44 protein-coding genes are annotated in these 45118 nt (G+C 34.7%); 19 read left to right on the top strand and 25 right to left on the bottom strand.

Features of this window, described 5'->3' with window-relative positions; all coding sequences use genetic code 11:
- Positions 1 to 239: 239 nt before the first annotated feature.
- From ABI657_RS08730 to ABI657_RS08690, 9 genes are all read right to left on the bottom strand, one after another.
- On the bottom strand, positions 240 to 1316 hold the full coding sequence (locus ABI657_RS08730; RefSeq protein WP_348096867.1) for a winged helix DNA-binding domain-containing protein: 1077 nt from the start codon (positions 1314 to 1316) through the stop codon (positions 240 to 242).
- A 56-nt stretch (positions 1317 to 1372) separates the two neighbouring features.
- A complete protein-coding gene (locus ABI657_RS08725; RefSeq protein ID WP_348096866.1) occupies positions 1373 to 2086 on the bottom strand; it encodes a 3'-5' exonuclease in 714 nt (237 codons plus the stop codon).
- A gap of 99 nt (positions 2087 to 2185) precedes the next feature.
- The gene (locus tag ABI657_RS08720; RefSeq protein ID WP_348096865.1) at positions 2186 to 2662 is read right to left on the bottom strand and encodes a methylated-DNA--[protein]-cysteine S-methyltransferase; all 477 of its coding nucleotides are present in this window, start codon (positions 2660 to 2662) and stop codon (positions 2186 to 2188) included.
- A gap of 41 nt (positions 2663 to 2703) precedes the next feature.
- Positions 2704 to 3534, bottom strand: a complete 831-nt coding sequence (locus ABI657_RS08715) for an SDR family oxidoreductase (protein ID WP_348096864.1) — start codon at positions 3532 to 3534, stop codon at positions 2704 to 2706.
- Positions 3535 to 3538: 4 nt separating this feature from the next.
- The gene (locus ABI657_RS08710; RefSeq protein ID WP_348096863.1) at positions 3539 to 3955 is read right to left on the bottom strand and encodes an SRPBCC family protein; all 417 of its coding nucleotides are present in this window, start codon (positions 3953 to 3955) and stop codon (positions 3539 to 3541) included.
- A gap of 17 nt (positions 3956 to 3972) precedes the next feature.
- Positions 3973 to 6351 carry a M28 family peptidase gene (locus ABI657_RS08705; RefSeq protein ID WP_348096862.1) on the bottom strand — a complete coding sequence of 793 codons (2379 nt, stop codon included), beginning with the start codon at positions 6349 to 6351 and terminating at the stop codon, positions 3973 to 3975.
- Positions 6352 to 6365: 14 nt separating this feature from the next.
- A complete protein-coding gene (locus ABI657_RS08700) occupies positions 6366 to 6713 on the bottom strand; it encodes a hypothetical protein (protein ID WP_348096861.1) in 348 nt (115 codons plus the stop codon).
- Between the two features lie 93 nt (positions 6714 to 6806).
- Positions 6807 to 7238, bottom strand: a complete 432-nt coding sequence (locus ABI657_RS08695; RefSeq protein ID WP_348096860.1) for a cytochrome c oxidase assembly factor Coa1 family protein — start codon at positions 7236 to 7238, stop codon at positions 6807 to 6809.
- Positions 7239 to 7309: 71 nt separating this feature from the next.
- The gene (locus ABI657_RS08690) at positions 7310 to 8839 is read right to left on the bottom strand and encodes a bifunctional GNAT family N-acetyltransferase/carbon-nitrogen hydrolase family protein (RefSeq protein ID WP_348096859.1); all 1530 of its coding nucleotides are present in this window, start codon (positions 8837 to 8839) and stop codon (positions 7310 to 7312) included.
- A gap of 176 nt (positions 8840 to 9015) precedes the next feature.
- Between ABI657_RS08690 and ssb the strand changes: the two genes are divergently transcribed.
- On the top strand, positions 9016 to 9348 hold the full coding sequence (ssb, locus tag ABI657_RS08685) for a single-stranded DNA-binding protein (protein ID WP_348096858.1): 333 nt from the start codon (positions 9016 to 9018) through the stop codon (positions 9346 to 9348).
- 67 nt (positions 9349 to 9415) lie between these two features.
- Here the strand turns inward: ssb and ABI657_RS08680 are convergent, their stop codons facing one another.
- The 8 genes from ABI657_RS08680 to metG form a co-directional block, all read right to left on the bottom strand.
- Complete coding sequence (locus ABI657_RS08680; protein ID WP_348096857.1) at positions 9416 to 10108, bottom strand: DUF2461 domain-containing protein; 693 nt, start codon at positions 10106 to 10108, stop codon at positions 9416 to 9418.
- A 348-nt stretch (positions 10109 to 10456) separates the two neighbouring features.
- The gene (locus ABI657_RS08675; RefSeq protein ID WP_348096856.1) at positions 10457 to 10975 is read right to left on the bottom strand and encodes a ferritin; all 519 of its coding nucleotides are present in this window, start codon (positions 10973 to 10975) and stop codon (positions 10457 to 10459) included.
- Between the two features lie 73 nt (positions 10976 to 11048).
- Complete coding sequence (locus ABI657_RS08670) at positions 11049 to 12521, bottom strand: hypothetical protein (RefSeq protein ID WP_348096855.1); 1473 nt, start codon at positions 12519 to 12521, stop codon at positions 11049 to 11051.
- Between the two features lie 34 nt (positions 12522 to 12555).
- Entirely contained in the window at positions 12556 to 13191 is a 636-nt protein-coding gene (locus tag ABI657_RS08665) for a chloramphenicol acetyltransferase (protein WP_348096854.1), read from the bottom strand.
- Complete coding sequence (locus ABI657_RS08660) at positions 13191 to 13898, bottom strand: HAD family hydrolase (RefSeq protein WP_348096853.1); 708 nt, start codon at positions 13896 to 13898, stop codon at positions 13191 to 13193. The genes ABI657_RS08665 and ABI657_RS08660 overlap by 1 nt, the downstream gene beginning before the upstream one ends.
- Before the next feature lie 59 nt (positions 13899 to 13957).
- The gene (locus tag ABI657_RS08655) at positions 13958 to 14839 is read right to left on the bottom strand and encodes a DMT family transporter (protein ID WP_348096852.1); all 882 of its coding nucleotides are present in this window, start codon (positions 14837 to 14839) and stop codon (positions 13958 to 13960) included.
- A gap of 6 nt (positions 14840 to 14845) precedes the next feature.
- A complete protein-coding gene (locus tag ABI657_RS08650) occupies positions 14846 to 16282 on the bottom strand; it encodes a hypothetical protein (protein WP_348096851.1) in 1437 nt (478 codons plus the stop codon).
- A 136-nt stretch (positions 16283 to 16418) separates the two neighbouring features.
- Positions 16419 to 18581 carry a methionine--tRNA ligase gene (gene metG, locus ABI657_RS08645; protein ID WP_348096850.1) on the bottom strand — a complete coding sequence of 721 codons (2163 nt, stop codon included), beginning with the start codon at positions 18579 to 18581 and terminating at the stop codon, positions 16419 to 16421.
- 381 nt (positions 18582 to 18962) lie between these two features.
- Between metG and ABI657_RS08640 the strand changes: the two genes are divergently transcribed.
- A complete protein-coding gene (locus ABI657_RS08640; protein WP_348096849.1) occupies positions 18963 to 19190 on the top strand; it encodes a CDGSH iron-sulfur domain-containing protein in 228 nt (75 codons plus the stop codon).
- A 146-nt stretch (positions 19191 to 19336) separates the two neighbouring features.
- A complete protein-coding gene (locus ABI657_RS08635) occupies positions 19337 to 20467 on the top strand; it encodes a DUF664 domain-containing protein (RefSeq protein WP_348096848.1) in 1131 nt (376 codons plus the stop codon).
- Between the two features lie 92 nt (positions 20468 to 20559).
- On the opposite strand, the gene ABI657_RS08630 is transcribed toward ABI657_RS08635, so the two are convergent.
- Entirely contained in the window at positions 20560 to 21462 is a 903-nt protein-coding gene (locus ABI657_RS08630) for a PhzF family phenazine biosynthesis protein (protein ID WP_348096847.1), read from the bottom strand.
- A gap of 214 nt (positions 21463 to 21676) precedes the next feature.
- Complete coding sequence (locus ABI657_RS08625; protein WP_348096846.1) at positions 21677 to 23086, bottom strand: MFS transporter; 1410 nt, start codon at positions 23084 to 23086, stop codon at positions 21677 to 21679.
- 397 nt (positions 23087 to 23483) lie between these two features.
- Between ABI657_RS08625 and ABI657_RS08620 the strand changes: the two genes are divergently transcribed.
- From ABI657_RS08620 to proC, 11 genes are all read left to right on the top strand, one after another.
- Positions 23484 to 23648, top strand: coding sequence for a hypothetical protein (locus ABI657_RS08620; RefSeq protein ID WP_348096845.1), 165 nt, complete (start codon positions 23484 to 23486; stop codon positions 23646 to 23648).
- A 68-nt stretch (positions 23649 to 23716) separates the two neighbouring features.
- A complete protein-coding gene (locus ABI657_RS08615; protein ID WP_348096844.1) occupies positions 23717 to 24259 on the top strand; it encodes a hypothetical protein in 543 nt (180 codons plus the stop codon).
- Positions 24260 to 24361: 102 nt separating this feature from the next.
- The gene (locus ABI657_RS08610) at positions 24362 to 25906 is read left to right on the top strand and encodes a patatin-like phospholipase family protein (protein ID WP_348096843.1); all 1545 of its coding nucleotides are present in this window, start codon (positions 24362 to 24364) and stop codon (positions 25904 to 25906) included.
- A gap of 176 nt (positions 25907 to 26082) precedes the next feature.
- The gene (serS, locus tag ABI657_RS08605; protein ID WP_348096842.1) at positions 26083 to 27354 is read left to right on the top strand and encodes a serine--tRNA ligase; all 1272 of its coding nucleotides are present in this window, start codon (positions 26083 to 26085) and stop codon (positions 27352 to 27354) included.
- A 70-nt stretch (positions 27355 to 27424) separates the two neighbouring features.
- Positions 27425 to 28249, top strand: a complete 825-nt coding sequence (lgt, locus tag ABI657_RS08600) for a prolipoprotein diacylglyceryl transferase (protein ID WP_348096841.1) — start codon at positions 27425 to 27427, stop codon at positions 28247 to 28249.
- A 65-nt stretch (positions 28250 to 28314) separates the two neighbouring features.
- Positions 28315 to 30096 carry a tetratricopeptide repeat protein gene (locus ABI657_RS08595; protein WP_348096840.1) on the top strand — a complete coding sequence of 594 codons (1782 nt, stop codon included), beginning with the start codon at positions 28315 to 28317 and terminating at the stop codon, positions 30094 to 30096.
- Positions 30097 to 30187: 91 nt separating this feature from the next.
- Positions 30188 to 30499, top strand: coding sequence for a DUF4286 family protein (locus ABI657_RS08590; protein WP_348096839.1), 312 nt, complete (start codon positions 30188 to 30190; stop codon positions 30497 to 30499).
- A 256-nt stretch (positions 30500 to 30755) separates the two neighbouring features.
- Positions 30756 to 31232 (top strand): nucleotidyl transferase AbiEii/AbiGii toxin family protein, encoded by a 477-nt coding sequence (locus ABI657_RS08585; protein WP_348096838.1) that lies wholly within the window; start codon positions 30756 to 30758, stop codon positions 31230 to 31232.
- Between the two features lie 40 nt (positions 31233 to 31272).
- Entirely contained in the window at positions 31273 to 32058 is a 786-nt protein-coding gene (gene rsmA / locus ABI657_RS08580) for a 16S rRNA (adenine(1518)-N(6)/adenine(1519)-N(6))-dimethyltransferase RsmA (RefSeq protein ID WP_348096837.1), read from the top strand.
- Positions 32042 to 33391 (top strand): magnesium transporter, encoded by a 1350-nt coding sequence (gene mgtE / locus ABI657_RS08575; RefSeq protein WP_348096836.1) that lies wholly within the window; start codon positions 32042 to 32044, stop codon positions 33389 to 33391. Before rsmA ends, mgtE begins: the two co-directional genes overlap by 17 nt.
- Before the next feature lie 98 nt (positions 33392 to 33489).
- Positions 33490 to 34266, top strand: coding sequence for a pyrroline-5-carboxylate reductase (gene proC / locus ABI657_RS08570; RefSeq protein WP_348096835.1), 777 nt, complete (start codon positions 33490 to 33492; stop codon positions 34264 to 34266).
- 66 nt (positions 34267 to 34332) lie between these two features.
- Here proC and ABI657_RS08565 read toward each other — a convergent pair whose 3' ends face one another.
- A complete protein-coding gene (locus ABI657_RS08565) occupies positions 34333 to 34845 on the bottom strand; it encodes a hypothetical protein (protein ID WP_348096834.1) in 513 nt (170 codons plus the stop codon).
- A 200-nt stretch (positions 34846 to 35045) separates the two neighbouring features.
- On the opposite strand from ABI657_RS08565, the gene ABI657_RS08560 reads away from it, so the two are divergent.
- The 3 genes from ABI657_RS08560 to ABI657_RS08550 all read left to right on the top strand — a co-directional run bounded on the left by ABI657_RS08560 (position 35046) and on the right by ABI657_RS08550 (position 36925).
- Positions 35046 to 35993, top strand: coding sequence for a 2-hydroxyacid dehydrogenase (locus ABI657_RS08560; RefSeq protein ID WP_348096833.1), 948 nt, complete (start codon positions 35046 to 35048; stop codon positions 35991 to 35993).
- Positions 35994 to 36201: 208 nt separating this feature from the next.
- Positions 36202 to 36624, top strand: a complete 423-nt coding sequence (locus ABI657_RS08555; protein ID WP_348096832.1) for a DUF805 domain-containing protein — start codon at positions 36202 to 36204, stop codon at positions 36622 to 36624.
- Positions 36625 to 36646: 22 nt separating this feature from the next.
- Positions 36647 to 36925, top strand: coding sequence for a TM2 domain-containing protein (locus ABI657_RS08550; protein WP_348096831.1), 279 nt, complete (start codon positions 36647 to 36649; stop codon positions 36923 to 36925).
- Positions 36926 to 36984: 59 nt separating this feature from the next.
- On the opposite strand, the gene ABI657_RS08545 is transcribed toward ABI657_RS08550, so the two are convergent.
- Positions 36985 to 38793: a lysophospholipid acyltransferase family protein gene (locus ABI657_RS08545; protein ID WP_348096830.1), complete on the bottom strand. Its 1809-nt coding sequence runs from the start codon at positions 38791 to 38793 to the stop codon at positions 36985 to 36987.
- Between the two features lie 116 nt (positions 38794 to 38909).
- On the opposite strand from ABI657_RS08545, the gene ABI657_RS08540 reads away from it, so the two are divergent.
- Together ABI657_RS08540 and ABI657_RS08535 are read left to right on the top strand one after the other, a co-directional pair.
- On the top strand, positions 38910 to 39671 hold the full coding sequence (locus ABI657_RS08540; protein WP_348096829.1) for an exodeoxyribonuclease III: 762 nt from the start codon (positions 38910 to 38912) through the stop codon (positions 39669 to 39671).
- 212 nt (positions 39672 to 39883) lie between these two features.
- Positions 39884 to 40828: an OmpA family protein gene (locus ABI657_RS08535; RefSeq protein ID WP_348096828.1), complete on the top strand. Its 945-nt coding sequence runs from the start codon at positions 39884 to 39886 to the stop codon at positions 40826 to 40828.
- A gap of 282 nt (positions 40829 to 41110) precedes the next feature.
- Here ABI657_RS08535 and ABI657_RS08530 read toward each other — a convergent pair whose 3' ends face one another.
- The 4 genes from ABI657_RS08530 to ABI657_RS08515 form a co-directional block, all read right to left on the bottom strand.
- On the bottom strand, positions 41111 to 42280 hold the full coding sequence (locus ABI657_RS08530) for a beta-ketoacyl synthase N-terminal-like domain-containing protein (RefSeq protein WP_348096827.1): 1170 nt from the start codon (positions 42278 to 42280) through the stop codon (positions 41111 to 41113).
- Between the two features lie 59 nt (positions 42281 to 42339).
- Positions 42340 to 43611 (bottom strand): adenosylmethionine--8-amino-7-oxononanoate transaminase, encoded by a 1272-nt coding sequence (gene bioA / locus ABI657_RS08525; protein ID WP_348096826.1) that lies wholly within the window; start codon positions 43609 to 43611, stop codon positions 42340 to 42342.
- Positions 43612 to 43711: 100 nt separating this feature from the next.
- On the bottom strand, positions 43712 to 44329 hold the full coding sequence (gene bioD, locus ABI657_RS08520; protein ID WP_348096825.1) for a dethiobiotin synthase: 618 nt from the start codon (positions 44327 to 44329) through the stop codon (positions 43712 to 43714).
- Between the two features lie 163 nt (positions 44330 to 44492).
- On the bottom strand, positions 44493 to 45118 hold a 626-nt coding region (locus ABI657_RS08515; protein WP_348096824.1), incomplete at its 5' end, for a hypothetical protein.

Here is a 45118-nt window from a genome sequence, read left to right as displayed (position 1 = left end):
TTGTAGATGTTAGTAAAGAGAAATAAAAATGCAATTATTGATTTTTTCATTATTAGTTGTTTTTGTAGTAGTTTGTTGGGATATAATATAATTAAAAGCTTTAATATTTTAATTCAAATATAACAAAACCATTCTTGAAGAATCAAAATCTTAACAATTCTATTCATTGTAAAAAAGCATTGCAAAAGTCAATTTCATAGTTTAAGACAAAATCAATTTATTTTGAATCCTTAAAAATCTTATTCAATAACGATTTTGGTTTCGAGATAGTTTTCAAAGTCTTTAATGCGTTTAAACAGAATCGCTTTTTTATGATTTTCGGTTTCATTAAAGAATTGTGTTGCTATTTTGGTATGGTCTTTTTTAACTGTTCTTTTCCAAGTTCCGATGACTTTTCCGTTTTCAAGGATAACCGGCTTGAATATTCCGTTACTTGTAAAAGCTTTCGACTGATGTTCCAGTAAAATCGAAGCTTCACGGTTTTTATAAGAAATGAGCATTTCATCAAAAGCGGGAAGAAAGTGTACGCTTTTGCGGAAGCTGTTTTCAAGAGAAAGATCAGTTCTGAACCAGTAAGTCTGATTATCAATTTCAACTGAGTTCAGTTCCGTTACAATTGAATGGATTACGGTTTTACAGATTGTAGGGGAAAAACCGGACCACCACGAAAAATCTGACACAGTTGCCGGACCGTGACTTTCAAAATAACGTTTTGCTAATTTCACCAAACCTTCTTCTTTAGTTAATTTGGCTGTTGGTTTAGGAACTTTTTCTTCCAGTAAACTATAAGTCATTTGTTTTCCCCGCATTATTCCGTTACACACCAACCCCTCTAATTCGGCATACATCATAATGAGTACGGGACTTAGATGGTATTCTCCGGAAATTTTTTTAAGATTGAGTTCCTGAATGATTTCGTCCCGCGTTAAATGATTGTTTCCCGTTAGTATTTTTTCGATAGCCGAATTAATCTTGCCGAATTCCTTTTCATCATAACCGTGTTTTTTGGTATCCGCAAGAATGATACGTTTGACTTGGGGACCTGAAACATCCAGTATCCAGTAAATATCCTGGGCAGAAACAAAATGCCAGGTCGGTCTCAAAATGTGTGTTCGGATAATTTTTCCTGAATCAATAGCTTCTTCAATTTCTTTTTCAGTAGCATCACAACGGGAACCAATTGCCCATTTTGCCATTGCATAATCCTGAGCCTGAATCGCTCCCATATGATGTACGATTTCCTGAGGAGAGATTTTGCTTGTTTTTTCTAACTTTTGTGAAACAAGACGATGATGTGCTATTTCCTGATGTGTCATTTTCTAAAATATTTAAATTCTAAAAGTCAAAACTTTGCACCTTTGTACCTCAAAAATTAAACATGAATAATTTCCTCATCAATCAATAGATCTTCTCTTCTTAAGCGAAGGAAAATCTGGGCTACGGCAATCGTATCCTTTTCGCAATAGGTTACAATTCGGTCAATGTCTTTCTCCACGTAATACACATTTGCTACCTGGCTTCCGTCGATGTCGCCTTTTGGAGAAGGAATTCCGAGGATTTTAGTTAGTAATTTTAAGGAAGTAAAATGTTTGTAATCGCCAAATTTCCATAATTCTAAAGTATCCAGATGTGGGATTTCCCAGGGTTTCTTGCCAAATAAATTCAGTTTGTCCGGAATGGCAATTTGATTGATGATCATGCGGCGTGCGAGAAACGGAATATCAAATTCTTTCGCATTATGTCCGCACAAAAGATGATGCAGAAGGTTAAAATGATTACTCAGCAGATTATTAAAGTCACGAAGAATCTTTTTCTCTTCTCCAAAAAAAGACGTTACCCTGAAATTCCGAATATCACCTTTAATGGTAAAATAACCTACAGATATACAAATGATTTTCCCGAACTCCGCCCAGATCCCGGCGCGATCATAAAATTCTTCAGGTGTAAAATCGTCTTTTCGCTGATATTGTGTTTTCAAGTCCCAAAGCGATTGCATTTCCAAATCAAGCGAATTGAAATTCTCTTCTTCGGGAACGGTTTCTATATCGAGAAATAAAATGTTGTTGAGGTTTATTTTTTCAATCATTATTTAGACGCCTTAGATTATTGGACTTCTTAGATTTTTAGACTTAACAATTAAGTTTATTTACAAATATGCGTAAAATTCTTACTATTTAAAAAAGAACTAGAATAAACTTTGTTGTTTGGAAGGGTTTTCGTGTTCAAGTAACCATTTTTTACGTGATAATCCTCCTGCATAACCGGTTAAAGAACCATTTGTGCCAATAACACGATGACATGGAACCACAATCCACAGCGGGTTTTTCCCGTTTGCAGAAGCTACGGCACGAATTGCTTTTACATCGCCCAATTTCTTGGACTGATCCATATAACTAACTGTTTTTCCGTATGGAATTTTCAATAAGGATTTCCATACTTTCTGTTGGAATTCAGTTCCTTTTGGATTAAGTTTTAAATCGAATTCGGTTCTTTTGCCTTCAAAATATTCCTGAAGCTGTAAAACGGCTTCTTTTAAAACTTTCGGTGTTTCCTGCGATACCTCACTTGTACCAACATTTGAAACAGAAATTACCGAAATACCTTCATCGTTACCCATTATTTTTGTGATTCCCAATGGTGAATTAATAAAAACGGTTTCCATAATTTTAGTTTAGCTCGTTATTAAAGTATGCAAAGATTCGTTTAATAATCTTCTAATCTAAATTTATAGTGTAGTATGTTTTCAATTTTTTTACCTGAAACAATCTTTTTTATACTCGATTTTTCAGAATTAAATTTAGGTGAAACCAGATTTTGCTCTTTGGCTTTTTGTGTGTAATATTGTTCTCTGGTCGGATGAAAAGGTGCAACGGCATTGAATACCTCATTCCATTGTGATTGATTGATGATGGCTTCAATAATTCCGATACAATCATTCTGATGAATCAAATTGACAGGAGCATCTGCATTGTCTAAGTTTTCTTTTCCTGATAAGGAAGTCACCGGATGTCTGTCTTCGCCAATTAATCCTCCGAAACGCAGAATTGTGGTTGCAAAATTTTGATTGTTTTGCAAAATGGCTTCAGATAAAAGCAATTGTCTACCGCTTTCGGTTTCGGGATTCGGAATCGTTTCTTCAGTAATATTTCCGTTTCCATCTCCATAAACAGAAGTGGAACTTACAAAAAGCACTTTTTTTAAATTGGATTTCTCTATAAACGGAATCAAATTTTCGATTTTCTCTACAAAAATCTTTCGGGATGAACCGTAATTGTCAGTCACGGTATTGTTTCCGCGTAATTTAGGTGGAATATCAATAATTAAAATATCGCTTTCCGATAAAAAAGCAGTTATAGATTCTGAAACACTTTCGCTATCAAGCGTAACCAAAAAAGGATTTATTCCGGCATTTTCTAAAATAGAAAGTTTGTTTTCAGAAGTTGTGGATCCTTTTACCGGGTTTCCTTTTTCGATTAATCTTTTTGCTAAAGGCAAACCCAGCCATCCACAGCCTAAAATGCTAATTTTTGTCATTGATTTATTCAACTAATGATTTTAAACTTTGTAAAATCGGATTTTCTTCACCCTGAGGTTCTTCCTGAATAGCACCTGGACGATTATCCTGCTGTTGTATTTCTAGTTTAGTTTTGCCCTTTTCTTCGGATAAAATATAACTCATGATAAAATAGTTTTCCGGTTTGTCTTCTAATTCCGGTCTTGGAAAAAATAAGGAATATTTAATTTTCTGATTCGGCACAAATTCTAAGACATTGCCCCATTGTTCAAAAACCTGGCCTTCCCATTCGTTTCTAAATCTAATTTCATTCCCAATCTTCCAATCTGTTATCAAATCACTTCCGTATTGCCATTTTTTTACTAATTCAGGTTCTACCAATGCATTCCAGACTTTTTCTATTGGAGCATCAAGAAGGATTTTAGAAATATTAGTTGCCATAATAATTTATTTATTTATTAAGGTTTAGTAGTAGTCAAACTGTCTTTTACTTTAATTATCTTTTCATTTACAGGAACTATAGGTTGTAAAGGTGCAATGTCTTTCTTTATTTTTTGCTGGATTAAAACAGCGTCGTTGAGTACAAAAGGGGTTGGCATCATCCAGTCACCTCTTGGTTTTATTTTAAATAATGAATTTCTCATTAGATCGAAAGAACTTTCAATTAAATCCATATCAAAAACGGATGATTTTTTTAAATAAAACTCCATAACCAAAGGTTCATTACCGACCACATAGTAGCACAGGATTTTTTTGCCTTTTACTTTCAACTTATTTCCTTTCTCTCCTGAAGCAGAAACGCCATTTGCTTTAAAATTGTAAAATTCCATTTTTGGGTCAGCAAAGATATCGTAACGATTCACTTTTCGGTTTGGTGTAATTTTGATTTTTAGATATCGGTTATCTCCAATTACACTGTCTTTCAGAAAACGTACAGTTGGTTTCTGCAAATCTATTTTTCGTGCTGTAGCACTGTATGTAAAAGGCGATTTGTATTTACTGAACATTGGTAATTTATTGAGTTCATACTCTTTTTGTGGTGTATCACCCAGATAATTTTTGGTCCAGTAATCTAAGTTAACGTCATACGTTGCCCAGACAGCAGAATCAGTGTCAGCATTATAGACATATACTAAACTATTCGATTTTGCCTTTCCATTTTCGTAACCAGAATTCAGACCGGCATAAACAAAACAGCCAATAGCGATAGAAAAGAAAAGCATGGTCCAAAGCCCTTTTCTATAAAATGATCCAAAAACCGGCAATAACAAACCAAATGCAAGTACTGTGAGAACGGAACTTCCATAAAGAATTTTCAATCCTAATCCTACAGGAAACATTTGAATAAAGGGTGCAATAATAATTAAGGCAGGAATGCTAAAAATCAAATTCAATCCTAAACTAAAACCTTGTGTTATTACAAAAACACCAAACAATATAATTCCGAAATAAACAGGAATAATTAAAAATCCGGCTCCTGTCAGGCTATTGGCTAAAAACGCATTTATAGCTATCCAAAGCAATAAGGGAGCTACATAATGGTTCATCGTTAATTTTGTATCAGAAAAATGATGGTAAAAGGCAAAACAAATTGCGATGCTCAATGCTACAAATCCTGCTATGTATATATGGCCATTGTAGGTGAATCCATTGAGTAAATCATTGTATTGCGGATAGAGGGCCAAAAATATTTTCCATCCCAGATAAGTAACAAGTCCTGAAATAATAATGGAACCTAAGAGAGGCACAAAACCCTTTGCGATTTCCCTGAATGAAATAAGACGTTTGGCTTTTCCTATAAAAATTAAAAGAGTCAGCAAGCCAAAAGCAATAACTGTCATTGGAAAAACCCAGGTAAAAGGATAACTTATAAATGAAAACGGGATGTTGAAATAAACATTGTCTTCTGAAGATTGTGTTTGGCTTAGATTGATATTCGAAAAATATTTTAACAAAGGCATTAGATAAGTTCCCTGGTGCTTGAGGGTAGTTTTATTTAAATGCTGAATATCATCCTGTTGTGTATGGTAGTTGTAATGGTCATCAATAAAAGCGAAATTAAGTCCCTGAATGTTTCCCTGTTCCCTGAAAACAGTAAGATCAGTATCATTGGGCAGCATTTTATAAATACTGTACATTAAGGAGTTTGAAACTGGATATTTAACTTTTGCATTTGCAAATTCTTTTATAAGTGCCTGATTGCCTTTGTTAGTTTCCATTAGCATATAACTTGGACCGGAAGTGCCTCTTGCTTCGAAGTTTAAGACCAGGCCAACCTCATTTGCCCATGGATGTTTATTAACAAAAAGGGAAGCTCCGTTTAGACCTAATTCCTCAGCATCCGAAAAAAGAATGATAATGTCGTTTTTATGGGGTTGGCGGGAATATAAAAAAGCACGAATCCCTTCTAAAATAGTTGCGACTCCGGAAGCATCGTCACTGGCCCCTTTTGAAAAGGAATGTGGCGCACTGTCATAATGAGAAAGCAAAAGCAGGGCTTTAGAATTATTAGTTCCTTTTATTCGGGTTAGAATGTTTTTCGATTTTACCAAAAGGCCTTTATCGTTAAGAGTAAAGCCTTCCTGAAAACTGGTTTCCAAACCCATTCGGTTTAGTTCAAGTTTCAAATAATTTGCCACTAATCCATGATTGGCAGAACCTACATAATGAGGTTTTTGTGCAATAATCCGAACATGATCCAAGGCTCTTTCAGTAGAGAATTCAGCAAGGGCCTCTTCATCGCGGGTAATACGCTGGGGCATCATTGTAGCGTAAATAAAGGCTAAAATTGTTAAGATGCCTAATGTGGCTACAATCGAATTGTAATTTTTTTTCATGGTAGATTGGGGAGCTAAATTTCTTTTTTTACGAGCATAAAATAATCATTGTCCAGTGACCGATATCCCTGATCGTACAGAAAATAGTAGGTATTTCCTGTTTTGGTCTGTAAAATATTGGTAAAGAAATCAAAATCAAAACCTTTATGAAGCATTTTATCACGAGTCGCTTTTGATTTTCCTTCTGTATTCAACTCTGCTAATATGCGATAATTTTTGCGGAGTTTGTTGTTTACATTCCGCATAAAATTGGTACTGTCTTTATTAATTTTATTATTGTAGGCGTTTCGGCAACCATCTGAACAAAATTTCTTGTCTTCCCGGCCAACAATTTTATCAGCACATTCCAGGCATGTCTTCATTTATTTGTCTTTTAAGTTGAAAATAAGGCAACTTGGTTTATCTTGAGCGAATGGTTTTTTCTTTAAACTTTTAATTCCTTTTAATTTATAAAGTCATTTTAATATATCAATTTCTTCTTTTAATTCTTTTATCCGAATATTTATTTTGCGGTATTCCCATGCAGCGCCTTTTTTTTCAGCAGAGATATCCATTTTGCCTTTCGCTTTATTTCCTTTAATTCGAATTGTTGTCTCTACAGAAGTATTATTGTTAGAATATTTAGTAGTCCCTTCTACAATTGCAAGTTTATCTATTGCCTCAATTTCTCCTAAAGTTTCTTTAACTCTTTGATTTAATTTTACTTTTTCTAATGCATTGTCATAAAGTGCAGGATCTGAATAAGCTTGAGCAAAATCAGTTACATTTGCATCAATGCCAGCAGTTACGAGTGATCCAAATCCAATTAGAATTGATAGTACACTTATCGGTAAAAACCATTTCCAATTTCTTTTCCACCAACTTTTATTTTCAATTAATTCGTCCATATCTTTAATTTTGAAACTTAAATCTAATGCAATGGTTTTGGTTTTTTTCTAATTATCGGCGAAGAATTTTATTACGGATTTATCTTTCTAATCTCATACAAATCATCACGTCTGTCCTTTAGAATTCGCACACTTCCATGTTCATGCAGTTGTTTCAGTAAGTTCAAATCCACATCAACAATCAAAGTCATTTCTGTATTGGGAGTCGCTTCGGCTTTGATCCCGTTACTCGGAAAAGCAAAATCCGAAGGTGTAAATACAGAAGCCTGCGCATATTGAATATCCATGTTATTTACTTTTGGTAAATTTCCAACACAGCCTGCAATCGCCACATAACATTCGTTTTCTATCGCACGTGCCTGAGAACAGTGCTTTACACGGGTATAGGCATTTTGAGTATCAGTCAAAAATGGAACGAATAAAATATTCATTCCTTCATTCGACATAATTCTTGAAAGCTCCGGAAACTCTACATCATAGCAAATAAGGATTCCAATTTTTCCGCAATCGGTATCAAAAGTTTTGAACTCTGATCCTCCTTTCATTCCCCAATGCTGTACTTCATTGGGTGTTATGTGAATTTTAGTATACATTTCTGAAGTTCCGTCTCTTTTGCATAAAAAACCAACGTTATACAAATTACCATTATCTAAATAGGGCATACTTCCCGTAATAATATTGATGTTGTAAGAGATGGCAAATTCCTGAAAACGTTTACGGATTGGATCAGAATAACGGGCAAGTTCCCGAATCGCTTCGGCTTCGGATAAATGATTATAATCGGCCATTAGTGGCGCAATGAAAAGCTCAGGGAATAAGGCGAAATCACTTCCATAACCAGAAACAACGTCTATAAAAAATTCTGCCTGTTCAAAAAACTCTTCAATATTATTAAGCGGGCGCATTTGCCATTGCACAAGTCCTAAACGAATAACACTTTTTTCCAGATTTATCAGTTTTGGACTTTCATCATAATAGACATTATTCCATTCCAAGAGAACTGCAAACTCTTTAGATTCTTCGTCTCCTTCTAAATAATTTTTAATAATTCGCAAAACGTGAAAGTCGTTACTCAGCTGAAACGAAAGCACAGGATCGTGTAACTCCTTATGTTTTACCTTATCAATATAGTTTTTAGGAGTCATTTTTTTAGAATGCTGCGCATAATTCGGAATCCTTCCTGCAAAAACGATGGCTTTCAGATTCAGCTGCTCGCACAATTCTTTCCGTGTGTCATACAAACGCCTGCCTAAACGTAATCCGCGATAATTGGGATGAATGAAAACATCAATTCCGTATAAAATTTCCCCGTTTGGGTTATGGGTAGAAAAACTATAATCTCCAACAATCTGCCTGTAATTGTGTCTTTTGTCCACTAATTTTTCATCAACAATGAGTGATAATGCAGAACCGACCACTTTGCCATCAACCAAAATTACCAGCTGTCCTTCAGGAAATATAGAAAGTAATCTCTCAATATCATCAGCTCTCCAATAAGAATTAGCCATTTCCGGATAGGATTCGACCATAGAGTTTTTTAGTTCTTTGTAATCTTCAAATTTTAAATTTCGTAACTCAACCTTGTTGATCTTAGTCTGCATATAGTGGGATTTCCCTCAAATATAGCAAAATATTTCCCATTTACAAACGGTTACAAATAGTTACAACCGAAAGTAAACAGTTTACTACCGAATAACTTTTGAGAGCCATCGCATCTTTGCCCTGTTGAATTTGATGAACGAATTCAATTTATATAAACCTTTAAATATTATACGCCATGAACGCAATGAAAAACAGAGTACAATTGATTGGAAACGTAGGAAACGATCCGGAAATTAAAACTTTAGAAAACGGTAAAAAATTAGCGCATTTAAATATCGCTACCAATGACAAATATACCAATGATAAAGGCGAAAAAGTGGAACAAACCGAATGGCATCGTGTTACTGCCTGGGGAAAAACAGCAGAAATTATTGAAAAGTATGTTGTAAAAGGAAAAGAGGTAGCAGTTGAAGGAAAACTAACACATAGAAGCTACGATGATAAAAACGGAGAAAAACGTTATGTAACAGAAGTGGTGGTGAGTGAGATTATGCTGTTAAGTAAATAATTGTAAAATAAATATGATATCAACCCGACAGGTTTTTTGAAACCTGTCGGGTTTTTTGCATTTTAACTTATAAAACGGAAGCTCCGTTTATATCTGTAGTGAGCACTTCGCTCATGTAGTCAAAAAAAGGTCTCATGTTTTTGCATGCGTCTAAAGCCTGTTCTAAAAATAGCGGGCTCAATACTTCCTCATCAGTAAAACGTTTAATGACTAAAAACTGTTTGTAGCGAAGCAAATCAATCGCAGGATGATTGACATCAAAACCTTTTGGTGCTGTTTTGAGTGTCTCGCCCTGGAGAGTTCCGAAAGTTTTGACAAAAGATTCTGACTGCAATATTTTTTCCATTGGTTCAGCATCAAGGTTTAATTCATGTCTTATACGTTTTAAATCTGCAGCATTGGGTCCCCAAAAACCACCGGCAAAAAAACTGTTTCCTTTTTCCAGATGAAAATAATAGCCGCCTCGTCTTGCGGCTGTTGCACGTGTAAAACTGCCTCCCCAAAAAGTTTTAAAAGGAGTTTTATCTTTAGAAAAACGGATATCACGATAAATTCGGTACACACTTTTTTTGCCTGAAACAGTTTCTAAAACATCCGTTTTAGAGAGTTCCTGAAGCAGAGCACCAGCAAAATTTTCAATATGATTTAGTTCGACCAGATATTTTGTCTTATTTGCTTCAAACCAGGGCTTATTGTTATTTGCTTTGAGCTTATGCAAAAATTCGAGACTGGATTTGGGGATAAGAATTTGGTTTTCCATAATTTTTGTGTTTATAAAAGCAGAAGATTGTTTTAAACTAAAAACCCACCTGATTTCCAGATGGGTTTTTTTATATTTTAAGCCGTTTTTTTGAATAAATCATACATAGGACAACGGGAACAGCGCTTCTTCTCGCTTTTTTTGAATTTCTCACAACAAGTAGACTTGCAGTTTTCGATTTTCTTAATATTTTCAAGGATGTCTTTATTCTTTTTTTTCTTTTTATCCTTTTTTTTGTCCTTGTCTTTAACTTTGTCTTTCTTGCTCACGATCATCTCAATTATAAACTGAGACAAATATAAAATAAAAATGTTATTTTTATGTATTCTAAATAAACTTTAACTTTTTTTATTTTGGATTAATAGCGATTGAGCTGGTTACTGTTAACTGCTGAATATCACGATCAAAAAGGTATAGTCCGCCTTTATCATCACCAATCAGGTTGATTTTGTCCAGAATAGATTTAGCAGTTGCTTCTTCCTCAATTTGTTCTGCTACATACCATTGTAAGAAATTATGAGTTGCATAATCTTTTTCCTCAAAAGTAATATGTACCAATTCGTTTATAGATTCTGAAACAAAAATTTCATGATTATAAAGTGTTTCAAACATTTCTTTAAAAGTTGTATAACTTGTTTTTGGTGCTTTTAAGTCAGTAACCTGTGCATGTCCGCCACGCTCGTTAATATATTTAACCAGTTTTAGCATATGTGCACGTTCTTCATCTGACTGGGTGTACATAAATTGAGCAATTCCCTCTAAACCGTGTACTTCTGCCCAACAAGCCATAGCAAGGTAAGTTTGTGAAGATTCCGCTTCAATACGGATTTGCTTATTTAAAGCTGCTTCAATATTTTTTGATAACATAATGTCTTTTTTGTAAAGTTAAAAAAAATAATTCAACCGTTTTTTGAAACAGGGAAAACATATCACATTTGGATTAATTCTCAATAAATTTAATTTTACCAAATGTGGAAGGTTTAGAGAATTGTGCCTTATTCATAATTGGGTTTCCATTATCTTCATTCATAAAGCCATCCGTAAATTTACGCATGATGAATTGCCTTAATTTTGGGTCATAATAACCTAAAATGTAGTCATCTTTTACTTTCAGAATATTCTGAAGCGAAATATTTTTATTGATACTCAGATAATAATAAACATTATCAATTGCCAATGGTTCAGGTTGTTTGCTGTTTACAAATTCAAAACCTGAATTGAACATCGAATCAAAGAAAACCATTTTGTTTGAATATTCAGAGTATCCAGGATTATTAAAGTCTCCAAAGAAATTGTCCTGCCCATAATTATAATTTAAAACTTGATATTCTGCGAATCCGCCTAATGATATAAAAGTGTTTTTCCTGTTTTTAAAAGCTGATATTCCTGCATTTAAATCTGATAATTGTTTTAAAAACTTAGCTGTGGTTTTTACTTCCTGAGGTTTTTTTTGGCTTATCTGAACAAATAATGGAGAGTTTTTAAAAGGTATTGTATCATTTTTTGAAATCGTAAAGTTTTTAAGAGTTTTGCCGGAATCAAAAGCTTTGATATCAAATAAAAGCTCTTCGTTACTGGCCTTAACCTGCAATAATTTATTATCGTAAAAGAAGGAATTTGATGTTTTTGATGCTGTTTTAGAAACGGGTTGGTTAAAAATTTTCTCCGAAACACCAAGAGTTTCAAAATTTAGATTTAAAACCTTCGTGCTTTTTAAATTATAATCAAAAGTCAAAATAATTTCATTCTCAAGAACGTACATTTTGCTTTTACTTGAGGTTTTATCTAATGGATTGAAGTTATCAGTATCCATTTTTTCGATTGGATAATATCGAATCAGGGTGTTAAAAGATAAACTTTGTCCTTTTTCATTCTGAAATGGTATTGCGGAAAAATCAAACATTTTTATCTCACATTTACCATTGTTAAATTCATAAAGCAATAGATGCTGCTGATCTGTTTCTTTGGATAGAATGTAAAAGATATTATTTTTTTGGAAAGAAGAGATGATGTATTCATTGTTTAACGGCATGTCAAAATTTAACGCCCGTATTGTTTTTGTCTCCAGATAATATTTGATAATCCTTATATTTCTTAAATTATCTGTTGCCCAGTACAGGATTGGATTTCCGTCATCACTAATGCTATGCCCAATTATAGATCTGTTTTCTGCATTTTTTATGGAATCTCTGAATTGATTCTTCAGAAAAAGAAATTTGTTGTATTGTAAGATATTGATATATTTATCATCGGCTGCAAAAACATAAATATCATTGGTTTTTACATCTTCGGTATTCAGCATTTGGCCGTTTTCTAAAGGTCTGTTCAAATCCAATGGAAAAGAATTTAACACTGTCTGACTTAGCAAAACAGTATTATAAAAGACGCAGAAAAGGAGGGATAATTTTTTCATGTGTTTTTACTTTCAAATATTGTTCCGTTTATCTCTATTTACTGAGATTCATCAACTCCTGAAAAAGATCCACAAATTGTCCTACATGCAATCCATCCATCAATCCATGATGAACATGCACGGACATCGCCATGGTTTTTTTACCATTGTCTAAGGTAATCATTTTTCCGAAAGAAATCTTAGGGCAGCTGTCCGGAAAAGTGTAACTTCTGGCATGCGAAAGCGAAGTAAAATTCAGCCACGGAATCGCTGAGAAATGAATCAGGTTATTATCATCAAATGATCGTGTAAAAAGACCGGTTGTGTTTTGAATACGTTCAATTTCAGTTGAAGCATTTTGCTCGAAAATTTTAAAATCCGGATGATATTCAATTAATGAAAATCCGAAAGTTCCATCCTGGCGGCCAATCGTTGCCGAGGCATCAATACGATCATTGATATAAATCTGATCTTTTGAAATTCGATATTTAAAATTTTCGATAGAATTTACAGCAACTAAAGTTTTATGCAGGTAATAATTAAAAAAAGAAGCGTTCAGGCTTTTAGCTGTTTGATATGCATTTGTACAATCAATTTCGACTGTTGCTCCAAAAAAGGGTTCTTCCATTTTGCTGAAATGCAAAAAATGCTCTTTTCTGTTCCAGTTTTCTAAATCTAAAAGGGTTTTCATTATGATAAGTTCTGAACGACTTCAGTAATTTTTTCGAAAGAACTGAAATTTTCGTGTTCTACCTTGTGGCTAATTTTTTCATGTTCCCAAGTCGTATGAAACGGAATGTGAACGGCGTAACCACCAATTCCCAAAACCGGCAAAACATCTGATTTTAAGGAATTTCCAATCATTAAAAACTCATGAGGCTGAATATCCAGACGACCTAATAGTTTTTCATAATCTATTTCCTGTTTGTCTGACATGACTTCGATATGATGAAAATAATGACCTAAACCAGATCGGTGCAATTTGCTGTGCTGGTCTTTTAAATCTCCTTTTGTTGCCACTACGAGTTTGTATTTTCCGTGTAAAGCCTGTAACGTTTCTTCGATTCCGTCCAGCAGTTCAATTGGCTTTTCCAATAATTCTTTTCCGTATTGAATAATTTTTTCAATGACTTCAATCGGAATCGTATTGTTCGAAATATTCATCGCCGCTTCTATCATCGACAAAATATAACCTTTGATTCCGTAACCGTATAAAGGCAGATTGTCTATTTCAATTTTGAATAATTCCTGTGAAATGCCTTGGTGTGAAAGATAATCTTCCATCAATGCACAAAATTTATTTTCGGTTTCCTGAAAATAAGGTTCGTTGATAAACAAGGTATCATCGGCATCAAATGCGATCACTTTTAAGTTTGGGATTTTGTTTCTATGTAACATTAAATATTTTTTAGTTTAAAGTTTTCTTGTTTCACGTTCTGATATCAAAATCTTCAATTTTAAGAAAACAGTTTCTTGAACGTAATTGTTTTATCGTAAAACGTAATCCGGATTCCGAAAAGCAAAATGATGCCGCCGAAAACCATCTGTAAAGTTATTTGTTCTTCCAAAAACAACCAAGCCAAAACAGAGGTAATTACTGCCTGACTCAATAAACTTAATGAAACTCTGGTTGCGCGCATGTGTTGTGTGGCATAACTGATCGAAAGCCAGGCGCACAATTGGCAAATCAAAGCCTGAAGTACTAATATAAACCAGCCCGTATCAGAAAATCCGGTAAAAGGTTCGTTAAGAGAATAACAAAGTATTCCTAGATAAATGCTTGAAGCAATTAAACTGATAGTCATAAAAGACAATACATCAATTTCTGAAAGGACATTTTTGCTTACTAAAAGATAAATCGAATATAGAATTCCGGATAAAACGGCAAACAGAAATGCCTGATCAAAATTCAATTCCATAAAAAAGCTGAATCCAACCAAAGTCACCATTCCGAATAAGGAAACTACAGTTCCGATCCAGAAATTAGTTGCCGGCTTTGATTTCAAAAACAAAAAAGAACCAATTCCGACCCAAAGCGGAGACAAATTCGTCAATAAAGAAGCCTGAGTAGCACTTGAATCCTGAATCGCGATATTCCAAACTGCAACATCAGACGAAAATAAAATCCCGCAAAGCATCGCTAAAAGTGTAAATTTTAAGGTTGGAAGCTGAAAATTTTTCGTAAAAAGTACGTAAGGCAAAAGCAAAATCAGCGCAAATGTCATTCGGTAAAAAGCAGAAATCAATCCCGGAGCCAGTTTCAGTTTAACCAATATTGGGAATATTGAAATACAAAGTATGCCGCAGATTAAGGCTAATCTTGGTTTGGTGAGTTTCATTAGTTATTAATCAGCAAATTTTCTAAAGATGTATTCTTTCGTTTTATTGTCGTAGTAGCCTAAATTATAAAAATTGCCCATTTTGAATAGTGTTTGAGAAGAAACATCATTATTTTTATCGAAGTAGGTTCTTATTTTATCAAATGCTAAAGGTTGTAATTCACCTTTAATATGGTTTCCTTCATTATCAAACAGACCTTCTATTTTAACGACTTTTCTATTTGAATAAGAATTGAAACTTTCCATTGTAGGATTAGATATAGCTAGTGAAACCAGTGCACCAATTAATCCAAATTGACTCATTGTCGTTTGACCGGCAGACTGCTGTTCTGATGAAACACCTCCAAAAGCAATTAAAGTGTTTTGACCAATATGATAACAAGAAATACCAAGATTTAAATTATTTATTTTTCGAATAAACTGAGAACTGTTTGTTAAAGTTCTTTTGCCTCCAAAATCACTGCCTTCGAGTGACATTTCTGAATTTTTAAAATCAATTTGTTTCTCTGAACTTGCATCGTATTCTTTTATTAAAGTATTATCTAAATCTTTTATCGAAAAATAAAATTGATCCATGGAAGTTTTTACCTGATATAATTTGTTCTCAAAATAAAAAGAGTTAGAACTTAAATAAAAACGATCCCCTGATATTGAATGTTGGCGTACTATTTTTTCAGTGACACTAAAGGTTTCTAAATCAATTATAAAAACTTGCGTGTAGTCAACATTTGTATCTATTGTTATGGTGATTTGTTTATCGTTAAAATAACATTTTCGCTTTTTTGCACTATCTGTGAGTGAAGTTGGATTTTTAACATTGATGCTTTGCATGGATAAAGGAGCTTCAAAAGGAAGCAGGTTTTCTTTCAACACACCATATAAATCTGATTTAATATTATCTGAATTTAAAAAACGAAAACTATTAAAATCAATTGTTTTTTGTGTGTAAGTTCCTTCTTTATCAAAGATATGAAGTTTAAGACTATTACCTTTTTTGAGAACAGATAAAATGTAAAAATTTTCCTTTCCGCTAAATTTTTGAAGAATTTTCTCTTCTTTCAAAATAAGAGAATATTGTTTTGTTATAACTTCTCTAGTTTTTAAATCAAACAATTGGGTGAAAATTTCTTCATAATCATTAGAAGACCAAAATAATCGTGTATTATCATTATTAAGATTATAACCAATCATGTTGGTATACGTTTTCGGAATTGGTCTTTCAGCAGAAAGACTATCTATCACTTCCATTTTTTCGTTCAATCGAAGTGCATTAACCTTTATTTTATCACTAATAAATAAGGTAACTTCTTTTTTATCCTCATTTAATGTCTGAAAAACATCGCGATTCTTTTTTAAATTAATTGGAGTTGAACTAACAATTTCTTGTGAAAAAGAGATTAATCCATTTAAAAATAAAGAGGCAAGTAGTATTTTTTTTAGCATTATTTCGATGTATTAGTTTTTGGCGAATATCTTATTTTTTTAGAAAAAAAAATGTTTTTAAATTGAAATTAAATCAAAAAGCGTGAATCAATTAAGTTTTTAATCGATTCACGCCATTTTATAATATTTAGAAACCTTAGTTTACCGTCTCCCCATTCGGAGCATCAGCATCCGGATTGATAAAAACCAGTTTTCCCTCAGCATTTGTAGTCATCAAAATCATTCCCTGACTTTCAACACCACGCAAAGCTCTTGGAGCTAAGTTAGCCAGAACAGAAACACGTTTCCCGATAATTTCCTCTGGCGAAAAACTTTCGGCAATTCCCGAAACAATCGTACGAACGTCAATTCCGGTATCTACTTTCAGCACTAAAAGTTTATTGGCTTTTGGCATTTTTTCTGCTTCCAGAATAGTCCCGACACGAATGTCCATTTTAGCGAAATCCTCAAACTGAATCAATTCTTTTTGAGGTTCCGGTTGTTTGCTTTCAGCCAGGTTAGCGGTTTTTGTAGCTTCCAATTTTTCTATTTGTTTTTGTATTTCTTCGTCTTCGATTTTGGCGAAAAGCAATTCTGCTTCACCAATTTTGTGTCCTGCCGGAATTAAATCTGAATTTTCAGCAATATCATTCCAACCTAATACTTTATCAATAATGATATCTTTTGCATCGTGATTTTTCTCTTTGAGAAACTTGCTGAATCCTTCAAAATATTCTTTAAGATCACCTAAATTCAGGATTTTAGAAAGTTTTTTGGATGTAAAAGGTAAAAACGGTTCAGCCAAAACGCTCAAAGCCGCAGCAATTTGCAACGCCACATACATTTGGGTTTTTACACGCTCCGGATTGTCTTTCATTACTTTCCAGGGCTCTTCGTCTGCAAGATATTTGTTTCCTAAACGCGCAACATTCATCAATTCTCCCAAAGCTTCACGGAATCTGTAACGCTCCACCGAACTGGAAATTACGGCCGGATACGCTTTTAATTCAGTTAAAACCTGATTATCATAATCCGAAAAATTTGGAATTCCCCCTTCGGGGGTTAGAGTGCTTGGTGTAGGAACATATCCTTCATAATATTTGTTGGTTAAAACCACCACACGATTAATGAAATTCCCGAAAATCGCAACCAATTCGTTGTTGTTTCTCGCCTGAAAATCTTTCCAGGTAAAATCGTTATCCTTAGTTTCCGGCGCATTTGAGGTTAATGCATATCGCAAAACGTCCTGTTTCTCCGGAAATTCTTCTAAATATTCGTGCAGCCAAACAGCCCAGTTTTTAGAAGTCGAAAGTTTGTTTCCTTCCAAATTCAAAAACTCATTTGCAGGCACGTTGTCCGGTAAAATATAGCTTCCTTCAGCTTTCAACATCGCCGGGAAAATAATACAGTGAAAAACAATATTGTCTTTCCCAATAAAGTGAACCAGTTTCGTGTCTTCATCTTTCCAATACGGTTCCCAATCTTTTCCTTCGCGCGCTGCCCATTCTTTCGTAGACGAAATATACCCGATAGGCGCATCAAACCAAACGTATAATTTTTTTCCTTCGGCACCTTCAACCGGAACATCAATTCCCCAGTCCAGGTCACGCGTTACCGCACGAGGCTCTAATCCGCCGTCAACCCAGGATTTAACCTGTCCGTAAACATTCGGTTTCCAGTCGTTTTTATGCCCAACCAAAATCCATTCCCTAAGGAATTCAGTATATCTGTCCAATGGTAAAAACCAGTGTTTCGTTTTCTTTAAAATTGGAGTTTCTCCTGTAATCGTCGATTTCGGATTAATCAAATCCGTAGCATTCAAAGTCGAACCGCAATTTTCGCACTGATCTCCGTAAGCTCCGTCATTACCACATCTCGGACAAGTTCCCACCACAAAACGATCCGCCAAAAACTGATCTGCTTTTGCATCGTACAATTGCTCTGTTACTTCTTCAATAAAATCACCATTATCATACAGTTTTCTAAAGAATTCCTGAGCCGTATCATGATGAATTTTAGCCGAAGTTCTGGAATAATTGTCAAACGAAATTCCGAAATCAGCAAATGATTTCCTGATAATTCCGTCATATTTATCAATAACTTCCTGTGGCGTAACTCCTTCTTTTTTGGCTTTCATCGAAATCGCAACGCCATGTTCATCGCTTCCGCAAATAAACGCAACGTCTTTTCCCTGCAAACGCAAGTATCTCGAATAAATATCCGCCGGAACGTAAACCCCCGCCAAATGTCCAATATGTATCGGCCCGTTGGTGTAAGGCAAGGCTGCCGTAATAGTATATCTTTTAGGATTCTGTATCATGATTCTATTTTATTGAGTGCAAAAATAAGCAATAGAATTATTATTTGAAGCTATTTCCCGCTATCCGTTGCAATCTTTTGCTTTTTAAAGAAAAAAGCAAAAGGATTTTCACTTTTATCGGGGCTAGGGCAGTCGTCATAAGAGTGATTATCTTCTTGTTTGTGATTCCGAGAAACGAGTAATCTCCGCAAGAAGCCAACCACAAATATTTCAAAAATTGGAGAGTGCACGAAGATTGCTTCGCCAGTTCACTATCGTTCGTGTCCTCGTTCCTCAGAATGGCAATATTGCATAAAATAGAACCAGTTTAAACTAGCACATCAACTAAAATCTTCAAAATATATTTTGCAACCTTTACGCTCAAAAACTAAGACAAACATTATGAGCAAGACAAAACTAATCATCCAAAAAAACGGATCAATAAAAATCGAAGGTGATTTTGAAATCATGGATTCAGAAGGAACTGTTTATGGATTACAGGGAAGAGCAGCACTTGGTCTGTGCCGTTGCGGACAATCAGCAAACAAACCTTTTTGCGATGGTGCACATAGAAATAATTTTGAATGCGAAGCAAAAGCATTTGATTTACCACCAATGAAAACGAAATAGAAAATACTGATTTCTTGTTAAGCTGCATTTATTAGTAAATGCAGCTTTTTTTATGAATTTTTCTTTCTTTTAAAATAAATTTGCAGAATAATAAGGTAATTCCTTAAAAAACAATATTATATTTGGGAAATTTTAAAGACTTAAGAATGAAAAAGATAACCATTTTATTGCTGCTTTTAAATCTTGTTTTTGCTCATGCGCAAACTCAAAAGACCATTTCGAGTGATTGGACCTCTTTCAATCAAACGATAGATATTCAGACTTCCGTAAAGAAAAAATTCAGGGTCATTGCTTCTGTAAAGGTAGAAACTGATGAGCCACTTGCATGGGCCGGGGTCTGGGCGAGAGTAGATAATAAAAATGAGGAAGATGGCTTTTTTGACAATATGGGTGACAGACCCATTAAAGCAAAAAACTGGCAATCTTATACTGTAGAAGGAACAATCGATGCCAACACCAAATCTTTGAGTTTTGGGGGTTTGTGTCTGTTTAATGGGAAATTTTATTTTGACAAATTCGAATTGCAAATTGAAAATGCAAAAGGTGTTTTTGAACCTTTAACCATTTTAAATTCAGGTTTTGAAACACCTGTAAAAAATGGGGATATCCCAAAATGGAGTTTAGGAACATCCAAAGATAAAATTGTTAAGGTCAAAGAATATAAAATCACTTCGGATAAATCCAGTGCAGAGGGAAACTATTCATTAGTGTTGGAAGGTTCTGGTATTAAGGCAAAACAAGACGGAAGAATTGGAAACGTAGAAGGAGCATCGCCTCAAATAGGCGCCATGATTTCGATGTTGGAGGATCTTAAAGATCGTGTTGAAAGAACAGTAAAGAACATGAGTCAGTATGAAATTGATTATCTGCATGATGAAGAGGCCAACCGAATTGGTTCCTTAGTGATGCACCTGGCAGCTGCCGAAAAATATTATCAGGTTTTTACTTTTGAAGGCAGAGGTTTTAATGAGGAAGAAAAGAAAAAATGGGAAACTGCCTTAAATTTAGACCAGGGCGGAAGAGATGAGTTTAAAGGCCACAGTATTCAGTATTATCTGGATATTTATAATGAGGTGAGAGCCAAAACGATTTCAGAATTAAAAAAACGGGATGATGCCTGGTTTGCCGAAGTTCAAAAAAGTTATGACTGGACGAATCAATACTGCTGGTTTCACGTTATGGAACACCAGTCAAGTCATTTAGGACAGATTTTATTTTTGAAGAAACGAATTCCGCCGGAAAAGAAACTCATTCTGGAACAAGAGTTGAAACACTAATTGGTTTTAAGTTATGGTATTTAAAAAGCTGCATTAAGCAGCTTTTTTTTATTTTTATTTTTTCGAATAATTAGAAGCTCATAAAAAAAGTTTTAAAGGTAAAGTTCCCCACGCATCGTAATAATCGAAGAACCGCCAACTAAAATATCATTTTCCCGATTCATAACTTCAATCAGCGAGGGTTGATTTAATTTGACGCCCTGCAGAATTTTATATTCTGTGTTGGGCTTAGTGAATTTCTTTTGGGTTAGAAAACCAATTAAAGGTCCGGCCGCTGTACCTGTAGCGGGATCTTCATTTATACCGATTATCGGATTGAAAAATCTTGCTTCGACTACGTGATCCTGATTTTCATCTGAAAGGGCAAAACAATAAAATCCTTCAGACTTATATTCCTTAGAAATTTCAATTAAAAGTTTATTATCAGGAACACAATCATTAAGGATTTGACTGTTTTTTATGGGAACCATAGTATGTGCAACTTCCGTTTTTACTATAGTAGGAACAAAAGCATTCACGTCTAAATCCTCAATTTTTAAACCAAGTGCCACCGCAATTTTATAAGTCGGGATTTCCTGTTTGATAACGGCTTGTTTTTGATGCATTTGCACAACTGGATATTGAGTAACGGGATCAAAACTTACCGTTAACGGAATTGGCGAATTTTTCATAATGACAAAACAATTGTTTTGATTCTGTTCTTTAAATATCGGTATTTTTTTTAGTAAGGCACCGCAAACTGAGCCAAGTAAATTGTGTCCCGCACCGTCTATTTCGATTCCTGTAGGCGTAAACGAACGAACATTTAGTGCTTTTTGCTGAGCGGAATAATAAACAAATGAAGTTTCAGAGTAGCCAAACTCCTTTGAGATATTTTGATAAACCTCCAATTCCAAATCACCATCAGTAAAAACAACAGACAAGGGATTTCCTTTGTAACTTTTATTGGAGAATACATCTAAAACGTAGTATTCCAGTGTGGTTCTTTTTTCCATTGTTTGACTTTTTATAAATTTATCAAAAGAAATGTTACAATAGTATCAGAATAACGCTATTGTAAATTTAGTATTGTACAAAAGTAAGATATAAAAGTACTGTAAAGAATATCAGAAAAATAAAGGTTTAATTACCTTTTTGTTTTAGTTCTTTTGATGAAAACAAAAACAAAATATACAATTAAAAGATATGGGAAATACTCTATAGTTATCGCTAATCTTCAGATTTCATATTGTCACCGTCTTTAAAATGCAAACGTCTGAAAACCATTCCCGATAAAATCGTTAAAGAGCCTACAATCAAAAAGGTGTAACGAAATGCATTATGAATTTCGTTGTGAATGAGTTTGACATCACCCTCAAAAATTTTAAGAACCAAAAGGCCAAACGCAATTCCGAAACCTATTGCCAATTGCTGATTGACCGACACTAATGAATTTCCGCTGCTAGTGTGGTACTGGCGTAAATCGGCTATTGAAATGGAATTCATAGACGTGAACTGTATGGAATTGAAAAATCCCAGTACCGCAATAATAGGAACATACCAGTAAATAGAATTATGAATAGAGGGTATAGCCATACAACATATCAAAAACCCTATTATAAAAGTATTCACCATCAAGGTAGTTCGGTAGCCAAATTTATTCAGAATAGTAATTACTGTTGATTTGCCAAACATAGCCGTTAATGCCATCGGTGCTACAATCCAACCGGAGACTACTGCCGATTGTCCATAGGCAATTTGAATCATCATAGGCAATAACAAAGGAATTGAGCTAATACCCAATCGGGTTGCCAGGCTGCCTAAAATACCAATTCGGAAAGTACGTACCTGAAATAAATTTAAAGGAAATATAGGATTGTTATCTTTTGAGGCGTGGCGGTAATACCAGTACAACATTAAAAATCCCGACATTAAAATCGCCAGTACCGGAGTTACACGAACGGTATTGCCAAAAAGTTCCAAAGCTATTGACAAAAGCAAAGAAGCCGCTGCAAAGAGCAGGAATCCTTTTAGGTCAAAATCTAAGATTTTCGATTTGTAATCGGGCATGAATTTGAGACTTAGTAAAATTCCGATCAGGCCAATCGGGATATTAATCAGGAAAATCCAGTGCCAGGATAAATAATCAACCATATAACCTCCTACCAACGGACCTAAAACCGGACCAATGAGGGCAGGAATAATGGCAAAATTCATGGCTTTTAATAATTCTTTTTTTGGGAACGTTTTAATTAGTGCCAGTTTCCCTACCGGAGTCATCAAACTGCCGCCAATACCCTGGACAATACGGGAAATGACCAATTGGGTTAAATTTTGAGATAAAGAACAAAACAAGGATCCCAGACTAAAAAGAAACAAGGCAATTATAAATATTTTTTTGGTTCCAAACTTGTCAGCCAGAAAGCCGCTTACAGGCATTAGCAACGCCAAAGTAAGTACGTAGCTGATAATCGCGTTTTGCATTTCAAGAGGTGACTCGTTGATGTCTTTGGCAATAGTTGTTAATGATGTATTTAAGATGGTCGAATCGAGCATCTGCATGAATATAGAGGTCGCCAGTATGACCGGTAATAATTTTTTGGTTGTAGCATCTGGCTGAGGTATTTTGACTTCGTTCATTATACTGATTTATCGTGAAATGATTTGTTTTTCACTCGTCTTTAGGCATTAGTTTAAATTTAATTAAAATTTTCGGGTTGTGGAAATTCAATTTAAAAAACTTAAATTCTTAGCAATGCAGGTCTGTAACTGATTTTGAAAAACACGATAAATGCAAAACAAAACCAAAAAAGAAGCTATTTTTCAATGTTATCCATTATAGCTGTAAATCTCAGTCCTCGCAAGCAAAAAATTTTCCAATAAAACGAAATTGCGTTAGGGATAGCAGCGGAAAGCCCGCAGCCTGACGAAGGAAGTGCGAGGACTTGCAGCGAATAGCCCGGCCCGGAGGGAAACGCCCCAATTATTCCCATTCCGTTTCTTATATTTGTAAACCCAACAAACGAAGTATTAAATTATGGCAAAAGGACCAGAAAAAAACACCAAAAACAAGGCGTTGCATAGCAAATTGCTGAACCGGAAAAAAGCTAAGCTTCAGGAAGAAAAGAAAGAACGCGCCATGCGTTTGAAAGCATTGGTGGCGAAAATGAATGAAAAGAAGAGCAGCGACGGTAGTATATAAATCAGATTGTATTGCGTTTCTGTTTTAATTTAACCGAAATTTGCAAAACAATACAAAACATAATCAAAATGGAGGAATTCGGCAGAATAATAGTTTCAGAAACAGCGATGAATAGTGAAAATCCACAGGATGTTATTCACTCGAATATTTCGGTAATCAACCTGATGCGAGAAGAAGGCGTTGAGGATGAATTTATTCACGAAGATGCACTGATGAGTTATTACCTTGATTATTACTGGTCGCAATATGCCGAGGGAAATTTTGCGCAGTTTGTTCATAAATCGGGTTGGGATAAGGAGCTGAATGAACTTATAGAAGAAGGCCTGGCTTTGATTGGTGCCGAAAAACATTTGGAATTGTTTCAGCAGCAAGCTAAAAAAGTAAAACTGATGAGCAGTGTAAAACTGGCTAAATTTTTAAAAGGAAAACTGGAAGGTGTAAACCCGGTGAGAGATTCTTTGAACAATGATACTTTTTACGAACTGGAAGAAAACCTGATTATGCTAAATGCCAGTTTTTTAAAAAACCATCCGGATTTCGAAGTGCTTTCGGTAGATGATATGTTTGCTGTTTTAGAGCAATATGTTGGTCATGAGATCAAACGTGCCTAAATAATTCTTGGTATTTTAAATTTTACACAACCTTAGTCAACTAGTTTTTGCTATAACTTTATTAATTTAGCCTTAATGATTTAGCTATTTAAAAAAGTCAAAATGAGATACAGATATTGTGCCGCATTATTTATTCTATTGCTTCAGTTAGGAATTTCTCAAAACAAAATCAGCCTTTTTTCTGAAATCAATTACAACTCGATTCCATCTGTAAATTTAAACGAATACAAATCGGTTCAGGAACGCGATGCCAAATTTCAAAATCCAAATATTGCTTTGGGAATAGGAATTTCAGGTGGCGGGTCCAGGGCACAGTTTTTCAGTATGGGCGTGCTTTTGGGACTGGAAGAAATTGAAGAAAATAATGGGCAACGCAATTTTTTAAACCAAATTGATTATTTCTCTACGGTGTCAGGAGGCTGTTATTCGGCAGGTTATTATTTAACGATCCTGAAAAACAAACTTTTTTATGATAACTGCACCTTCAATGAGTTTTATTTTTCAAAAGCTGATGCTTATAAAGATTATGTTGATAAATCGGCGAATATCTTATCGCTTCTCAACAATAACAGAAATGAAAAAGGCAATAAAATATCGATGACACAACGATTGGATTTGGAAGTTTTGCAATATGACAGTACCAATCCTGAAAATCCTGAAAAATTCAAAACCCAAATGCAATTGTCTGATTTTTTTGTTCCGAAAGAAAGCATTCAAAAACCGTATTTACCTATAATAGTCGCAAATGGAACAGCTTATAACAACGGAGAACGCATTCCGTTTATGCCGCATATTATTAAAGGACTCAATCTTAATTCTTCCCTCGCGCCCAATAAAGCTGAGATTTCATTAAATGAAAATAAGATTAACAATGGTTACGATTTTCCGCTAACATATGCCATAACGGCAAGTTCTGCTTTTCCGGGTGTGTTGCCAAAAGTAAAATTCGGAGTCAAAAACCAGGATAAAATATTGTGCATTATTGATGGAGGAACCTCAGACAATATGGGGTACAAAACTTTAATTGAGCTTCTTGGCAGCGACTCGAAAGTAGAGAGTAAAAACAAAAAAGCGCTTTTCATTGATTGTCTTGGACAAGGTAAAAAAGAACCTTACATCAACGATGAAAAAATCAAATTGAGAACATTACTCGAAACCGCTTCGCTTTACACGGTTCAAACGAGATACATGACTTTTGAAAGAGATGTTGAAAATTTACTGGAGCGATACAAAATACCGGTTTCAAATTATCAGGTTATTGGTTTTACAACCTTGAGGGAACATTTATTGAAAATGAAAAAAGACCGGCAATACGAAGATTTAGTTATAGAATTAAAAAATACAGACGAGGAACAGGCTAACTGGGTAGTATTTCATGACAAATTCAAAAAAGACCTGATTGATCAGTTTGGCGAACTCAGTTTTAAAAAAGATAAGGATGGAGAGATCATTCTGGCCACTTTAACCCGCGACAAATTCAATGATTTCACGGCTGCAAATATTTTAATTTTATATGAATTTGCTTCTCATGTGGAAACAAAATTAAGAATCACTCCTGAAGAAAGAGAAATGTTATTGTTGTCAGGACGACTGGCAACATTTTTAAAAACCAATGAATTGAAAGAATTGCTGGTAGAGCATAAATAGTCAGCTTCATTCTGCTACCAAAAACCCAAAGGCTTAGTGAGCAATGCTGAAATTTTATCTCAGTTTTTGTTCCTCAGCGCAGAATCATTTTCCCTTAAAACTTTGTCGTAATCTTAGGAAACATTTCCTTAAATTTGCTTCCGTTATAAAAACAAAATAGTTATAAAATACAAGCTATGTTACAAATCGCATTTATTAGAGAAAATCAGGAGAAAGTAATCAAGGCTTTAGCAAAACGAAATATCGATGCTAAAAGTGTTGTTGAAGAAGTGGTGCAATTAGATGAAAATCGTCGTGCAGCTCAGGTAGAGTTGGACACTATTTTATCTGAATCTAATAAATTGTCCAAAGATATTGGTGAATTAATGAAAGCGGGAGAGAAATCGAAAGCTGCAATCCTAAAAGAAAAAACAGTTGCATTAAAAGAAAAAAGCAAGGAATTAGGTGTTAAAGCAGAAGTTTTGGCAGAAGAGTTATTGCAGAAACTATATACTTTACCAAATCTTCCGGCGGATATTGTTCCTGAAGGAAAAACACCCGAGGAAAACCTGAATGTTTTTGAAGAAGGAGAAGTTCCGGTATTACATGAAGGCGCACAGCCACATTGGGAACTGGTAAAAAAATACGATATAATAGATTTTGAACTGGGTGTAAAAATTGCAGGCGCAGGATTTCCAGTTTACAAAGGAAAAGGTGCTAAACTGCAACGTGCCCTGATCAATTATTTCTTAGATAAAAACACAGCCGCAGGATACAACGAAGTTCAGGTACCGCATTTAGTTAATGAAGCTTCAGGTTACGGAACAGGACAATTGCCGGATAAAGAAGGGCAAATGTACCATTCAACCATTGATGATTTATATTTGATTCCGACTGCTGAGGTTCCGGTTACCAATTTGTATCGTGATGTTATTTTAAACGAAAGTGAATTACCGGTTTTAAACACGGCATATACGCCATGTTTCCGTCGTGAAGCGGGTTCTTACGGGGCACACGTGCGCGGATTAAACCGTTTACACCAATTTGATAAAGTTGAAATAGTACGCATTGAACATCCTGATAAATCTTACGAGGCGCTTGACGGAATGGTAGAACACGTCAAAAATATATTGCAGGAATTGAAATTACCATACAGAATTTTACGTTTATGTGGTGGTGATATGGGTTTTACAGCGGCTTTGACCTATGATTTTGAAGTATTTTCTACAGCGCAGGATCGTTGGTTAGAGATTAGTTCTGTTTCTAACTTCGAAACTTTTCAGGCAAATCGTTTAAAATTGCGTTTCAGGGACAAAGACGGAAAAAACCAATTGGCACATACGCTAAACGGAAGTTCATTGGCTTTACCAAGAGTTTTGGCCGGAATATTGGAAAATTACCAAACTCCGGAAGGAATCGTAATTCCTGAAGTGTTACGCCCTTACTGCGGATTTGATATTATAAATTAAGTTTTTAGAATTCATAATAAAACATGACAGGTTCCTCAATCTGTCATGTTTTATTTAAAACCCAAATCAGATGATTGGAATATTAAACTGGAATATTGATCCCGTTATCTTTTGGATCACAGATACTTTTCCTCTAAAGTATTACGGAGCATTTTTTGCTTCCGGACTCCTGCTTGGTTTTTATATCGTTAGAAATATTTACAAAAAAGAAAATGTTTCTTTAAAAAATCTGGATAGTCTGCTGGTGTACGTCATTGTTGGAACTGTTTTGGGAGCGCGACTAGGCCATTGTTTTTTTTACGAGTCATCTTATTTTTTCCAACATCCGATAGAAATACTTTTACCGATTCAGAAAATTGATGGAGCGTATCAATTTGTGGGTTTTCAGGGACTGGCAAGTCACGGAGGAACGATCGGCGTTTTGATTGCGATTCTTTTATATTGCAGAAAATACAAAGTGAAGCTGTTGTGGATTTTAGACCGAATGGCCGTAGCAGTTCCTATTACAGCTGCGTTTATCAGGTTTGGAAATTTCATGAATTCTGAAATTTATGGAAAACCAACCAACGGAAACTGGGGAGTTGTTTTTGAAAGAGATGATTTGATTCCGAGGCATCCGACTCAATTGTATGAAGCATTCTCGTATCTGCTGATTTTTGGAATTTTGTATTTTATGTTCCAATCAGAAAAAATAAAACATACTAACGGAATCATTTTTGGCTGTTTCCTGACGTTATTGTTTATGGCAAGGTTTATAATTGAATTCTTCAAGGAAAACCAGGAAGCTTTCGAGAATAACATGCTAATCAATATGGGACAGATTTTAAGTATTCCCTTTATTGTAATTGGCTTAACTTTGATTATCTTGAAATTAAAGCAAAAAAGAATACATTGAAATTTGATAATGCTTAATCCAGTTTCGGAATAGGAAACTGAAACTGCAACCTAAAAGACTGAAATATGAAGAACACTTTTATCTATATCGTTTTGTTGTGGTCTTGTTTTGCGTTTTCTCAAAATGAGCAATTGGCTCAATATTACTACGATAAAGGAGATTTTGAAAAGGCAAAAATCAGTTATGAGGAACTTTTAAAAGGCTCGCCGTCCAATACCCAGTATTTTTTACGAACTGTCGAAAGTTATCAGCAATTACAGCAATTTGAGGCTGCTCAAAAAATGATTCTGGAGCGTTATAACCGATATAAGCAAGGTGTTTTATTAGTAGAGTCAGGTTATAATTATCAATTACAGAAAAACGAATCCAAAGCCAAAAATTACTACGATCAGGCCATTGAAAAAATAAAAACCAATCCGAATGATGTTTATGGAATCGCAAATTCGTTTGAGAAAAAAGTGTTGTTGGAATATGCCCTGAAAGCGTATCAGACAGCCATGCAGGTACAGCCAAATTACAATTTTAATTTCCAGATTGGAATGTTGTACGGACAGTTAGGAAAAACAGATCTGATGATCGATCTTTTGCTGACCGAATCTTTTACAAATCCACAAAATTCAAATTTAATTCAGACACAATTGGCACGTTTCATGAATGGTGAAACCGATAATACCGCTTTTAAGGATGCCATGCGAAAAGCATTAATCCTTCGAACGCAAAAAGATCAGGATGTATTTTGGAATCATTATCTGAGCTGGTTCTATGTACAGCAAAAAGAATTTGGAAAAGCTTTTATACAGGAAAAGGCCATTTATAAACGAGAACCGGAATCGCTTATCAGTATTGTGAACCTAAGCCAGTTTGCATTAAATGAAGATGATATTGAAACGGCTACTGAAATTTTGAATTTTATTTTGCTGAATACTAAAGATTTGGACTTGCTGGTGCAGTCAAACGCGCAATTAATGGAAATTAAAATTGATAAAACGACCGAAAAAGATTATCCTGCAATCAATACAGAGTTAGAACATTTGCTCACTACCTATGAAATCACTCCTTTTACCTTATCTTTGCAACTCATTCAGGCGCATTTCCTGGCTTTTAATTTAAAAAAGACAGAAGAGGCCAAAACAATTGTAAAAAAAGCTCTAGAACTGAATTTGAACGAGTATCAAAAAGCAGATGCCAAAATGGAATTGGCGGATATTTTGCTTTTGGAGGAAAAATTCAATCAGGCGCTGATTTATTATTCTCAGATCCAATTGGATTTAAAGAATGATGTCATGTCGCATGAAGCGAGTTTAAAAGCAGCCAAAACAAGTTATTTTAAAACTGATTTTGAATGGGCTTTAAAACAGTTTAAAGAATTAAAGTCAGCAAATACACAGTTGATTGCCAACGATGCTCTTGAATATTTTTTACTGATCAATGACAATACCGTTGCTGATTCAACCCAAACAGCCTTGAAGCAGTTTGCAAAAGGAGATTTTTTACTATATCAAAATAAAAAACCTGAAGCGATAGCTCAGTTTCAGGGCATTTTGAAGAATTTCAAAGGTCAGGAAATAGAAGCTGTTACAATGTTGCGTTTAGGTAAAATATATGAAAGCCTGAAAGATTATAATTTGGCTTTAAGCCAATACCAGCAAGTAATTGACCATCATAGCGACGGAATTTACGTAGATGAGGCACTGTTTTTTTCGGCAGAAATTTACAATGACGAATTAAAAGATACAGAAAAAGCAAAACCTTTGTATGAAAAGGTGATTTTTAACCATCAGGATAGTATTTACTTTGTTGATGCGAGAAAAAAATACAGGGAGTTAAGAGGAGATAAGAATTTATAATATGATTATGAGCTTCATTTTTGAGTATTTAGGTTTTACAATGAATTAAAACTTAGAATCTCAGAAGCTTAGAATCTCAGAACCTTAAAAAATGATAATATACAACGTTACCACCAATATACATGAAAGTGTTCACGACCAATGGTTGCAATGGATGCAGGAAAAACACATACCTGAAATTCTGGCTACCAACAAGTTTTCTTCGGCAAGAATTGTAAAAGTTTTAATTGAAGAAGAAATGGGCGGCATTACCTATTCGGTTCAGTATTTCACAGACAGCAAAGCTACTTTAGAGAAATATTATCTTGAAGATGCACCAAAATTTCGTCAGGAAGCTTTAGAATTGTTTGCCGATAAAATGCTTTCTTTCAGGACAGAATTGGAAGTTATTTCAGAACATTAAAAAGATGATATTTGATTTAAATCGTAGCATATTTCGAACAAAATCTAATTAATCCAAAATATTCAGGAAAATGGAAATTCGATTTCAAACAAAAGAGGAAAGTAATAAGCGACAACAGGAAGATTTTTTGAAGTTGTCTAAAATTGAAAGAATCTATAGTTTTCTGCGCTTAAGTGAGAGAATAAGTCAATTTCCTGTAAAGAATAAAGTTGATAAAAATAAAGACAATTTTATGATTGTTATAAAATCAAAGTAGATGTCGAAAATGTGGGACCAAAACATTGATGAGTTTATCTCTTTAGCCAATAAGCATAAAGTTAGAATGCTGATGGTTGGAGGTGGAGCCGTTAATTTTCATGGATATCAGAGACATTCTGCTGATGTTGATTTTTGGATAGAAACCACAGAAGATAATTTTAGAAAGCTGGTTTTGGCTTTTAATGAAATGGGTTATGAAATTACTGATTTTCCTGAAAATGTTAAAAAAGAGCAGCAAAATATATCAATAAAATTTTCGCCGACAGATTTAGATTTGGAGTTAATCACTAAGTTTTCAGTAAATAAAACTTTTGATGAAGCTTACAAAGACAGTGAAGAAGTGATCGTTAACGATAAAACTTTTTTAAAATGGAATGTTTTATCTCTGGAGGATTTGATTACAAGTAAGGTAAAAGCTAACCGGGCAAAAGATTTGTTAGATATTCAGCAGCTTCGGGAAATAAATAAAAAGTAAGATTGTACTTTTGCACCTTCACGGTGAAACACAATATAAAATGGAAAAAGTAAAAGCCAAAAAACATTTAGGACAACATTTCCTGAAAGACGAAAGTATTGCAAAAGCAATCGCGGATACTTTGAGCTTAAAAGGATACGATGAGGTTTTAGAAATAGGACCGGGCATGGGTGTGTTGACTAAGTATTTGCTTGACAAACCAATTAACACACATGTAATCGAGATTGACACCGAATCTGTGGTATATTTGGATGAAAATTATCCAAAATTAAAAGACAAGATTATCTCTAAGGATTTCCTGAAATACAATATTAAGGAAGTTTACGAAGACAAACAATTTGCCATTATTGGAAACTTCCCTTATAATATTTCAACACAAATCGTTTTCAGGACTTTAGAATTGAAACATCAGATCCCGGAATTTTCGGGCATGTTTCAAAAAGAAGTCGCACAGCGAATTTGCGAGAAAAAAGGCTCAAAGGCTTACGGAATCTTATCCGTTCTGGCCCAGGCTTTCTATGATACCGAGTATTTGTTTACTGTGGACGAAAATGTTTTTATTCCTCCGCCCAAGGTAAAGTCGGGTGTGATGAAAATGACCCGAAAGGAAGATTATAGTCTTCCTTGTGGTGAAAAGTTATTTTTTACGGTTGTGAAAACCGCTTTTCAGCAAAGAAGAAAAACATTACGTAACAGTTTGAAAACATTAAATTTATCAGATAGTTTAAGAGAAGATACTATCTTTAACCTTCGTCCTGAACAACTTAGCGTTGATGAATTTATTGTTTTGACTCAAAAAATAGAAGCCGATGGAGTTCAAAGTTAGTAAAGAATTAATACAGCAATTAGAGGAGCATATCGTTAATAAAAACGACAGGGAACTGGAAGCGTTACTTAATGATCTGCATCATGCCGATATTGCCGAAATCCTCGATGAACTGGATTTCAATGAAGCAACCTATATTTTCAAGGTTTTAGATAGTGATAAAACAGCTGAGATTCTTCTTGAACTGGAAGATGACTTGCGTGAAAACATCTTAAGCCGACTTTCACCTAAAGAAATTGCAGAAGAGCTTGATGAGCTTGAAACCAATGATGCTGCCGATATTATTGCGGAACTTTCGCAGGAAATCAAAGCCGAAGTAATCTCGGAAATGATTGACGTTGAACACGCAAAAGATATTGTCGATTTATTGCGTTACGACGAAAATTCTGCCGGTGGTCTGATGGGTAAAGAGTTAGTAAAAGTCAATGAGAACTGGAATGTTCTGACTTGTGTTAAAGAAATGCGTATTCAGGCTGAAAACGTATCCAGAGTGCATTCAATTTATGTGGTGGATGATGAAAACCGACTAAAAGGAAGATTGTCACTGAAAGATTTACTGACGACTTCGACCAAAACACAGATTGGCGATATTTATATTCGAAAATTAAATTTTGTAAATGTAGATACCGAAGATGTTGAGGTAGCCCGTATCATGCAAAAATACGATTTGGAAGCGATTCCGGTTGTAGATGAACTGGGACGTTTGGTGGGAAGAATTACGATTGATGATATCCTGGACGTTATCAAAGATGAAGCAGACAAGGATTATCAGTTGGCTGCAGGTATTACACAGGATGTAGAATCAAACGACAGTGTTCTGGAACTTACAAAAGCACGTTTGCCATGGCTTTTAATCGGTATGGTAATCGAAATTGTGGCTTCGTTTGTTTTAAAGGGAAATGAAGCGACATTTCAAACCTATTCAACCCTGATTATCTTCGTGCCTTTACTTTCTGCAACTGCCGGAAACATTGGTGTTCAGGCATCTGCAATTGTGGTTCAGGGTTTAGCAAACGGAACCTTAAAAGAATTCAGCAGAGGATATTTTACCAAAGAAATTACCGTTTCGATGATTTCCGGAAGTATTATTTCATTGCTTTTACTGGGATATCATTCTCTTATGTATGGTCAATATTTAGTAGGTTTAGCGATTTCAATTTCAATGATGGTAGTCATTTTGTTTGCTGCCACACTGGGAACTTTAGTGCCGCTTTTTTTACACAAAAAGAAAATAGACCCCGCTATTGCAACAGGACCTTTTATCACCACAACCAATGACGTTTTTGGCATCATGCTTTATTTTACAGTAGCCAAATTGATTTTAGGATTTTAGATTTTTGCCACAAATTGATCAGTTATAGTGATTATAAATCTATAAAATCGGCGTAATTTGTGGTCGAAAATATGCTATTAACAGCCAACCAATCAGTAATGAAAGTACATATCATAGGAGGAGGAAACCTTGGGGTTTCTATTGCCCTGGGAATTGCGAAATTCTCACAAAGTCATAAAGTTACCGTAACAAGAAGAAACACCGGCAGTGTTCAATATTTAACCGAATTGGGAATTACAGTTTCATCGGATAACAAACATAATATCCAAGAAGCGGATGTAGTGATTTTGACCATAAAACCGTATCAGGTTGATACTGTTTTGGCAGAAATCCTGCCGGTAATTGCTGGTAAAACAATTGCTTCGGCTGTAAGCGGATTGTCTCTTGAAGTACTTCAGTCAAAAACAAATAATGCATTCCCTGTAATTAGAATCATGCCTAATATTGCCGCACAATTTGGCGAATCAGCAACTTGTATTTCCTTCCCTGAAAAAGACAGGGAAAAAGCATTGCCAATTGTGGATTTGTTTCAGGATTTGGGAACTGCTCCCATTATTGATGAGAAATTGATGGATGCCGCAACAGTTTTAGGGGCTTGCGGAACAGCCTATGCCTTAAGATATATTCGTGCTTCTATGCAGGCCGGAATCGAAATTGGATTTGATTCTCAAACCGCATTAGCAATTGCCGCACAAACGGTAAAAGGAGCTGCTAAAATGTTATTGGAGGAAAAAGTGCATCCGGAACAATTAATCGATCGTGTAACGACGCCTCAGGGGTGTACAATTGTAGGGCTGAACGAAATGGAACATAATGGTTTCAGTTCTTCGTTGATTAAAGGAATTAAAACTTCATTGAAACAAATAAAAGGATAGTTTTTAAAGGAAGTTCCAATATAATAAAATTCCAAATCCCAACTATAAAGCGTTGGGATTTGGAATTTATTTTTTAACCAATTGAATAAACTTAGCACCACATTCCCCAAGTTTAGTGTAATAATTCATCGCATTCCCGTAATTTTGAATCGTAAGTGTATCCTTGTTGTACAGGAAATCGATTCCTTCAGGAATTTCAATCGCTTTAGTTTTCATAGTATCTTCTTCATTACTAATGTCTCCTTCATATTCATCCCAGGGAATATCTTCTAAAACTACATACTTTTCCCCTGATTTGTTGGTCACAAAATTTGCTTTGCCTTTTATGTTTCTTGAATTTGTTTTTAATGTAAATCTATAGTTTCCTTTCGATTTGACTAATTCAATGGAAAGTTTACAGTCATCAGCATTATTTGAATCCACTATAGCAGTATAAATGCCTGCCACAGGATCTTCATTTTTATTTGAATTTTCAATTAAGGTTTGCGTTTCTTTCTTTAAAATTTCTGGCTTCTTTTTGTTGTTGCTATTGCAGGCATAAAAAAATAGGATTGTTATAAATAGTGTTAGTTTGTTCATAAATTAATCTTTATTAGAATAGTTGAGTTTTAATATCTAAAAATAGCAATAATAATAAGGATTATAAAGTCAACTTCTATTATAAACTGAGGTGATTGTTTAAAAGTTAAATCTAACTTTTAGAAAATGAGCAATTGCCTTCTTTCTTAGATTTGTAATAAAGAATAAACTGTATTTTTGTTTCAAATAATAAAAAACAAATGAGTATTAAAATTCTACATATCGACAGCAATAATCCTATTCTTTGGGAACAACTTGAAGAAGCGGGTTTTGAAAATCACGCCGATTTTACATCTTCAAAAGAAGAAATTGAAACTAAAATTCAGGATTATAACGGAATTGTAATTCGGAGCCGCTTTAAAATCGACAAGCAATTTATTGATAAAGCCACCAATTTGCAGTTTATTGCCAGAGTTGGCGCAGGGTTGGAAAGTATTGATTGTGATTACGCTTTAGAAAAAGATATTAATTTAATTGCAGCTCCGGAAGGTAATTGCAACGCTGTTGCAGAACACACTTTAGGAATGATTTTATCTCTTTTTAATAAATTGAATCAAGCTGATAGTGAAATTCGATCCGGTGCCTGGAACAGGGAAAGCAACCGTGGTCATGAACTCGACGGGAAAACGATCGGGATTATTGGATACGGTAATATGGGAAAAGCTTTTGCCAAAAAACTCCGTGGTTTTGATGTTGAGGTTTTGTGTTATGATATTTTAGAGAATAGAGGAGATCAGAATGCAAAACAGGTTTCATTGCAGGAATTACAGCAAAAAACAGATGTTTTAAGCCTGCATATTCCCTGGACGCCGGATACAGACAAGATGATTGATTTAAATTTTATTAATGCATTTGCAAAACCGTTCTGGATTATTAATACATCACGTGGCAAAAACATTGTTACGGCTGATTTAGTGGAAGCAATGAAGAGTGAAAAAGTTTTAGGGGCAGGCCTGGATGTTTTGGAATATGAGAAATTATCTTTTGAAACACTCTTTCAGGATAAAAACACACCAGAAGCTTTTCAATATCTCCTGGATGGAAAAAAAGTAATACTTACGCCTCACATTGCAGGCTGGACATTTGAAAGCCATGAACGTCTGGCACAGGTTATCGCAGATAAAATTAAGGCACTTTATTCTACTTAAGCCAATTAAAATAGGCTTTTGGCAGCACTAAGATTTAAAAATGATTTGTTTGGTTTTTTATAACAAGTTTTTTCTGTAAAAGTAATTTTCAAAAATTAGTTTTTAATGTTATTTTTTTTTAATATTGTTTTCGAAATTTAACAAAATTTTAAATAAGGAGTAACCGAAAATCCGAAGAGTAGGGATTAATTAACTAGATTGTATTAATATGATTGACTGGTATAAAAAAGTTGTTTTTGAAAACTATGCGAATTTTAATGGTCGTGCCAGAAGAAGTGAATATTGGTACTTCGTATTAGCTCAAATTTTAATTATTTTTGGGATTATAGCTTTAGGGTCATTTATAGGAACGTTTTTTAATAGGAGTGAGGATGGTTTTTTTATAGCATTCGGTTTTGTTGGAATTTATTTGCTTGCAATTTTAATACCATATTTGGCATTAATTGTAAGAAGAATGCATGATATTGATAAAAGTGGATGGTTTTATCTTGTTCGTTTTGTACCAGTTATTGGAGGGATATGGATACTTGTTTTATTGTGTACTGAAGGGAACTATGGATCAAACAACTATGGTTTAGATCCTAAACAAGAGTTTGACGAAATCAACGAAATTGGAACTAGAGAAGCATAATTAATTAATTTATATTTAGAAAATGGAAAACACAAAAACAGAAGATTGGAATAATGCTCCAGTTCGTAGAGAAGAAAACAAAAAAGTTCTTGCAGGAGTCCTTGGAATCGTATTAGGAGGATTTGGAGTTCATAAATTTATCTTAGGATATACACAGGAAGGAATAATACAATTAGTAGTTACTCTTGTAACTTGCGGAATGGGAAGTTTAATTGGTTTTGTTGAAGGAATTATTTACCTAACTAAAACAGACGAAGAGTTTTATCAAACCTATCAGGTTGGTAAAAAAGGCTGGTTCTAAAAATAAAAAAATCCCATTCAATTTGAATGGGATTTTTATTTGTACTAAAAATTGAGAGATTATATTATATCTTCTTTTTCAGATAATTTGCGTTCCAATTCTATTTGGAATTCCTCTATAACCGGTTTCATAGTGCTTTCCGGAATATCTGCAATCCTGATATACATTAAACCATCTATCGCATTATTAAACAAAGGATCAACATTAAAAGCGACCACACGGGCATTTTGCTTAATATATTTTTTAATTAAAACAGGTAAACGTAAATTTCCTGGTTCCAATTCGTCAATAATCTTATCAAATTTATTCAGGTCTGATTCCGCTTCGTCAAAGATAAAATCCTTATCAGCGTCTTTCAGTTTTACTTTATAGGCTTTTTTCGGGTGAATGTATTGCGCAATATACGGATCGTAATAATTCGACTTCATAAATTCAATCATCAGCGATTTCGAAAAATCAGAGAATTGGTTACTGATACTTACACCGCCCAATAAAAATTTATGTTCCGGATAACGAAGAGTAGTATGAATAATTCCCTTCCATAACAAGAATAAAGGCATTGGTTTCTGCTGGTATTCCTTGATAATAAAAGCACGGCCCATTTCGATCGATTTGTGCATCATATCATGCAGTTCCGGTTCAAACCTGAAAAGATCATTCAGGTAAAAACCTTCAAGACCATATTTCGGATAAATCTCTGAACCCAATCCCATACGATAAGCACCAGCAATTTTTTTGGCATCATCATCCCACAAAAACATATGGTGATAATATTGGTCGAATTTATCTAAATCAATAGATTCATTGGTTCCTTCACCTACTTCCCGAAACGTAATTTCACGTAAACGCCCGATTTCATGTAAGATGTTAGGAATTGATTTGGCTCTGGCAAAAAACACTTCATAGTTTTTACTTTGCAGCAAACGGCAATCACTGTTTCTTAAAGCATTCACCTCATCGATCATCTTGGTCTCATTCGCTGGCGTAACGATTTTTTTAGGTGATTTCGGAATTTTTAAATTAGAAGTATCCAGTAGTTTATGATCCTTTTCAAAAGGATTGGCCAGCATATAGGTTTTCTTTCTTAAAAACTCTGAGTATTCTTCAAATGATTCTATTTCGTTTTGTTCGTTTACCGAAATTGGTTTTCCAATACGAACCTTAATTACTCTGTCCTTTTGGGTTAATAACTCAGAGGGTAGTTTGGCTGTTCTTAAGGTATCATCAATTTTAGAAAGCCAATAGAACAATCGGCTGTTTTTGGCATGAAAATAAATCGGTACAACCGGAACCTTTGCTTTTCTGATCAGCTTTAAAGCACCTTCTTCCCAGGGTTTGTCCACAACCAGTTTCCCATCTCTGTAAGTTGAAACTTCCCCTGCAGGAAAAATCCCCAAAGGTTTTCCGTCACTTAAATGTCGGAACGTCTCCTTGATTCCTACCACGCTTGATTTCGCATCCTTATGATTTTCAAAAGGATTTACAGGCATGATGTATTTTTTAAGCGGAATAATTCGGTGTAGCAAAAAGTTGGCGATAATCTTGAAATTAGGTTCTCTTTCCAGCATTAATTTCAATAATAAAATACCGTCAATTCCTCCAAGCGGATGATTTGAAATCGTAATATAAGCGCCTTCTTTAGGCAGACGTTTTAAATCTTCTTCCGGAATTTCGAATTTAATTTGTAATTCGTCCAATACGCCGTTCAAAAACGTAACATCCTCTAAATGTTTGTTGTGGTCGTAAATTTTATTAAGGGTTGAGATCTTAAGAACCTTCATAAGAATCCAGCCGGAAAAAGTACCAAATACTCCGTACTTCTCAACATTTATTGCTTTTGCAACTTCTTTCGCGGTAACTAAACCCATGTAGAATTTTTAATTTATTAGAGCAGCGAACAAAGATAACAAAAAACTCTACTTTTCGTTGTTTCAAATACAAACTTTCCTCTTTTTTATTACATTTGAAAATCTAAAAAAAGCGAATGAAAATTATTTCTTATAATGTAAACGGGATACGCGCCGCCATTGCGAAAGGGTTTATTAACTGGCTTGAACAAGCGAATCCGGATGTAATTTGCCTGCAGGAAATCAAGGCCACACAAGAGCAAATTCCAACAGAAGATATAACCAAAGCTGGCTATCCGTATCAATATTATTATCCTGCAACCAAAAAAGGATATAGCGGTGTGGCTATCTTATCCAAAATTAAACCCAATAATGTCGTTTTCGGAACCGGAATACACCACATGGATTTTGAAGGCCGCAACCTTCGTGCCGATTTTGATGATTGCTCTGTAATGAGCCTTTACCTGCCTTCCGGGACAAATATCGACCGTTTAGACCATAAATTCATGTTTATGGCTGATTTTCAAAATTACATCAACGAACTCAAAATTACCATCCCTAACCTGATTATCTGTGGCGATTACAACATTTGCCATGAAGCGATCGACATTCATGATCCTGTTCGGAACAAAACCGTTTCCGGATTTTTGCCTGAAGAACGCGCCTGGCTTGATGGATTCATGAAAACAGGTTTTGTCGACAGTTTTCGTCATTTCAACAAAGATGCCCATCATTATTCATGGTGGAGTTACCGTGCAGGGGCGAGAGGAAACAACAAAGGCTGGCGCATCGATTATAATCTGGTCAGCGATACTTTGCAGCACAAATTAAAGCGTGCCGTTATTTTGCCGGATGCCATACACTCAGACCATTGTCCGGTTTTAGTCGAAATCGAGTAAAACTGGTATTGTTATTGTTAGATAAAGCAAAGTTCTAAGCCGCATTATTATTACTAAGATTTGTTTAAGGAGCTATTTCCTGCTTTCCACTGCAATCTTTGTATTTTTAAAGAAAAAACACAAAGGATTTTCATTTCAATCAGGGCTAAGACAGAACGGTAAAAGGAAATTTAAAAGAATAATTAACCTAAATTATTAAATACTCATAACCAATGATTAAAAAAGCCTCAATCGGATTACTAGTATTAGCTTTATCCGCTTCGTCCTGTGTTTCCAAGAAAATTTACAACGATCTGGAATCGAAATATTCCGATCTAAAAAAAGAAAACCGCTCAATCGCTGATGAAAACACAGATTTAAAAACAGCAAAAAACCAGTTAGAGATAGATCGCGATAAATTATCCAAAGACTTAAGCAATACTAAAGCTGAACTGGAAAAACAAAAAGCTAATTTGGCTGCTGAGCAAAAGAAATACAAGGTATTGCAGGATTCCTATAATGCATTAGAGAAAAACAGCAATGATGCGTTAGAAAGCAATATGGCTAAAAACCGTGAATTGTTAGCTCAATTAGAAGCAAAATCAAAAAAATTAGCAGAAGAACAAGCACGATTAGATAAAACTTCAGGCAGATTAAACGAATTGGAAGCCATGATTGCCGCCAAAGAAGCCGCAATGAAAAAATTGAAAGATACCTTATCGAAAGCCTTAAATAACTTTGAAGGAAAAGGATTGACTGTAGAGCAAAAAAACGGAAAAGTATATGTTTCTATGGAAAACAAATTACTTTTCAATTCAGGAAGCTGGGCAGTGGGAACAGAAGGTAGAAAAGCCGTGGTAGAGTTAGGAAAAGTTTTGGGAGACAATCCGGATCTTTCAGTTCTAATCGAAGGGCATACAGATGACGATCCATACGCAGGTTCAGGTCCAATAGCCAACAACTGGGATTTGTCAACTAAAAGAGCAACAGCAATCGTAGCTATTTTAAGTGAAAACGGTCAAATCAACAAACAGAAATTAACGGCTGCAGGTCGTGGTGAATTTTCGCCATTAGCAAGCAACGGAAATGCAGAAGGAAAAGCTAAAAACCGCAGAATCGAAATCATCCTGACACCCAACTTAGATGAAATAGCAGAAATGCTTAATAATATTAATTAAGCTTCATATTTATAAATGTTCAAAAGGCTCAGAGTTTTAAAACTTTGAGCCTTTTTTATTGAAATCTAAATTCAATTATAAATTGGATTTTATACGAATCGTTCCTAAGGAACTTCTTAAGTATATTATCTTGTATTTTCAACGGATTAAAATCCGTTGCTACAAAATAAATCGTTCCGTTGGAACTTTTTACATCATCACACTTGAAATAACACAACAAGATAAAGAGCCGTCGGCTCGGAGCTATTGTAGCTACGGATTTTAATCCATTGAAGGAATGGTTTATGCCTTTTCGATCAGGATGCTAACTGCATTCCCACCAAAACCAACAGCATTGATCAAGACTTTTTGTATACTCTTCGTTTGATTTTGCACTTTAGCAAAAGGTACATTGATAAATGTATCATGTTGGATCATCATTAAAGCCAATTCTAAACTCAACATTCCTGATGCGCCAAAAGTGTGACCTATTTTCCATTTATTAGTTGTTAAGAGCGGTATTTTTTCTCCAAATACTTTTTCAATCGCACGAAGTTCCGTTAAATCGCCTTTTATGGTTCCGGGTGCGTGCATCACAATAACATCGACCTCTTTTAAATCTGTTTCTTTTAAAGCCATTTTCATTGATTTTTGAAAACAATCCGCTTCTGCAGAAATAGATATATTATGTTCTAAAATTTCGGTTGCATAACCTAAGCCCGTTATATACGCAATTGCGTTTTCTTTTTCTCCCGCCTCTAAACAACAAATTCCTGCCCCTTCGCCCAAAATCATTGTATTTTGCGTTTTTTCAAAATCAAAAGCAAGATTTGGCCAGGATTCTTCGTTTTGATTTATGCGCGAATATATTTTTAAGGCTCTCATTTGAGCAATCGTAAAATCAGTTAATGGAGCTTCACTTCCGCCAACTAAAAATTTATCCGACATTCCCGATTTTAGCCAGGCAACCCCATTTAAAAGTGCATGTAATGCAGTAGAACAAGTAATAGAATGTGAGATTTCGGGACCTGTACTTTGTAAATCGTGTGCAATCCAGGAAGAAATATTGCCTAAAGTTGTTGTTGGCGATGCCAGTGTCTGTGCTTTTCCGGTATCTATGTATTCTTTGTAATGCTTTTCAAATAAATCGGTTGCCCCGCGAGAAGAACCAATATTAATCCCGAAAACAGCATCTTTATCCCAGCCTGCTTTCTCAATTGCTTTTCGTGAAGCCGCTAAAGCAAATAAAACCGAATTGTCCAAAAATCTATATTTTGGATCCGATTCCCGAACTGTATAAATAATCTGTTTGGATTCGGCATCAAGAGCAGCTACCGAAGTTCCCTTTTGGTCGAGAAATTGTATAATAAAACAATGTTGGTTCTCCAGATATTTTTTCCAAACGGCATCAGGATTATTTCCTAAAGGAGAAATGGATGAAAAGGCAGTTATGGAGATTTTTTGTGTATTCAAAATATTTTATTTGTTGCAAAGTTCGCAAAAGTTTATTCAAGTTGATAAGGTTTGTTTAATTAAACCATTTCAATAGCTTCTTCAATTGTAGTGTATACTTTTTGAAGCTGTTCATCTGTCATGATATAAGGCGGCAGAATGTAAACAATATTGCCAACCGGACGTAAAATAACACCTTTTCCAATAAAGAAATCATACAATTTAGTACGCATCGATCCATAATAGCTTTCTTCTGAAGAGGATTTTATTTCTAAGGCAAAAATAACACCCAACGTTCTGGCTGTAATCACTTTCGGGTGATTTTCAATTTTCTTTTGAAAGCGTAAATGACTTTTATTAATCCTTTCGATGTTATGCTGCATTTCATCAGTCTGAAGCAAATCTATACTTGCTAAAGCAGCAGCACAACCTGTTGGATTCGCTGTAAAAGTATGTCCGTGAAATAAGGCTTTATTAATGTCATCATCATAAAAAGCATCAAAAACGTCCTGGGTAAAAGTGGTAATTGCCATCGGGATTGTTCCGCCGGTTAACGCTTTTGATAAACACATCATGTCTGGTTTTTCCGTTACATAATCCATGGCAAAAGTTTTTCCGGTTTTGCCAAAACCCGTCATAACTTCGTCTGCAATGGTTAAAACGTTGTTTCTTTTGCAGATTTTAATCAATTCGGCCAATGCTTCCGGCTCATACATGACCATTCCGGCTGCTCCCTGAACCAATGGTTCAAAAATAAATCCGGCACAATTATGACTTTGTATTACATTTTTCAATGTTTCAAAACTTATACTTTCTTTTCCTTTTACCGGAACCGGAATTCGGACAACATCTATAAACATCCCCTGAAAAGCCTGTGTATAAAAGGAAATTCCGCTTGCCGCCATTGCCGCAAAAGTATCTCCGTGGAAGGCATTTTCAAAAGCAATGATTGTAGTCCGCTTTTCATTCTTATTAAAGAAATATTGCAAAGCTACTTTTATTGCTACTTCCACAGCCGTTGAACCGTTATCCGAAAAGAAGATTTTCTGCTGATTCCCTGGTAGGATTTCCATTAGTTTTTCAGCCACTTTTATGGCAGGTTCGTGTGTAAAACCACCAAATAAAACATGTTCTAAAGTCGTAAGTTGTTTGTAAATGGCATCGGCAATAAATTTGTTGCTGTGCCCAAACGGATTTACCCACCATGAAGCAATTGCGTCAATGTATTCCTTGCTATTTTCATCCCACAGCAAAGCCCCTTCGCCTTTAGAAATTACAATAGGAGTCTGAGAAGTTTTGTGCTGTGTATAAGGATGCCAAAGGTATTGGCTGTCTTTTTCTTGTAAAGTCATTTTTTAAGAATATAGAAAATAGAGTATAGAATAAAGACTACACAATATAATTTTAGACAAAGATAAGAAAGTCTATTCTCTTTGTTCTTTTTTCTATTCTCTATAAATTTAAAAGATTCTCCCGAAACAAATCGGCATATTCACGAATTACATTTTGATCGAAATAAGGCTCTTCGTCAATTCTTCCAATACATTTTACTCCGGTTTTATTCAAGATCAAACTTTCGGTCGATTTGTTTTCGCTTCCGCTGAATATAATTCCCGAAATCTGAAACCCTCGGTTTTGAATGGCTTCAATTGTCAATAGTGTATGATTAATGCTTCCCAAATAATGTCTTGAAACAAGAATTACTTTATAATCGGATTGAATCAAATTGATAATGGTGTCTTTTTCGTTTAACGGAACAAAGATTCCGCCGGCTCCTTCAATGACCAAATGATTGCCTGTTACAGGTTCTTTAATCTTAGCCAAATCAATTGTAATGCCATCAATTTCTGCAGCCAAATGCGGACTTGCAGGTGTGTTTAGCTCATAAGCATTTGGGTAAAATTGTGATTTGGAATTTGAAATTCGGGATTTTACTTTATGAGTATCGGAATTGTCCAGATCACCTGCCTGAATAGGTTTCCAATAATCTGCCTCTAAGGCTTCAACAATAATAGACGAAGCAATTGTTTTACCAACATCGGTTGAAATTCCGGTTATAAATAGTTTCATAGATTGCTGTTTCACAGAGATTCGCAAAGAAAGCACGAAGTAACACAAAGAATAATAGTTTTTTGTGAATCTGAGTTTTTACTTTGTGAATCTCAGTGTAATATTCTCCGCAAAAATACCAATAAAAACAACAAACCCATCCATTACGATGGGTTTGTTGTTTTTATTCTTCTTTTAATTCGTCAATTACTTTTTTAATTTCTTTGGCATATTTTCCGTAAAATTTATGAACCCACCATTCTAAAATAATTCCCATAAAAAGCATGCTGAAAACCACAATCGAAAACAATGCAATCAATTGATAATTTGTAAATTCTTTAGAAATAAAACCCGGAATTTTAGAGAATTCAAAATAAAGAAAACTTATCAAATACAGAATTAAAAATGGCGTCAAAGCAAATCCAAAGGTTTTGTACAACTCCATATTTAACTTTATATCAAAATAAGTTTCGTATAAATTGTCTTTTGTTTTTAAGGTGAGTGAGTTTAATCTTTTGTAAAATACATAAAACTTAAATAAATAATAGGCACAAACTGCCACATAAAAACTAAAAAGCAGATAATATAATGTCGTCATTTTTTCTGGAAAGCCGTACATTAAAGGAACAAACCCAACCAATATAATTGAAACAATCTGATAGATAAATTCATTTTTCAAATTTTTTCTAATTCTGTCTAATGGCGTATTTACGGCTTGTATTTTTTCCAAGTTATTTGGAAGAACGACATTTTCAGTCTTTTCGTTATTCCATGCGTTTTGTATATCGTTAAAATCCATATCCCTGATTT

Source organism: Flavobacterium sp. (assembly GCF_039930565.1).
GTDB lineage: Bacteria > Bacteroidota > Bacteroidia > Flavobacteriales > Flavobacteriaceae > Flavobacterium.
This window is presented reverse-complemented; position numbering and strand designations above follow the sequence as displayed.

Bases quoted from the DNA above. Each gene is read 5' to 3' on its own strand.
- ABI657_RS08730 (WP_348096867.1), bottom strand. From the start codon at position 1,316: ATGACACATCAGGAAATAGCACATCATCGTCTTGTTTCACAAAAGTTA.
- ABI657_RS08725 (WP_348096866.1), bottom strand. From the start codon at position 2,086: ATGATTGAAAAAATAAACCTCAACAACATTTTATTTCTCGATATAGAA.
- ABI657_RS08720 (WP_348096865.1), bottom strand. From the start codon at position 2,662: ATGGAAACCGTTTTTATTAATTCACCATTGGGAATCACAAAAATAATG.
- ABI657_RS08715 (WP_348096864.1), bottom strand. From the start codon at position 3,534: ATGACAAAAATTAGCATTTTAGGCTGTGGATGGCTGGGTTTGCCTTTA.
- ABI657_RS08710 (WP_348096863.1), bottom strand. From the start codon at position 3,955: ATGGCAACTAATATTTCTAAAATCCTTCTTGATGCTCCAATAGAAAAA.
- ABI657_RS08705 (WP_348096862.1), bottom strand. From the start codon at position 6,351: ATGAAAAAAAATTACAATTCGATTGTAGCCACATTAGGCATCTTAACA.
- ABI657_RS08700 (WP_348096861.1), bottom strand. From the start codon at position 6,713: ATGAAGACATGCCTGGAATGTGCTGATAAAATTGTTGGCCGGGAAGAC.
- ABI657_RS08695 (WP_348096860.1), bottom strand. From the start codon at position 7,238: ATGGACGAATTAATTGAAAATAAAAGTTGGTGGAAAAGAAATTGGAAA.
- ABI657_RS08690 (WP_348096859.1), bottom strand. From the start codon at position 8,839: ATGCAGACTAAGATCAACAAGGTTGAGTTACGAAATTTAAAATTTGAA.
- ssb (WP_348096858.1), top strand. From the start codon at position 9,016: ATGAACGCAATGAAAAACAGAGTACAATTGATTGGAAACGTAGGAAAC.
- ABI657_RS08680 (WP_348096857.1), bottom strand. From the start codon at position 10,108: ATGGAAAACCAAATTCTTATCCCCAAATCCAGTCTCGAATTTTTGCAT.
- ABI657_RS08675 (WP_348096856.1), bottom strand. From the start codon at position 10,975: ATGTTATCAAAAAATATTGAAGCAGCTTTAAATAAGCAAATCCGTATT.
- ABI657_RS08670 (WP_348096855.1), bottom strand. From the start codon at position 12,521: ATGAAAAAATTATCCCTCCTTTTCTGCGTCTTTTATAATACTGTTTTG.
- ABI657_RS08665 (WP_348096854.1), bottom strand. From the start codon at position 13,191: ATGAAAACCCTTTTAGATTTAGAAAACTGGAACAGAAAAGAGCATTTT.
- ABI657_RS08660 (WP_348096853.1), bottom strand. From the start codon at position 13,898: ATGTTACATAGAAACAAAATCCCAAACTTAAAAGTGATCGCATTTGAT.
- ABI657_RS08655 (WP_348096852.1), bottom strand. From the start codon at position 14,839: ATGAAACTCACCAAACCAAGATTAGCCTTAATCTGCGGCATACTTTGT.
- ABI657_RS08650 (WP_348096851.1), bottom strand. From the start codon at position 16,282: ATGCTAAAAAAAATACTACTTGCCTCTTTATTTTTAAATGGATTAATC.
- metG (WP_348096850.1), bottom strand. From the start codon at position 18,581: ATGATACAGAATCCTAAAAGATATACTATTACGGCAGCCTTGCCTTAC.
- ABI657_RS08640 (WP_348096849.1), top strand. From the start codon at position 18,963: ATGAGCAAGACAAAACTAATCATCCAAAAAAACGGATCAATAAAAATC.
- ABI657_RS08635 (WP_348096848.1), top strand. From the start codon at position 19,337: ATGAAAAAGATAACCATTTTATTGCTGCTTTTAAATCTTGTTTTTGCT.
- ABI657_RS08630 (WP_348096847.1), bottom strand. From the start codon at position 21,462: ATGGAAAAAAGAACCACACTGGAATACTACGTTTTAGATGTATTCTCC.
- ABI657_RS08625 (WP_348096846.1), bottom strand. From the start codon at position 23,086: ATGAACGAAGTCAAAATACCTCAGCCAGATGCTACAACCAAAAAATTA.
- ABI657_RS08620 (WP_348096845.1), top strand. From the start codon at position 23,484: ATGGCAAAAGGACCAGAAAAAAACACCAAAAACAAGGCGTTGCATAGC.
- ABI657_RS08615 (WP_348096844.1), top strand. From the start codon at position 23,717: ATGGAGGAATTCGGCAGAATAATAGTTTCAGAAACAGCGATGAATAGT.
- ABI657_RS08610 (WP_348096843.1), top strand. From the start codon at position 24,362: ATGAGATACAGATATTGTGCCGCATTATTTATTCTATTGCTTCAGTTA.
- serS (WP_348096842.1), top strand. From the start codon at position 26,083: ATGTTACAAATCGCATTTATTAGAGAAAATCAGGAGAAAGTAATCAAG.
- lgt (WP_348096841.1), top strand. From the start codon at position 27,425: ATGATTGGAATATTAAACTGGAATATTGATCCCGTTATCTTTTGGATC.
- ABI657_RS08595 (WP_348096840.1), top strand. From the start codon at position 28,315: ATGAAGAACACTTTTATCTATATCGTTTTGTTGTGGTCTTGTTTTGCG.
- ABI657_RS08590 (WP_348096839.1), top strand. From the start codon at position 30,188: ATGATAATATACAACGTTACCACCAATATACATGAAAGTGTTCACGAC.
- ABI657_RS08585 (WP_348096838.1), top strand. From the start codon at position 30,756: ATGTCGAAAATGTGGGACCAAAACATTGATGAGTTTATCTCTTTAGCC.
- rsmA (WP_348096837.1), top strand. From the start codon at position 31,273: ATGGAAAAAGTAAAAGCCAAAAAACATTTAGGACAACATTTCCTGAAA.
- mgtE (WP_348096836.1), top strand. From the start codon at position 32,042: ATGGAGTTCAAAGTTAGTAAAGAATTAATACAGCAATTAGAGGAGCAT.
- proC (WP_348096835.1), top strand. From the start codon at position 33,490: ATGAAAGTACATATCATAGGAGGAGGAAACCTTGGGGTTTCTATTGCC.
- ABI657_RS08565 (WP_348096834.1), bottom strand. From the start codon at position 34,845: ATGAACAAACTAACACTATTTATAACAATCCTATTTTTTTATGCCTGC.
- ABI657_RS08560 (WP_348096833.1), top strand. From the start codon at position 35,046: ATGAGTATTAAAATTCTACATATCGACAGCAATAATCCTATTCTTTGG.
- ABI657_RS08555 (WP_348096832.1), top strand. From the start codon at position 36,202: ATGATTGACTGGTATAAAAAAGTTGTTTTTGAAAACTATGCGAATTTT.
- ABI657_RS08550 (WP_348096831.1), top strand. From the start codon at position 36,647: ATGGAAAACACAAAAACAGAAGATTGGAATAATGCTCCAGTTCGTAGA.
- ABI657_RS08545 (WP_348096830.1), bottom strand. From the start codon at position 38,793: ATGGGTTTAGTTACCGCGAAAGAAGTTGCAAAAGCAATAAATGTTGAG.
- ABI657_RS08540 (WP_348096829.1), top strand. From the start codon at position 38,910: ATGAAAATTATTTCTTATAATGTAAACGGGATACGCGCCGCCATTGCG.
- ABI657_RS08535 (WP_348096828.1), top strand. From the start codon at position 39,884: ATGATTAAAAAAGCCTCAATCGGATTACTAGTATTAGCTTTATCCGCT.
- bioA (WP_348096826.1), bottom strand. From the start codon at position 43,611: ATGACTTTACAAGAAAAAGACAGCCAATACCTTTGGCATCCTTATACA.
- bioD (WP_348096825.1), bottom strand. From the start codon at position 44,329: ATGAAACTATTTATAACCGGAATTTCAACCGATGTTGGTAAAACAATT.